General features: G+C 68.2%; 55 protein-coding genes, 4 tRNA genes and 2 pseudogenes (1 of these 61 cut by a window edge). 34 read left to right on the forward strand and 27 right to left on the reverse strand.

All coding sequences use genetic code 11. From position 1 onward, the window contains the following. Positions 1 to 20: 20 nt before the first annotated feature. Positions 21 to 93 (reverse strand) — tRNA-Trp (locus AQJ27_RS14020). Positions 94 to 340: 247 nt separating this feature from the next. Here AQJ27_RS14020 and AQJ27_RS14025 point away from each other — a divergent pair. Both AQJ27_RS14025 and AQJ27_RS14030 read left to right on the forward strand, forming a co-directional pair. Continuing rightward, positions 341 to 1,567 carry a pyridoxal phosphate-dependent aminotransferase gene (locus AQJ27_RS14025; RefSeq protein ID WP_067367173.1) on the forward strand — a complete coding sequence of 409 codons (1,227 nt, stop codon included), beginning with the start codon at positions 341 to 343 and terminating at the stop codon, positions 1,565 to 1,567. Between the two features lie 130 nt (positions 1,568 to 1,697). Continuing rightward, entirely contained in the window at positions 1,698 to 2,738 is a 1,041-nt protein-coding gene (locus tag AQJ27_RS14030; protein ID WP_067367177.1) for an adenosine deaminase, read from the forward strand. Here the strand turns inward: AQJ27_RS14030 and AQJ27_RS14035 are convergent. Both AQJ27_RS14035 and AQJ27_RS14040 read right to left on the reverse strand, forming a co-directional pair. Then, on the reverse strand, positions 2,683 to 3,402 hold the full coding sequence (locus tag AQJ27_RS14035; protein WP_067367179.1) for a hypothetical protein: 720 nt from the start codon (positions 3,400 to 3,402) through the stop codon (positions 2,683 to 2,685). The two genes, AQJ27_RS14030 and AQJ27_RS14035, sit on opposite strands and share 56 nt — an antisense overlap. A gap of 51 nt (positions 3,403 to 3,453) precedes the next feature. Then, positions 3,454 to 4,065 (reverse strand): TetR/AcrR family transcriptional regulator, encoded by a 612-nt coding sequence (locus tag AQJ27_RS14040; protein WP_067367182.1) that lies wholly within the window; start codon positions 4,063 to 4,065, stop codon positions 3,454 to 3,456. 125 nt (positions 4,066 to 4,190) lie between these two features. On the opposite strand from AQJ27_RS14040, the gene AQJ27_RS14045 reads away from it, so the two are divergent. After that, a complete protein-coding gene (locus AQJ27_RS14045; protein WP_067367185.1) occupies positions 4,191 to 4,823 on the forward strand; it encodes an NAD(P)-dependent oxidoreductase in 633 nt (210 codons plus the stop codon). Positions 4,824 to 4,847: 24 nt separating this feature from the next. On the opposite strand, the gene AQJ27_RS14050 is transcribed toward AQJ27_RS14045, so the two are convergent. From AQJ27_RS14050 to AQJ27_RS14085, 8 genes are all read right to left on the reverse strand, one after another. Next, entirely contained in the window at positions 4,848 to 5,903 is a 1,056-nt protein-coding gene (locus AQJ27_RS14050) for a UDP-N-acetylmuramate dehydrogenase (RefSeq protein ID WP_067367188.1), read from the reverse strand. 192 nt (positions 5,904 to 6,095) lie between these two features. Next, positions 6,096 to 7,559, reverse strand: coding sequence for a DHA2 family efflux MFS transporter permease subunit (locus AQJ27_RS14055; protein ID WP_067367191.1), 1,464 nt, complete (start codon positions 7,557 to 7,559; stop codon positions 6,096 to 6,098). Between the two features lie 111 nt (positions 7,560 to 7,670). After that, complete coding sequence (locus AQJ27_RS14060) at positions 7,671 to 8,240, reverse strand: TetR/AcrR family transcriptional regulator (RefSeq protein ID WP_201264337.1); 570 nt, start codon at positions 8,238 to 8,240, stop codon at positions 7,671 to 7,673. 411 nt (positions 8,241 to 8,651) lie between these two features. After that, a complete protein-coding gene (locus AQJ27_RS14065) occupies positions 8,652 to 9,080 on the reverse strand; it encodes a MaoC family dehydratase (RefSeq protein WP_060899259.1) in 429 nt (142 codons plus the stop codon). 2 nt (positions 9,081 to 9,082) lie between these two features. Beyond that, the gene (locus AQJ27_RS14070) at positions 9,083 to 9,535 is read right to left on the reverse strand and encodes a MaoC family dehydratase N-terminal domain-containing protein (protein ID WP_067367194.1); all 453 of its coding nucleotides are present in this window, start codon (positions 9,533 to 9,535) and stop codon (positions 9,083 to 9,085) included. Positions 9,536 to 9,700: 165 nt separating this feature from the next. After that, on the reverse strand, positions 9,701 to 9,865 hold the full coding sequence (rpmG, locus tag AQJ27_RS14075) for a 50S ribosomal protein L33 (RefSeq protein WP_004571794.1): 165 nt from the start codon (positions 9,863 to 9,865) through the stop codon (positions 9,701 to 9,703). 87 nt (positions 9,866 to 9,952) lie between these two features. Further along, positions 9,953 to 10,025: transfer RNA gene (locus tag AQJ27_RS14080), tRNA-Met, on the reverse strand. A 46-nt stretch (positions 10,026 to 10,071) separates the two neighbouring features. Next, positions 10,072 to 10,144 (reverse strand) — tRNA-Thr (locus AQJ27_RS14085). Positions 10,145 to 10,658: 514 nt separating this feature from the next. Here AQJ27_RS14085 and AQJ27_RS14090 point away from each other — a divergent pair. Continuing rightward, entirely contained in the window at positions 10,659 to 11,909 is a 1,251-nt protein-coding gene (locus tag AQJ27_RS14090; RefSeq protein WP_067367197.1) for an amidohydrolase family protein, read from the forward strand. A 196-nt stretch (positions 11,910 to 12,105) separates the two neighbouring features. After that, positions 12,106 to 12,762 carry an SDR family oxidoreductase gene (locus AQJ27_RS14095; RefSeq protein ID WP_067367200.1) on the forward strand — a complete coding sequence of 219 codons (657 nt, stop codon included), beginning with the start codon at positions 12,106 to 12,108 and terminating at the stop codon, positions 12,760 to 12,762. A 54-nt stretch (positions 12,763 to 12,816) separates the two neighbouring features. Here the strand turns inward: AQJ27_RS14095 and AQJ27_RS58630 are convergent, their stop codons facing one another. Then, the gene (locus tag AQJ27_RS58630) at positions 12,817 to 13,029 is read right to left on the reverse strand and encodes a hypothetical protein (RefSeq protein WP_079064992.1); all 213 of its coding nucleotides are present in this window, start codon (positions 13,027 to 13,029) and stop codon (positions 12,817 to 12,819) included. A 494-nt stretch (positions 13,030 to 13,523) separates the two neighbouring features. Further along, on the reverse strand, positions 13,524 to 14,090 hold the full coding sequence (locus AQJ27_RS14100; protein ID WP_067367217.1) for a TetR/AcrR family transcriptional regulator: 567 nt from the start codon (positions 14,088 to 14,090) through the stop codon (positions 13,524 to 13,526). A gap of 83 nt (positions 14,091 to 14,173) precedes the next feature. On the opposite strand from AQJ27_RS14100, the gene AQJ27_RS14105 reads away from it, so the two are divergent. Continuing rightward, the gene (locus AQJ27_RS14105; protein ID WP_067367220.1) at positions 14,174 to 15,097 is read left to right on the forward strand and encodes an SDR family oxidoreductase; all 924 of its coding nucleotides are present in this window, start codon (positions 14,174 to 14,176) and stop codon (positions 15,095 to 15,097) included. 187 nt (positions 15,098 to 15,284) lie between these two features. On the opposite strand, the gene AQJ27_RS14110 is transcribed toward AQJ27_RS14105, so the two are convergent. Then, a complete protein-coding gene (locus AQJ27_RS14110; protein ID WP_067367223.1) occupies positions 15,285 to 16,139 on the reverse strand; it encodes a polysaccharide lyase family 7 protein in 855 nt (284 codons plus the stop codon). Positions 16,140 to 16,846: 707 nt separating this feature from the next. Next, positions 16,847 to 17,674, reverse strand: a complete 828-nt coding sequence (locus tag AQJ27_RS14115) for a hypothetical protein (protein WP_067367226.1) — start codon at positions 17,672 to 17,674, stop codon at positions 16,847 to 16,849. 378 nt (positions 17,675 to 18,052) lie between these two features. On the opposite strand from AQJ27_RS14115, the gene AQJ27_RS14120 reads away from it, so the two are divergent. Next, positions 18,053 to 18,307, forward strand: a complete 255-nt coding sequence (locus AQJ27_RS14120; RefSeq protein WP_067367230.1) for an RICIN domain-containing protein — start codon at positions 18,053 to 18,055, stop codon at positions 18,305 to 18,307. Positions 18,308 to 18,848: 541 nt separating this feature from the next. Here AQJ27_RS14120 and AQJ27_RS14125 read toward each other — a convergent pair. Continuing rightward, positions 18,849 to 19,064, reverse strand: coding sequence for a hypothetical protein (locus AQJ27_RS14125; RefSeq protein ID WP_067367233.1), 216 nt, complete (start codon positions 19,062 to 19,064; stop codon positions 18,849 to 18,851). A gap of 26 nt (positions 19,065 to 19,090) precedes the next feature. Between AQJ27_RS14125 and AQJ27_RS60790 the strand changes: the two are divergent. From AQJ27_RS60790 to AQJ27_RS14145, 5 genes and pseudogenes are all read left to right on the forward strand, one after another. Beyond that, a pseudogene (locus AQJ27_RS60790) lies at positions 19,091 to 20,446 on the forward strand (tyrosine-type recombinase/integrase). 776 nt (positions 20,447 to 21,222) lie between these two features. Continuing rightward, a complete protein-coding gene (locus AQJ27_RS60795; protein WP_099504217.1) occupies positions 21,223 to 21,297 on the forward strand; it encodes a 50S ribosomal protein bL37 in 75 nt (24 codons plus the stop codon). A 1,550-nt stretch (positions 21,298 to 22,847) separates the two neighbouring features. Further along, positions 22,848 to 24,914 (forward strand): tetratricopeptide repeat protein, encoded by a 2,067-nt coding sequence (locus tag AQJ27_RS56370; protein ID WP_159064354.1) that lies wholly within the window; start codon positions 22,848 to 22,850, stop codon positions 24,912 to 24,914. Positions 24,915 to 25,271: 357 nt separating this feature from the next. Further along, the gene (locus tag AQJ27_RS14140; protein ID WP_067367247.1) at positions 25,272 to 26,507 is read left to right on the forward strand and encodes a helix-turn-helix domain-containing protein; all 1,236 of its coding nucleotides are present in this window, start codon (positions 25,272 to 25,274) and stop codon (positions 26,505 to 26,507) included. A 50-nt stretch (positions 26,508 to 26,557) separates the two neighbouring features. Beyond that, complete coding sequence (locus tag AQJ27_RS14145) at positions 26,558 to 27,067, forward strand: flavoprotein (RefSeq protein WP_235613590.1); 510 nt, start codon at positions 26,558 to 26,560, stop codon at positions 27,065 to 27,067. Between the two features lie 216 nt (positions 27,068 to 27,283). Here AQJ27_RS14145 and AQJ27_RS14150 read toward each other — a convergent pair whose 3' ends face one another. After that, entirely contained in the window at positions 27,284 to 27,679 is a 396-nt protein-coding gene (locus AQJ27_RS14150; protein ID WP_067367253.1) for a GntR family transcriptional regulator, read from the reverse strand. Positions 27,680 to 28,086: 407 nt separating this feature from the next. Here AQJ27_RS14150 and AQJ27_RS14155 point away from each other — a divergent pair, with 407 nt between their 5' ends. The 14 genes from AQJ27_RS14155 to AQJ27_RS14220 all read left to right on the forward strand — a co-directional run bounded on the left by AQJ27_RS14155 (position 28,087) and on the right by AQJ27_RS14220 (position 38,780). Continuing rightward, positions 28,087 to 28,470, forward strand: a complete 384-nt coding sequence (locus AQJ27_RS14155) for a RapZ C-terminal domain-containing protein (RefSeq protein ID WP_067367258.1) — start codon at positions 28,087 to 28,089, stop codon at positions 28,468 to 28,470. Positions 28,471 to 28,605: 135 nt separating this feature from the next. Beyond that, the gene (locus tag AQJ27_RS14160) at positions 28,606 to 28,875 is read left to right on the forward strand and encodes a DUF6284 family protein (protein WP_067367261.1); all 270 of its coding nucleotides are present in this window, start codon (positions 28,606 to 28,608) and stop codon (positions 28,873 to 28,875) included. Further along, positions 28,872 to 29,744, forward strand: coding sequence for a protein spdB (locus AQJ27_RS14165; protein WP_067367264.1), 873 nt, complete (start codon positions 28,872 to 28,874; stop codon positions 29,742 to 29,744). The genes AQJ27_RS14160 and AQJ27_RS14165 overlap by 4 nt, the downstream gene beginning before the upstream one ends. Next, the gene (locus AQJ27_RS14170) at positions 29,744 to 30,148 is read left to right on the forward strand and encodes an RRQRL motif-containing zinc-binding protein (protein WP_067367267.1); all 405 of its coding nucleotides are present in this window, start codon (positions 29,744 to 29,746) and stop codon (positions 30,146 to 30,148) included. Before AQJ27_RS14165 ends, AQJ27_RS14170 begins: the two co-directional genes overlap by 1 nt. Beyond that, positions 30,145 to 30,330 (forward strand): hypothetical protein, encoded by a 186-nt coding sequence (locus AQJ27_RS14175; protein ID WP_067367270.1) that lies wholly within the window; start codon positions 30,145 to 30,147, stop codon positions 30,328 to 30,330. The genes AQJ27_RS14170 and AQJ27_RS14175 overlap by 4 nt, the downstream gene beginning before the upstream one ends. 2 nt (positions 30,331 to 30,332) lie before the next feature. Further along, positions 30,333 to 30,650 carry a hypothetical protein gene (locus tag AQJ27_RS14180; RefSeq protein ID WP_067367273.1) on the forward strand — a complete coding sequence of 106 codons (318 nt, stop codon included), beginning with the start codon at positions 30,333 to 30,335 and terminating at the stop codon, positions 30,648 to 30,650. Between the two features lie 107 nt (positions 30,651 to 30,757). Next, on the forward strand, positions 30,758 to 32,875 hold the full coding sequence (locus AQJ27_RS14185; protein WP_067367276.1) for a cell division protein FtsK: 2,118 nt from the start codon (positions 30,758 to 30,760) through the stop codon (positions 32,873 to 32,875). Between the two features lie 204 nt (positions 32,876 to 33,079). After that, positions 33,080 to 33,556 (forward strand): hypothetical protein, encoded by a 477-nt coding sequence (locus tag AQJ27_RS14190; protein WP_067367280.1) that lies wholly within the window; start codon positions 33,080 to 33,082, stop codon positions 33,554 to 33,556. A gap of 19 nt (positions 33,557 to 33,575) precedes the next feature. Continuing rightward, complete coding sequence (locus tag AQJ27_RS14195; RefSeq protein ID WP_067367283.1) at positions 33,576 to 34,136, forward strand: hypothetical protein; 561 nt, start codon at positions 33,576 to 33,578, stop codon at positions 34,134 to 34,136. Between the two features lie 89 nt (positions 34,137 to 34,225). Then, positions 34,226 to 35,140, forward strand: a complete 915-nt coding sequence (locus AQJ27_RS14200; protein ID WP_067367286.1) for a bifunctional DNA primase/polymerase — start codon at positions 34,226 to 34,228, stop codon at positions 35,138 to 35,140. An 86-nt stretch (positions 35,141 to 35,226) separates the two neighbouring features. Beyond that, on the forward strand, positions 35,227 to 35,571 hold the full coding sequence (locus tag AQJ27_RS14205; RefSeq protein WP_067367879.1) for a hypothetical protein: 345 nt from the start codon (positions 35,227 to 35,229) through the stop codon (positions 35,569 to 35,571). Then, positions 35,568 to 36,968: a DNA primase family protein gene (locus tag AQJ27_RS14210; protein ID WP_067367289.1), complete on the forward strand. Its 1,401-nt coding sequence runs from the start codon at positions 35,568 to 35,570 to the stop codon at positions 36,966 to 36,968. Before AQJ27_RS14205 ends, AQJ27_RS14210 begins: the two co-directional genes overlap by 4 nt. A 241-nt stretch (positions 36,969 to 37,209) precedes the next feature. Next, a complete protein-coding gene (locus tag AQJ27_RS14215; RefSeq protein ID WP_067367292.1) occupies positions 37,210 to 37,419 on the forward strand; it encodes a helix-turn-helix transcriptional regulator in 210 nt (69 codons plus the stop codon). Beyond that, entirely contained in the window at positions 37,416 to 38,780 is a 1,365-nt protein-coding gene (locus tag AQJ27_RS14220; RefSeq protein ID WP_067367295.1) for a tyrosine-type recombinase/integrase, read from the forward strand. The genes AQJ27_RS14215 and AQJ27_RS14220 overlap by 4 nt, the downstream gene beginning before the upstream one ends. A gap of 154 nt (positions 38,781 to 38,934) precedes the next feature. Here the strand turns inward: AQJ27_RS14220 and AQJ27_RS14225 are convergent. Then, positions 38,935 to 39,016: transfer RNA gene (locus AQJ27_RS14225), tRNA-Tyr, on the reverse strand. Positions 39,017 to 39,218: 202 nt separating this feature from the next. Between AQJ27_RS14225 and AQJ27_RS14230 the strand changes: the two genes are divergently transcribed. Beyond that, complete coding sequence (locus AQJ27_RS14230) at positions 39,219 to 39,707, forward strand: YajQ family cyclic di-GMP-binding protein (protein WP_067367882.1); 489 nt, start codon at positions 39,219 to 39,221, stop codon at positions 39,705 to 39,707. A 130-nt stretch (positions 39,708 to 39,837) separates the two neighbouring features. Here the strand turns inward: AQJ27_RS14230 and AQJ27_RS14235 are convergent, their stop codons facing one another. Next, positions 39,838 to 40,104: a GlsB/YeaQ/YmgE family stress response membrane protein gene (locus AQJ27_RS14235; RefSeq protein ID WP_054228314.1), complete on the reverse strand. Its 267-nt coding sequence runs from the start codon at positions 40,102 to 40,104 to the stop codon at positions 39,838 to 39,840. A gap of 171 nt (positions 40,105 to 40,275) precedes the next feature. Between AQJ27_RS14235 and AQJ27_RS14240 the strand changes: the two genes are divergently transcribed. Further along, positions 40,276 to 41,520, forward strand: coding sequence for an APC family permease (locus AQJ27_RS14240; RefSeq protein ID WP_067367299.1), 1,245 nt, complete (start codon positions 40,276 to 40,278; stop codon positions 41,518 to 41,520). Between the two features lie 28 nt (positions 41,521 to 41,548). Here the strand turns inward: AQJ27_RS14240 and AQJ27_RS14245 are convergent, their stop codons facing one another. Genes AQJ27_RS14245 through AQJ27_RS14255 form a run of 3 tightly spaced genes read right to left on the reverse strand, consistent with a single transcriptional unit; the run spans position 41,549 to position 43,739 of the window. Continuing rightward, positions 41,549 to 42,115 carry an SMI1/KNR4 family protein gene (locus AQJ27_RS14245; RefSeq protein WP_067367303.1) on the reverse strand — a complete coding sequence of 189 codons (567 nt, stop codon included), beginning with the start codon at positions 42,113 to 42,115 and terminating at the stop codon, positions 41,549 to 41,551. Positions 42,116 to 42,167: 52 nt separating this feature from the next. After that, complete coding sequence (locus AQJ27_RS14250; protein ID WP_067367306.1) at positions 42,168 to 43,313, reverse strand: barstar family protein; 1,146 nt, start codon at positions 43,311 to 43,313, stop codon at positions 42,168 to 42,170. A 15-nt stretch (positions 43,314 to 43,328) separates the two neighbouring features. Beyond that, positions 43,329 to 43,739, reverse strand: a complete 411-nt coding sequence (locus AQJ27_RS14255) for a YccF domain-containing protein (RefSeq protein WP_341866074.1) — start codon at positions 43,737 to 43,739, stop codon at positions 43,329 to 43,331. Here AQJ27_RS14255 and AQJ27_RS14260 point away from each other — a divergent pair. Then, entirely contained in the window at positions 43,738 to 44,139 is a 402-nt protein-coding gene (locus AQJ27_RS14260; protein ID WP_067367309.1) for a YccF domain-containing protein, read from the forward strand. The two genes, AQJ27_RS14255 and AQJ27_RS14260, sit on opposite strands and share 2 nt — an antisense overlap. A gap of 1,296 nt (positions 44,140 to 45,435) precedes the next feature. On the opposite strand, the gene AQJ27_RS14265 is transcribed toward AQJ27_RS14260, so the two are convergent. Further along, positions 45,436 to 45,915, reverse strand: a complete 480-nt coding sequence (locus AQJ27_RS14265; RefSeq protein WP_067367313.1) for a hypothetical protein — start codon at positions 45,913 to 45,915, stop codon at positions 45,436 to 45,438. A 280-nt stretch (positions 45,916 to 46,195) separates the two neighbouring features. Further along, positions 46,196 to 46,975 carry a GntR family transcriptional regulator gene (locus tag AQJ27_RS14270; protein WP_067367316.1) on the reverse strand — a complete coding sequence of 260 codons (780 nt, stop codon included), beginning with the start codon at positions 46,973 to 46,975 and terminating at the stop codon, positions 46,196 to 46,198. A gap of 162 nt (positions 46,976 to 47,137) precedes the next feature. On the opposite strand from AQJ27_RS14270, the gene AQJ27_RS14275 reads away from it, so the two are divergent. From AQJ27_RS14275 to AQJ27_RS14295, 5 genes are all read left to right on the forward strand, one after another. Then, positions 47,138 to 47,485: an SCO3933 family regulatory protein gene (locus tag AQJ27_RS14275; protein ID WP_067367319.1), complete on the forward strand. Its 348-nt coding sequence runs from the start codon at positions 47,138 to 47,140 to the stop codon at positions 47,483 to 47,485. Beyond that, the gene (locus AQJ27_RS14280; protein ID WP_067367323.1) at positions 47,485 to 48,786 is read left to right on the forward strand and encodes an FtsK/SpoIIIE domain-containing protein; all 1,302 of its coding nucleotides are present in this window, start codon (positions 47,485 to 47,487) and stop codon (positions 48,784 to 48,786) included. The genes AQJ27_RS14275 and AQJ27_RS14280 overlap by 1 nt, the downstream gene beginning before the upstream one ends. Beyond that, a complete protein-coding gene (locus AQJ27_RS14285; protein ID WP_067367326.1) occupies positions 48,783 to 48,980 on the forward strand; it encodes a hypothetical protein in 198 nt (65 codons plus the stop codon). Before AQJ27_RS14280 ends, AQJ27_RS14285 begins: the two co-directional genes overlap by 4 nt. A 299-nt stretch (positions 48,981 to 49,279) precedes the next feature. Further along, positions 49,280 to 50,641 (forward strand): replication initiator, encoded by a 1,362-nt coding sequence (locus AQJ27_RS14290; protein ID WP_067367329.1) that lies wholly within the window; start codon positions 49,280 to 49,282, stop codon positions 50,639 to 50,641. 208 nt (positions 50,642 to 50,849) lie between these two features. Further along, positions 50,850 to 52,817, forward strand: a complete 1,968-nt coding sequence (locus AQJ27_RS14295) for a recombinase family protein (RefSeq protein ID WP_067367332.1) — start codon at positions 50,850 to 50,852, stop codon at positions 52,815 to 52,817. On the opposite strand, the pseudogene AQJ27_RS52055 reads toward AQJ27_RS14295, so the two are convergent. The 3 genes and pseudogenes from AQJ27_RS52055 to AQJ27_RS14305 form a co-directional block, all read right to left on the reverse strand. Further along, a pseudogene (locus tag AQJ27_RS52055) lies at positions 52,783 to 52,911 on the reverse strand (YccF domain-containing protein); the annotation flags it as partial. The gene AQJ27_RS14295 and the pseudogene AQJ27_RS52055 sit on opposite strands and share 35 nt — an antisense overlap. Further along, on the reverse strand, positions 52,908 to 53,771 hold the full coding sequence (gene htpX, locus AQJ27_RS14300) for a zinc metalloprotease HtpX (RefSeq protein WP_060901518.1): 864 nt from the start codon (positions 53,769 to 53,771) through the stop codon (positions 52,908 to 52,910). The pseudogene AQJ27_RS52055 and the gene htpX, both read right to left, overlap by 4 nt. Before the next feature lie 167 nt (positions 53,772 to 53,938). Next, positions 53,939 to 55,369, reverse strand: the 3' portion of a protein-coding gene (locus AQJ27_RS14305) for an NADH-quinone oxidoreductase subunit N (protein ID WP_067367334.1). It continues 69 nt past the right edge of the window; only the last 1,431 of its 1,500 coding nucleotides appear in the window; its start codon lies off the right edge, out of view — the gene reads right to left on this strand; it ends in the stop codon at positions 53,939 to 53,941.

The following is a 55,369-nucleotide window of genomic DNA, read 5'->3' on the forward strand; positions in this document are numbered from 1 at the left end:
CCTGGCGAAGGTGTGCGTAGCAGGGCCGGAGGGACTTGAACCCCCAACCGCTGGTTTTGGAGACCAGTGCTCTACCAATTGAGCTACGACCCTTTGTTTCCCCCAACGTACCGCATCCATCCGGATGCTCGGTGTGCATCGGATGAGTGCGGCCGGTGAAGGCCAACGAGGTGAGAGTGTACGTGGTCCGGGGCCGGTCGTCGAACAGAAAGTGTCCGTACGGGCTTTGTCCGCCGAAGATCGACCGGTGAGGCATCCGGATCCGGACGGTTGTTCTCTTGTTGTTCAGTCTGTGAAACCCGCGTGCCGGGGGAGTTTCCAGTCTGAAACGATGGGTGCCATGAGCCCTGCAACCCCTCCCACCGAGCGCCGGGTCTCCGCCCGAGTCGGCGCGATCTCCGAGTCCGCCACCCTCGCCGTGGACGCCAAGGCCAAGGCCCTGAAGGCCGCCGGGCGCCCGGTGATCGGCTTCGGCGCCGGTGAGCCCGACTTCCCGACCCCGGACTACATCGTCCAGGCCGCCATCGAGGCCTGCTCGAACCCCAAGTACCACCGCTACACGCCGGCCGGCGGGCTCCCCGAGCTGAAGGCCGCGATCGCCGCGAAGACCCTGCGCGACTCCGGCTACGAGGTGGAGGCCGCCCAGGTCCTGGTCACCAACGGCGGCAAGCAGGCCATCTACGAGGCCTTCGCCGCGATCCTCGACCCGGGCGACGAGGTCATCGTCCCGGCGCCCTACTGGACGACGTACCCGGAGTCGATCCGTCTCGCCGGCGGTGTCCCGGTCGAGGTCGTCGCCGACGAGACCACCGGCTACCGCGTCTCGGTCGAGCAGTTGGAGGCCGCCCGCACCGAGAACACCAAGGTGCTGCTCTTCGTCTCCCCGTCCAACCCGACGGGCGCGGTCTACAGCCGCGAGCAGATCGAGGAGATCGGCCGCTGGGCCGCCGAGAAGGGCCTGTGGGTCCTGACGGACGAGATCTACGAGCACCTGGTCTACGGGGACGCGGAATTCCACTCCCTCCCGACGGTCGTCCCCGAGCTCGCCGACAAGTGCATCGTCGTGAACGGCGTCGCGAAGACGTACGCCATGACGGGCTGGCGCGTGGGCTGGCTCATCGGCCCGAAGGACGTCGTCAAGGCCGCGACCAACCTCCAGTCGCACGCCACCTCGAACGTGTCCAACGTCGCCCAGGTCGCCGCCCTCGCCGCCGTATCCGGCGATCTGACGGCCGTCGCCGAGATGCGCGAGGCCTTCGACCGCCGCCGCAAGACCATCGTGCGGATGCTCAACGAGATCGACGGCGTGCTCTGCCCCGAGCCCGAGGGCGCCTTCTACGCGTACCCCTCGGTCAAGGCCCTCGTCGGCAAGGAGATCCGCGGCAAGCGCCCCCGGAACACGGTCGAGCTGGCCGCGCTCATCCTGGAGGAGGCCGAGGTCGCGGTCGTCCCGGGTGAGGCCTTCGGCACCCCGGGGTACCTGCGCCTGTCGTACGCCCTGGGTGACGAGGATCTCGTCGAGGGCGTCAGCCGGATCCAGAAGCTCCTGGCCGAGGCACGGGACTGACGTTTTCGCGCTCCACGCGTGTGTGCGGGCCGTTTCCCCCAGGGGGAGGCGGCCCGCTTCTTCGTGCGAGCAAGACCACTAACGAGGAAAGCGCTACCGACACGGCGGGAACGTACGGCAGGATCCTGGAATGGAGCGCGTACGTGATCTCTCTGAACTGCCGAAAGCCCATCTGCACCTGCACTTCACCGGTTCGATGCGGCCCACCACCGTGCTGGAGCTGGCCGACAAGTACGGCGTCCGGCTGCCCGAAGCCCTCACCGACGCCCTGACCAGCGGCGAACCGCCCAGGCTGCGGGCGACCGACGAGCGCGGCTGGTTCCGCTTCCAGCGGCTGTACGACGCGGCGCGGTCGTGTCTCAGAGAGCCCGAGGACATCCAGCGGCTGGTGCGCGAGGCCGCCGAGGAGGATCTGAAGGACGGCTCCGGCTGGCTGGAGATCCAGGTCGACCCGACCTCGTACGCGCCCCGGCTGGGCGGGCTCATCCCGGCCCTGGAGATCATCCTGGACGCGGTGGACTCGGCCGCGCGGGAGACCGGGCTCGGTATGCGCGTCCTGGTGGCCGCGAACCGCATGAAGCACCCGCTGGACGCCCGCACCCTGGCCCGGCTCGCCGTGCGCTACGCGGACCGCGGCGTCGTCGGCTTCGGGCTCTCCAACGACGAGCGGCGGGGCATGGCGCGGGACTTCGACCGGGCCTTCGCGATCGCGCGGGACGGCGGTCTGCTGTCCGCGCCGCACGGCGGCGAGCTGACCGGCCCGGCGTCGGTCCGCGACTGCCTGGACGACCTGCACGCCACCCGGATCGGGCACGGTGTGCGCGCCGCCGAGGACCCGCGGCTGCTGAAGCGGCTCGCGGACCGCGGCATCACCTGTGAGGTGTGCCCCGCGTCGAACGTCGCCCTGGGGGTCTACGAGAAGGCCGAGGACGTCCCCCTGCGCACCCTCTTCGAAGCCGGCGTCCCGATGGCCCTCGGCGCCGACGACCCCCTGCTGTTCGGTTCCCGGCTGGCCGCCCAGTACGAGCTGGCACGCCACCACCACGGCTTCACGGACGCGGAACTGGCCGAACTCGCACGCCAGTCGGTGCGGGCCACGGCGGCCCCCAAGGACGTCAAGGAGAAGCTGCTGTCGGGCATCGACGACTGGCTGGCCGCCCCGGTCGCCTGAAGTGGGCGTACGGCGGATACGCCTGGAAGCCGATGTCCAGCTCGACGTGACGGCCTCGGGACGGCGGCAGGTGCGGGGTGAGGGAGGCGACGAGCACGTCCTGCCCCTTGGCGGCCCGCTTCCCACGCGGCCCGAACCCGGCCGCCACCTCCAGGTGCGTGGCCGCCGAGGCGAAGGTGTCGCGGGCCCCGAGGAGGAAGAGCGTCCCCGCGTGTACGGCCGGATGGATCCGGTCCCGCGCGTCGAGGCGGTCCCAGCGCTGCTCCCAGCGCGCCTCCCAGGCTGCCGCGTGGGCGGCGGTGCGCTCCTCGTTCGTGCGTACGGTGAGCGGGGTGCCCTCACGCAGCCGACGGCGCAGCCCGGGCCAGGCGGAGGGCTGCAGGCCCGGCGACCGGTGGGCCAGGACGAGGTCGACCGGCGCCCCGGGCGCAAAGGCCCTGGGGATGCTCCGCCGCAGCGGGACGTACACGATCGTGTGCCGGGAGAACGCGGCGAACGAGAAGAGCGCGGCGAGGCGGGCGAGTCCGTCGTGGTCGCCCACGAGGTAGCCCCAGCCTTCGAAGGGGTCGCTGAGTGTGGTGTGCCGCAGCGGCGGACGTGGCTGGACGACCCGGTAGGCGCGGGGGCCGACGCGCGGCGTGAACTCCGTGACGCTCAGCCGCACAGGGAGCGTCGCACGGCCGTTTGGGCTTGTCTCATCGGGCCAGGGTGACCGTCACGAGAGCTCGTCCGCAACGGAGATTCCGCCCAGCAGCGTGCGGGCGATCGACAGGGCGAACTCGTCCACGGGCGGCGGCTTGCCCTCCTCCGTGGAGTCGTAGGCGAAGGCACGCTGGGCGCACGCGCCCAGCAGGAGCGAGGCGGCCGCGTAGGTGTCGGCACCGGCGCGGACCCGGCCCGCGTCCTGTTCGGCGCGGAGATAGGCGTCGAGACCCCGGATGGGCATGTGGGGGCCCGACCCCATGGAGCGCAGCGACTCCTCGTGCCGGCGCTTGAGCTGCGTTTCCGCGTACAAGGAGGCGGCGATCGGGAAACTCTGTTCATAGAAGAGGGCGGCCCGGCGGGCGATCTCGGTGAGGTTCTCCAGAAGGGTGCCCCGGCCCGGCTCGGCCGCGAGACCGGCCAGCAGCGGGGTCAGCTGGGGCAGGCGCTCTTTGAGCACGTTGACGAACAGTTCCTCCTTGCTCGGGAAGTACTTGTAGAGCGCCGCCTCCGAGCAGCCCGCGGCCTTGGCGATCTCCTTGGTCGTGGCGCGGGCGAGGCCGATGGTGAGCATGAGCTCGTGCGCCGCGTCGAGGATGCGGATCCGGGCCGGTTTCTGCTGCATGGGCCCCAAGGATTCCATGTTCACCCCTGTTCGGCCTTGACGGGTGAGTGAGTGCTTACCCACCCTAGGAGCAAGCAGAGGTAAGTGAATACTCACCCACCCGATCCATCCAGGGGGATCACGTCATGAAGCTCACCGTCTTCGGGGCCACCGGCGGCATCGGCCAGGAAATCGTCCGGCAGGCGCTGGACTCCGGCCACCAGGTCACGGCCGTCGTACGGGATCCGGCTCGGCTGACCGTCACCGGCGCGGGTCTGGAGGTGTTCCGCGCGGACCTCACGGACCCGGAGGCGCTGCGCCCCGCGGTCGCGGACCGGGACGCGGTCCTCTCCGGGCTCGGCGCCCGCAGCCGCAAGGACGCCGGGATCGCGACCCGGCTGACCCGTACGGTGCTGGGCGCCATGGAGGCCGAGGGGGTGCGCCGGTTGCTGGTGGTGAGCGCGGGGCCGGTCGGTCCCGACCCCGAGGGCGCGGGGTTCGTCGACCGCGCCGCGCGGGGCCTGGTCTCGCTGATCCTGAAGGACGTCTACGCCGACCTGGCGGCCATGGAGGGCGAACTGGCCCGGAGCGCGACCGACTGGACGGTCGTGCGCCCGCCGCGGCTGCAGAACAAGCCGGTGACCGGCTCGTACCGGACGGTCGTCGGGGGCTTCCCGCTCAAGGGCCGGTTCATCGGACGCGCCGACGTGGCGCACGCGATGCTGGCGATGATCGACGCCCCCGGGACGGTGAAGCAGGGCGTCGGAGTCGCCTACTAGAAGTCGCGTACTGGAACCGGAGCCCTAGAGCTCCACGCCCACCGTCACCGGCTCGTTGACGAGGGTGATCCCGAAGGCGTCGCGGACGCCGGCGACGACCTCGCGGGCCAGCGCGAGGAGGTCCTCGGTGGTGGCCAGGCCCCGGTTGGTGAGGGCCAGCGTGTGCTTGGTGGAGATCCGGGCGGGTCCGGAGCCGTAGCCCTTGGTGAAGCCGGACTTGTCGATCAGCCAGGCCGCGGAGGTCTTGGTGTGGCCTTCGCCCGCCGGGTACGCGGGCGGCACGACGTCGGCGCCCAGCCGCTCGGCCACGCGCGCGTGGAACGCGGCGAAGTCCTCGTCCGTGAGGATCGGGTTGGTGAAGAACGACCCGGCCGACCAGGTGTCGTGGTCCTCGGGGTCGAGCACCATGCCCTTGCTGGAGCGCAGCTTCAGGACGGTCTCGCGGGCGGTGGCGAGCGGCACCCTGTCGCCGGGCTCGACCCCGAGGGAGCGTGCCGTCTCGGCGTACTTGATCGGGGCCGACAGCCCGTCCGCGTCCTCCAGCTCGAACCTGACGCGCAGCACGACGTACCGCTCGGGGTCGGCCTTGAAGCGGCTGTGGCGGTACGAGAAGGCGCAGTCGGCGTTGGCCAGGGTGACCGTCTCGCGCGCCCTACGGTCGTACGCGATCACTTCGGTGATGGTGGACGACACTTCCTGGCCGTACGCGCCCACGTTCTGGATCGGGGTCGCGCCGGCGGAGCCGGGGATCCCGGCGAGGCACTCGACGCCGGCGAGCCCGGCCTCGACGGTGCGGGCGACCGCGTCGGTCCACACCTCGCCCGCCGCCAGCTCCAGCCTCGTACCGTCGAGGGCGAAGCCGGTGGTCGCGATGCGCAGGGCGGTCCCGGCGAAGCCCTTGTCACCGATGACCAGGTTCGATCCGCCGCCGATGATCAGCAGCGGCGTACCGGTGTCGTCGGCCTCTCGGACGGCGGCGATCACCTCGGCGTCGGTCGTGGCGGTGATCAGCCGGGTCGCGGGACCCCCCAGCCGGAAGGTGGTCAGCGGGGCGAGCGGGGCGTCGTGGAGTTCCTGCACGGGCTCAAGAGTACGAGAAGGGCCCCGCCGGTCGAGGCGGGGCCGCTTCTGTATGCGCACGGGATGGACTTCTATGTGTGCACGGGATGGACCGATCAAGGGTTTGGATCCTGGACCCTCTACCGGCGAGCGGTTGCCCTCCCACTCACCGCGAGGCGGTATCCCTTGCCTCGGTGAGGCGTTTCCGGTGCCTCAGCGTGAGGCGGTTTCCAGCACCGGCGCCTGGGCCAGATCCTGCTCCTGGGGCGACTCGGAGGCGACGACCCGGGCCTGAGCCGCACGCCGCGCCGTCGGGATGACCAGCGCCGCGACGCCCGCCAGGGCGACCACCGCCGCACCCACCACGAGCGCGGGCCGCAGACCGTCCACGAAGGTCTGCGCGGTCCCGTAGCCGCCCTGCGCGGAGAAGATCGAGGACATCACCGCGATGCCGAGCGCGCCACCCACCTCACGCAGCGCGTTGTTGGCGCCGGAGGCGATGCCTTGCTCCTGCGGACGGACGCTGGACATGACCAGGTTGGAGGCCGGGGCGAAGTACAGGGACATTCCGATGCCGCTGACGATCAGCGCGGGCAGCTGGGCGGCGTACGAGGCGTGGGCGGCGACCACGGAGGCGTAGTACGCGAGCCCGGCGGCCTGCAGGAAGAGCCCGGTGGCGACCACGGGACGCCCGCCGACGCGGTCGGAGAGGTACCCGGCGATCGGCGCGACGAGCATCGGCATCCCGGTCCAGGGCAGCATCCGCAGGCCGGCCTGGGTGGGCGAGTAGCCGAGGACACCCTGCATGTACTGGCTGAGCAGGAAGATCGAGCCGAACATCCCGAGGAACATCAGCAGGCTCGCGGCGTTGATCCCGGCGAAGGCACGGGAGCGGAAGAGCCGCATCGGCAGCATCGGGTTCTTGGCGCGGATGCCGTGGAAGACGAAGCCGGTGAGCAGCACGGCGCCGGCGAGCAGGCCGGTCAGGACGATCGGGCTGGTCCAGCCCTCGGCGGGCCCGCGGACCAGGCCGTACACGATCCCGAACAGACCGCCGCTGACGAGCAGGGTGCCGGTGATGTCGAGCGGGGCGCCGGTGCCGTGGGACTCGGCCAGCCGCAGTCGGGCGAGGGGCAGCAGGGCGAGGCCCAGCGGAACGTTCAGCCAGAAGATCCAGTGCCAGGAGACGTGTTCGGTGAGACTGCCGCCGATGAGGGGCCCGGAGGCGACCGCGAGTCCGTTCACGGCGCCCCAGATCCCGTACGCCATGCCGCGCTTGGCGACCGGCACCGCGGCCGTCAGCAGGGTGAGCGTGAGCGGCATCATGATCGCCGCGCCGACGCCCTGGACCGCGCGGGCGGCGATCAGTGAGTCGAGTCCGGGTGCCATGGCGGCGGCCGCCGAGGCACCGGTGAATACGGAGAGACCGACGAGGAAGAGCCGACGACGGCCGAACCGGTCACCGAGCGCCGCACCGAACATCAGCAGCACGGCGAAGGTGAGCGTGTAGGCGCTCACGGTCCATTCCAGGTCGTCCAGCGCTCCGCCGAGATCCCGGCGGATGGAGGGCAGTGCGGTGGTGACGACGAGATTGTCGAGAGCCGCCATGAATCCGGCGACGCTGGTGATGATGAGGGCCCAGGTGGCTCCCCCGCGACGTGCGGTCTGCTGTGACATCGCTCCCCCTAAGGGCGATCGTTCCCCATAATTAGTTATCACTGACTAACTTTCGCGGCCAAAAAAAGGCGCCCACATCCGCCTCCCCCGCCCGCTCCCTGCTTTCCCTGCCTACTTCTCCAGTCGATCCTTCGGCCGCGCCGACGGATAGACCGTTTCCCAGACCTCGTGCCCAGGCGGAAAGCCCATGGTCACCAGGCAGTTGATGAGCATTCCGTACGCCATGAAGCCCGTCGTCTCCTTCGGGTCGGCGCCGAGCGGCAGATGGGCCGTCTCCCACAGCCGCATCCAGTCGGCCCGTACGGCCTCACCGAGCTCGCGGTCGCCGGCCTGCTCCGCGGCGGCGGTCGCGACGTACATCTGCATCTGCATCAGCAGCTGCTCCGGGTGCTCCGCGATCGCCTTGGTGTACGCGTTCGCCATGGAATGCAGGGCGTCTTCACCCTCCAGACCCTTCGCGGCCTCCTCGAAGGTGCGGTTGGTGTCCTCCATGCAGCGGTGGGCCGCCGCGAGGAAGATCGCCCGCTTGTCGGGGAAGAGCCGGAAGAGATACGGCTGCGAGACACCCACACGCTTGGCGATCGACTCGGTGGAGGTCCCGTAGTAACCACCCCGGGCGAACTCCGCGATCGCCGCGCGGATGACGCTCTCGCGCCTCTCGTCTGCGCTCATCCTGACCATGCGACTAAGTTAGTGCCCAATCACTAACTACGTCAAGCGGTAGCCAGGAACGGCTTCGAGTGACCCCCGCGGCCATCGACCACCCGCAGCCGCCATGCGACGCGAGGGGCCGTGCCGGTACGTCGCAAGCGCGTCGCTTACGTTCGGATCGAGCAGCGGCTCCCTTGCCCGGCCCACGTCTGATCCGGCGGCGACGTGCTCGACGTACCGGCACGGCCCCGACCCACCACCGGCGGACAGCCGGACCGCAGACAACGGACCACGGACGGACGAACCAGGTAAGGCCAGGTGCGGCCAGGCGCGGCCAGGTGGGGCCAGACGCGACCAGGCACGCCCCAGACGCACGTAAGGGGCGCCGACCATGGCCGACGCCCCTTACCCGCTCCTACCCATCGCCCCTCATGACGGCCATCAGGCCAGTCGAACGACCGCTCGCGACATGCCCAGGACCTTCTGCCCCGCGCTCATCGCGGTGAGGTCGACGCGGACGGTGTTGTCGTCCAGCTTGGCCGCGACCTTGCCGCTGACCTCGATGGTGGCTCCCTTGTCGTCGTTGGGGACGACGACGGGCTTGGTGAAGCGGACGCCGTACTCGACGACCGCACCCGGGTCACCGGCCCAGTCGGTGACGACGCGGATCGCCTCGGCCATGGTGAACATGCCGTGCGCGATGACGTCGGGGAGACCGACCTCGACCGCGAACTTCTCGTTCCAGTGGATGGGGTTGAAGTCCCCGGAGGCGCCCGCGTACTGCACGAGTGTGGCGCGTGTCACGGGGAAGGTCCGGGCCGGCAGCTCGGCACCGACCTCGACGTCGTCATACGCGATCTTCGCCGTCATGGTCAGCCCTCCTCCGCCGCACGTGCCACGAGCTTGGTGACGGCCGTCACCACGTGCTCGCCCGCCTCGTCATGGACCTCACCACGGATGTCCACGATGTCGTTGCCCGCCATGGACTTGATCGCCTCGATGGTCGAGGTGACCGTGAGCCGGTCGCCCGCGCGCACCGGACGGGTGTAGGCGAACTTCTGGTCACCATGCACCACGCGGCTGTAGTCGAGACCCAGTTGGGGGTCCTGGACGACCTGCCCCGCGGCCTTGAAGGTGATCGCGAACACAAAGGTCGGCGGGGCGATCACATCGGAGTGCCCGAGCGCCTTGGCGGCCTCCGGGTCCGTGTACGCCGGGTTGGTGTCCCCCACGGCCTCCGCGAACTCTCGGATCTTCTCCCGACCGACCTCATAGGGGTCGGTGGGCGGGTAGGTCCGCCCCACGAAGGACTGGTCGAGCGCCATGGGCTCGGTACCTCCTGGTTTTCAGCCGGTGCAGCGATTCTCGGACCGATGCCCGTACGAGGACTGTCGGCGACTGCTCGACGACCACTCACACGTCGGCACTCGGCCGGTGAACGACGCGAGGCCGCCCCCGTTACTGGGGACGGCCTCGTGTACGAGCCTGATTTATCGCGTTTCGCGGTGCGCGGTGTGCGCGTTGCAACGCGGGCAGTGCTTCTTCATCTCCAGTCGGTCCGGGTCGTTACGCCGGTTCTTCTTGGTGATGTAGTTCCGCTCCTTGCACTCCACGCAGGCCAGCGTGATCTTCGGGCGGACGTCGGTGGCAGCCACAGGAGTGCTCCTTGACGAACGGATGGGACATTAATGCATAGAAGAGTAGCCGATCGAAGGACCGACCCCACAATCGGCTACCGTCTGTAGCGGTGACCGGACTTGAACCGGTGACACAGCGATTATGAGCCGCTTGCTCTACCGACTGAGCTACACCGCTGTGATGCGATTGGTCCCCGCCTTGCGACGGGAACCCCTCACACCAGAGCCCCAATACGGAATCGAACCGTAGACCTTCTCCTTACCATGGAGACGCTCTACCGACTGAGCTATTGGGGCGAGCGATGAAGACATTACACGCTCGCCCGCCGATCGCCCAAATCCGTTTCGGGGTCCCCGCCCCGGCCTGTTCCCGGCTGTTCCCCGCCGCTCCTCCGGCCCCTCACGAACGGTGCGTCACGGCCGCGACTCCGGCCGCTCCCGTCCCACGGATCACGGGCGCACAGCCCGGTCGACAGCCTCCGGTCCCAGCCTCTCCGCCCGGCCGACCAGCGGCTCCGTCCGGCCGACCAGCGGCTCCGTCAGGCTGCCCCGACTCGCGTGTCCGGCTCTCATCGCCCGCTTTCTGTCCGTGCACGGACCACACCGGTACGACTATTGCGCTCCTCCCGGACGGAAAGGGCTCGCCACCCTAGGCTCGACTCACGCTGCGTGATCATGCCCGTCACCACCCACGACCTCGCCCCACTCCTCCACCCAGCCACCTCCCGCCCCGCCACCCCACACCCCCACCACCACCGAAGCCCCCCCCAGTCGCCCCTCCCAGCAGCCGCCCCCGAGCCCCAGGAGCGCGATGCCCGACAGCCAGCCGCAGCCACCCCACTCCTCGTCGGGACAGACCGACACCGCCACCCTGCTGCTGCGCGGGGCGCGGCTCACCGACGGCCGGACTGTGGACGTGCGGCTGGGCGGCGGGCGCATCGAGGCGGTCGGCACCGCCGGGAGCCTGGCGACACCCGCCTCCGGCTCGCGCGCCGCGAAGGTGGACCTCGACGGCTACCTGCTCCTGCCGGCCCCCGCCGAGCCCCACGCACACGGCGACACGGCCCTGACGGCCGACGGCGACGGTCCCCTCTCGTACGACACCCAGGAGGTCCAGCGCCGGGCCACCGAGGCCGCGTTGCTGCAACTGGGGCACGGGGCGACGGCGTTGCGCTCGCACGTGCGCGTCGGCGACGTACAGGGTCTCGACGCGCTGGCGGCGGTGCTCCAGGCGCGGCGGGCGCTGCGCGGGCTGGCCGAGCTGACGGCGGTGGCGATGCCGCGGGTGCTCACCGGGGTCGCCGGTGCCGACGGGCTCGCGATACTGCGGGACGCCGTGAAGATGGGCGCTTCGGTGGTGGGCGGCTGCCCGGACACCGACCCGGATCCGACGGGGTACGTGGAGGCGGTCCTGGAACTCGCCTCGGAACACGGCTGCCCGGTCGACCTGCACACGGACGCCTCGGACCCCGCCCGGCTCGCCCGGCTCGCGGCGATGGCGGGCGGCCTGCGGGCCGGGGTGACGCTCGGCCCGTGCGGCGGCCTCGGCCGGCTGCCGTCCGAGGTGGCGTCCCGGGCGGCCGACCAACTCGCCGCGGCGGGCGTGACCGTGGTGTGCCTGCCGCAGGGCGGCTGCGGGAGCGTGGACCGGCGCGGAACGGCTCCGGTGCGGATGCTGCGGGCGGCCGGGGTGCGCATCGCCGCGGGCAGCGGCGCCCTCCGGGACGTATCGAACCCGGTGGGCCGCGGCGACCCCCTGGAGGCCGCGTACCTGCTGGCCTCACGGCACGGTCTGCGCCCCGAGGACGCGTACGACGCCGTGAGCTCCGGCGCGCGAGCCGCCCTCGGACTGCCCGAGGTACGCGTGGAAGCAGGTTTCCCGGCCGAGTTGCTCGCGGTGCGCGGGAACCGGCTGGCAGGGGCGCTGTCGCTCGCGTACAGCCGGCTCGTGGTGCACCGGGGGCGCGTGGTGGCACGGACCAGCGCGGTGCGGGAGTACTGCAACTCGGCGGCAGCGGCGGGTCTGGACCTGCCCCGACAGGGACGCGGACAACCTTCCTAGTCACAACCGCCGTCCACCGTCTCCCGTGTTGGGTGCGCACTGCCGCAACCACCGTCCGAGCGCCCCCTGTTCACCACGCGGGGCGAGGGCTCGACGGCCTCCGCCGGCGCGCGACCCTGTGGACAACTCAAGAGACCCCTGAGTTGTCCACAGGGTCGTGCGGCGAACGGGTCCATCCGGGCGTACGGTCGGAAACATGCGCATTGTCATCGCTGGAGGTCATGGTCAGATCGCGCTGCGGCTGGAGCGACTGCTCGCCGCGCGCGGTGACGAGGTCGCGGGGATCATCCGCCGCGCCGAGCAGGGCGACGATCTGCGGGCGGCCGGTGCCGAGCCGGTCCTCTGCGATCTGGAGTCGGCTTCGGTGGAGGAGGTCGCCGCCCATCTGCAGGGCGCGGACGCGGCCGTCTTCGCGGCGGGCGCGGGCCCGGGCAGCGGTCCGGCCCGCAAGGCGACGGTGGACAGGGGCGCCGCCGTCCTGTTCGCCGACGCCGCGGAACGAGCGGGCGTACGGCGCCACGTCGTCGTGTCGTCCATGGGCGCGGACCCGGCGCACCCGGGCGACGACGTCTTCGACCTGTATCTGCGCGCCAAGGGCGAGGCCGACGAGTACGTACGCGGTCGTTCGTCCCTGGAGTGGACGATCCTGCGCCCCGGATCGCTGATCGACGACGCCGGCACCGGCCTCGTACGCCTGGAGGCCTCGACCGGCCGCGGAGCGGTCCCACGGGACGATGTCGCGGCGGTCCTGGCGGAGCTGGTGGAGACTCCTGCGACGGCCGGGCTGACCCTGGAGTTGATCGGCGGCTCGACGCCGATCTCGGTGGCGGTCAAATCGGTCGCGGGGAACTAGACACCGACCGGACCAGGCCATTCGCCTACCCGCTCGGAACATTCGCCGACCCGCTCAGAACAACGGAAGCTGCCCGGGAAAGTCGGGCACGGAGTACCCGTCCAGCGTCGGCTGGGCCGCACCCAGCCGGGCCGGCCGACGCGACCCAGGACACGAGACCAGTTCCCCGCTCCCCCGCGCACCAGGCGGATCATGCCGGGCGAACCGTCCCGCGACGACGGCGATCTCCCGACGGCACTCGGGGCAGTTCCTACGACGCGATGACATGGGAACAGTCTGCCCGGCGGGCAGCAGCCGCACCGACAGCACCCGACCCCAGCCCCGGTCCGTCAAGCTGGTTGGACGTGGCTGGACCCCATGTCTGAACGGTCTTCAAGCGCGACTACGTATTCGATCAACTCCCGGGCCTGACGCAGTGGTCGAGGGATGCGCATCGCACTGTCGAGATCACGCAGAAGCCATGGGCGCATGGCCGAAGATGGCCGACGGCGTCGTCGGGGAGCGCTCCAGCTCAGGGAGCCGCGCTCCCGGTCGCGCCCAGCCTGGACGGACACCAGCGAAGCGCACGACACGCGGGAGCTGTGAAGCACCGGCACAGCGGAACTCGCCGCCCCGGGGGACAACTGGGGGGACTCGCTCCTGACCGCCCACAGATGCCCGGTCGGCTACTCACTCCGCCCGACCTCGATGCCGCGCCGATGGCCGCACTCGCGGGCCGGTCACCCGTCACCCGCGTCCACACCCCCTTCAGGGCACTACACCTAGCGGCCCGCGGTCACGGCCTTGAGTTCGTCCAGCGATTCCCGCATCAACCGCGACAACTCGCGTTCCTCGTCCCCCGCGACCCAGCGCTCGAAGCCGACTTTGAAGACGGCGACTCCCGCCTCGGCGGCCAGGCTCGCGGCCGGCTCCGTAACGCCGTGTCGGCGCAGGGTGTCGGCGAGCGCGGCAGACATCGAGGTGAGCTTGATCAGGTCGCGCTCCTGGAGCTCGGGGTTCGCCATGATCACAGCCTGCCGAGTACGGACGCAGTCGCGTTGGTCGGTGAGCATCTCGGAGACCGCATCAAGGCCCACCGCCAGCGCGTCGATCGGCGCCGCGGACTTCAGAGCGCCGGCGACCGCCCGCACGAACAGCTCCTGAAACTCGCCGGACGTGGCGAACAGCACCTCGCGCTTGTCGGCGTAGTGCCGGAAGAAGGTCCGCTCCGTGAGCCCGGCGCGTCTGGCGATCTCCGCCACGGTGGTCTGCTCGTATCCGCGCTCGCTGTAGAGCTCCAGCGCTGCTGCGGCGAGGCGCCCGTGCGCGTTCGGCTCCCATCGACCCATGGGCAGATCCTACGTTATGACAGTGACTGACATCAGGTGTACTGTCGATGACAGTCACTGACATCAACAGTTTGAGGTTCCTCGTGCGCATCTTCGTGACCGGCGCGTCCGGCTTCATCGGCTCCGCCGTCGTTCCCGAGCTCATCGACGCGGGGCACCAGGTCGTCGGGCTCGCCCGCTCCGACGCCTCCGCCGCCGCGCTCACCGCCGCCGGCGTGGAGGTCGTCCGCGGCACCATCGACGACCTTGAGGTACTGCGGGACGCGGCCGCCGCGTCGGACGGGGTGATCCACCTCGCCTTCAAGGGCGACGTCGCGTTCACCGGCGACTACCAGGGCGCCGCCGAGGCCGATCGCCGCGCCGTCGACACCTTCGGCGACGCGCTCGCCGGCACCGACCGCCCCTTCGTCCTCGCCTCCGGCGTGATCGGCCTCGCGCCCGGTCGCGTGGCCACCGAGCGGGACATGCCCACGATCGACGGCTCGCCGCTGTCGATCCGATCGGCCACCGCCCAGGCGGCGCTCGATCTCGCCTCGCGCGGCGTCCGCTCATCGGTGGTGCGGGTCTCTCCGACCTGCCACGGCGAGGGGGACTACGCCTGGGTGGGGACCTTGGTCGCCATCGCCCGCGCCAAGGGCGTCTCCGGCTACATCGGCGACGGCGCCCATCACTGGCCCGCAGTACACCGCCTCGATATCGCACGGCTGTTCCGCCTGGCCGTCGAGAAGGCACCCGCCGGATCGGTGCTGCACGGCGTCGCGGAGGAGGGCGTCGCGATCCGCGACATCGCCGAGGTGATCGGGCGCCACCTCGACCTGCCGGTGACCTCCGTGGCCCCCGAGGCCGCGGCTGAGCACTTCACCTGGCTGAGCCCCTTCATGAGCCTCGACGCCCTGGTGTCGAACACCCTGACCCGCGAACTGCTGGACTGGCAGCCGACCCACCCCGGCCTCCTCGAAGACCTCGAAAAGGGCCACTACTTCCACACCCCTGCCACCGCCACCTGACCAGCCCCGGAGACGCCGCATGACGTGAGCTCACCACAAGGAATGGGCAGAGGGGCCCAGTTGGGCCGAGGCTGAGGCCGACGCCTTCGGCTGCGCGGCCAACCCGCGCCCTCGCCCCGCGAGGGCCCCACAACCAAGCGCCAGGATCAGCGCCCTCGCTGACGGTGCGGGATGCGTCGAGGTTCGCTCAACCGTGGGAGACGGTGAGGCCGTAGAAGGCGACCCGAGCGCCCTTGGTGGTGCTGTCGGAGGACGACTGGTTGTACGAGCCGGCCTTGAAGTACTGCTTGTAGGCGTCGAACGACGACGGGATGGCGTAGTGCGTGGTGCTCCCGTTCACCGTCAAGTCGATGGTGTGTCCGCCCGAGACCGCGATCGTGTAGCTCCATGTCTTGCCGACCGATACGTGGCCTACGGTGTGCAGCGTCTGCCCTCCGGAGGGCGAGTTCTCCGTGCCGAGGACGATGTCACCGCTCGACCGGTAGTACAGCTCCAGCAGCGGCTTGGTGGACGAACCTCCTGTACCGAGGTGGATCTGTCCGACGCAGACGTTCGATGTGACGGACACGACCCGCAGCGTCGCCTTCATTTGGTGCGTGCCGCTGAGCGACCAGTTGGCGGCGGTGCCGTTGCGGTTCATCTCCCGCAGTTCGGAGCGGGCGTAGTTCGAGTTCGGTGTGGTGACGCCCTTCTCCGGTGCCCAGAAGGTCATCGCGCCGTCACGGGTGTCCGTGTAGAAGTACGAGTCCTGGAACCCGTTGGCCCCCTGAAGCCGGGAGGACGGGATCGTCGTCGGCGAGCCGGGGGAGCCCACCGGCTCCTGAAGCTGCCATACCGACAGGTCGAAATTCCCACCGGGCGCGACGGACGGGTCCGCCATGGGTGAGGAAACGACGCTGGTACTGCGCTGACCGCTGGGTGCGGCGGCTACGCCCGCGGCGACGGAAAGCGAACTGGCCGGCGCGGCGGGAGCCACAAGGACCAGGCCGCCGCTGACGGCGGTGACGGTGGCCAGGGAGGTGAGCAGCGTACGCATGCGCATGGGGGGTGCCTTCCTGTCTGCTCGGTGGACTCGGTTGGCGGGCGCGCGTATTTCTCAGCATGGAGCGTTCATGTCTGTGAACTTCATATCCCAACATGAACGCTTGGTGTCGCGACAGTAGGACTGTGGCGCGGCCACGTCAAGGCTGCTGGTGAAACAACGCATTCGTACCGGTGAACGCCCTTGGCCAACCGCTGAATGCCGCCCATGCCCACGGCGAGGCACGCGCTCTATGGCCAAAGCAGGCGCTCTACCCCATCGGCGGGCGATGCCCTGGGGCACGCCGGGCTGGAGCTGGATGCCGATCTCGTCCACGTCGATGAACTCGACCGGAGATCACGGAGACGCGATTGCTGTCGCGGAAGTACGCGGAAGTACATGGGGCGGCTATGGCGACTAAATCGATGCCGCACGCCTCTGGAACGACGAAAGGGCCCGTGATCGGCATTGCTGCTGATCACAGACCCTTTCGGTCGTGTGGCGGCGCCAGGATTCGAACCCGGGAAGGCTGAGCCGGCAGATCTACGGTCCGCGTGAGGTGATCCACCTGGCCTGGTTCCTGTTCGGCCTGCCGCCCATCTGTCCCACAGGCACCCACCGACCGCCGCCGAGCCGACCGCCGTGGCGGAACGCGGGCTACGCGGCCTGACGGGGGTCACGCTGCCGAGGGCCGAGGGCGGCGAGATCCCGACCCTGTACCGAGGGGGTCAGCGCACGTCGACGTAGTCGGCCGCGCTGGTGGCGACGCCGGTCGTGGAGTTGCCGGAGTACACCCAGCGGTAGGAGCCGTCGACCGAGGCGGTGACCGTGACTTTCAGACCCCCGGTGCTGCTGGTGGTGGCCTTCTTGACCGTCTTGAAGGTGTCGGCGCCCTTGGCGCGGAACTGGAGGCTGACCGTACGGCCGCTGTAGGCGTCGTACTTCTTCGTGCTCCAGTTCGCCCGGGTCAGCTTGCCCGTGACGGTGATCGACTTGCCCTTGGTGACCGGCTCCGGCGAGGCGTTGGCGGTTGCCTTGGCCGCGCGCTTGAGCTGGGCGGTCGTGGACCGCGTCTCCAGTTCCCCGGTCTTGAGGCCGCCGTCGGCCTTCCACAGCCGCAGCGAGACGCCGACCTTCCAGGTCGTGGCGTCGCTGTTGGAGTCGACGTGGTCCTGGCTCGGGTGCGGGTCGATGTAGAGGTTGCCCTCGCAGCGAGCGTGCTTGGAGTCGATCTCGTAGCAGGTGTAGCCGCCCGGCCCGATGAAGTTCTCTCCGGTGTCGGCCGCCGTCTTGATGCTGCCGCGGTAGAGGAAGGGGTACGCGTCGTAGCGGGAGGGGTTGGCAGTGCTGTACCCGGAAGGCAGCGCGATGTTGAAACTGATGGGCGGCTCCACCTCCTTCGACGTGCCGGCGACGATCGGCTTGCCGTTGTTGATGACGATGTCCGACACGGTGATGCCGGTGTCCGCCGCCTGAGCCGTCGGCGCGTTCAGCACCGAGAGCCCCAGCGCCCCCACGAGCGTGGCCACCGCGACGGTTCGTCTGTCTGTCTTCATTCACACCTCTTCAGGAGGACCCCATGACAAGAGGCGGCAGCCTATCTGACGAGTTCATGACCTCTGGCCCTGACGGCCCAGCTCACCGCCCCGCGGCCAATCCCTCCCGCCTCCTGCTCAACGCGCCTCACAGCTCGCCAAGCGCCCACATGACCTACGCCACGACGCCGTCTCCACGCGCCTCAGTTCCGGTGTGGAACCACAGGCGGCCGCCGCGCGCCGACCACAGCGTGGCCGTCCTCTTCCGGGTCTACGCGAAGTGCCTCAACGGCACCGCGGCCACGGCGAACGCCATTGACGTACTGCCAGTCGGCGCCTACAGCGGATGCCGGGGTAAGAGCGCCGCTGGCGGAGACGAACACCTGGAACGGTCACGCGATGCGTCGGCTCGTAAACAACATCAGCGGGGACTGTCTCACCTCGGACTATGCGACCGGCGGTGACGACGTCTACATGGCCCCCTGTGGGGGCGACCGGTCGGGGCAGTTCTGGACCGCGGACGACGGACACATTCAGAACCAGAACCACCTCTACCTCGGCACCTTTCCCTCTGGCACTGGCGTCTACATGGCCTCCTGGCTCGATGAGGAGCCCAACCTGAGCACGTTCGCCTGGAGCGGTAGCACCGTATAGCGGAAGCACCACCCCCGAATCGCTGCGTAACTAGGTAAGCCCCTGCGCTTAGGCGCACGGGCTTACCTAGTTACGATCAGCGCGATCTGCCCGACGATGACGTCCCCGGTGGCCGCCTCAGCCTCGATGAAGTAGGGAAATCTGCACCGTGCTGAGAGCGCAGCGGCTTTCAAGAGGGTCGCGGTATCACTACCAGAGCCACCTCTGACCTGCGTCTATAACTTGATGCGGCAGATCCAGGGGAGCGCTGGCCCACGTATGGCCCACAGCGCGGCTCAATGCCGCCCCGAAGCCCCTGTCGGATTCGAACCAACGATCTTCGCTTTACAAGTTCCCCCAACAGTCCAACGACCAGGGGTGATGCCGTCCGGCCTGGCTTGCGAGGTGTCCGGCTGGTTCTCCCGATACGGCGATGTGCACCGGTGTTGCCGTCAAAGACTGCCGTCACGTCATGGGGCGTCGGAGCTACGGTTTGGCCTGGCGGAACGCCGGCGTGCGCGTGCTCCGAGTTCTCGCTCAAGCTCCCGTAGCCCCCGTGGGGTTAGGGACGGTAGTGGTCGGTCATGGTGGGCGAAGAGCTGTGCACTGCGGCAGCGTTGTAGGAGACCCTGTCGTTGTACGCCTGCAGCCGCCGTGCTTGCTCGATCAGGCGACCGTCGACGTTCTCCGTGTTGCCGTTTCTTCGGCGCAGGAGCACGAAGAGCAGGACCAGTACCGCTGCCACCAACAGACCAAACAGCACGCCGAGCTCGATCACAGGCGGTCCCCCCGAGTGAGTGCGTGATGCTCCACGATAACGAGCAGCCTCAGAGGTGCCTAGGTAGCTTCCGGGCGCCCCCAAATCTGGCGTGGAAGGTGGGCACGCGCCCGCACTCGGAGTCGTTCCTCACTTCGGGCCTGGCCGAGAGCCAACGAGCCCAGCTCATCACCGCGGCCCGCGAGGGCGAGGCTTTCGACGTGGACAGCGGACTGCCGAAGTCCCTGGTCGTCAAGGAGCGGGATATCTCGTGGTACGAGCACGCCCGCAACTACATCGCGATGAAGTGGGACGACTCCCCCGCCTCCACACGACGGACCCTCGCCGAAGCCATGGCCACCGTGACCCCCACGTTGGTGAAGGACACCAAGGGCTTGCCGGACGCCAGGGTTGTGCGCACCACCCTCTATAGCTGGGCGTTCAACAAGAACCGTTGGGAGGAAGACGCCCCGGCTGACATTGCGAAAGCGCTGGACTGGTTCAAGCGGAAGTCGCTGCCCACGTCTGCTCTCTCCGACCGCCTGCTCGTACGGAGCACCCTCACCGCCCTCTCCAAGAAGCTGGATGGCAAGACCGCGGCGGCGAGAACGATCCGGCGGAAGCGAGCAATCTTCCACAACTCCCTGGAGTACGCGGTGGAGGCCGACCTCCTCACCGAGAACCCGCTCACCCGCATCAAGTGGAAAGCACCGGAGCAGGTAGAAGAGGAGTTGGACCCTGCCTGTGTGCCGGACCCCGAGCAGGCTGCCAAGCTCTTGGACGCCGTGCGGGACCAGAGCCCCCGTGGGCGGCGTCTGGTCGCGTTCTTCGGCTGCATGTACTACGCCGCGGCGCGGCCGGCGGAAGTCATCGGGCTACGCCTCCAGGACTGCGACCTACCGCGCCGGGGGTGAGGCATGCTGCGGCTCAAGGAGACGCGGCCGCGGTCGGGCTCAGCGTGGACAGACAGCGGGGAGGCTCACGACAGGCGGGGCCTGAAGCACCGTTCGCGGAAGGCGGTCCGCCCGGTCCCGATCCCACCCGAGCTGGTCGCCCTGCTGCGGTGGCACGTCACCGCGTACCGCACGGCGCCCGACGGCCGACTGTTCCAGACCCAACGCGGTGGGCTGATCCAGGACACCGGTTACGGCGAAGTCTGGGCCGAAGCCCGGTCGCGCGCCCTGACACCCGCACAGCAGGAATCCCCACTGGCCAAGCGACCATATGACCTTCGCCATACGGCGGTCTCCACGTGGCTCAGCTCCGGTGTGGAACCTCAGCCCGTGGCCAAGCGTGCTGGGCACAGCGTGGCCGTCCTCTTCCGGGTGTACGCGAAGTTCCTCAGCGACGGAGACGACGCCGCCAACGCCAAGATCTCCGCCCGTCTGGGGCGGCACGGCTGAGGGGTCGGAAATCCCGTCCACAGCCCGTCCACGCACCCCGAGGCGGGGCGTTCGAATGCGAGACAGCGCGAGACAGCACGTCCCTCAGGAGAGCACATGACAAAGGCCCCGTGACCTGCGTAGAGGGCAGGTCACGGGGCCTTTGTTTCCCGTGTGGCGGCGCCAGGATTCGAACCTGGGAAGGCTGAGCCGGCAGATTTACAGTCCCCTCAAGATCTCGCGCCCACAACCTGCTTGACCAGGCCCTTTATGGGATGCATGAGCGGGGTACTCGGTCTCCGTCCGCGTCTCGTCCTGATCTTGAAAATTCGTGCGACCGCGGACGTGGCCGTGATCGCCCCTGGGAGCGTTGAGTCTGTCCGCCGGAGACTCGTCAACCGCCGCCTTGTAAGGGCGGGCGTGACCTGCGACCAGGACGCCCAGGTCGCTGAGGCTGTAGAGCCAGCCCAGCTCATCGGCTCATCCCCACCGCGGCGAGCCTCCGTTGACCGTTGTTGACCGCACTATGTGGCACGGATGTGGCACGCGCTAAGAGGCTACGAGCTTAGAAGGCCCTTGATGGTCCGACGCTGCACGACCTCTGACCTGCGGTTGGCAGCGTTGTGATCGATAGGCCTGGGCGGCTTCGACGCGCATTCGACAGAAGCCAGTGATTGCTCTGGGGTGGCCGAGCGCCGGTATGGGCACTGTGGCCGCGGCACCGCTGATGCGGACACCCCGGGCCGAATCTAGACTGGCGAAGGCATGGAAAGTCCTGAATTAGGGAGATGTGCACCATGGCTAAGCGAGGGAACAAGCGACGCGGCCGTAAGAAGAAGAAGGCCAATCACGGCAAGCGCCCCAACGCCTGAGCCGACCAAGCAGACGGCCGAGGGGTCCCCTTGAAGACGGGGCGCCCTTTCCAGAGTTGGGCAGGGGGCTTCGAACCCGCGCACACGGCTTCGAAGGCCCGTTGTGACCCGAGTAACGTCGCTGGTCACGGCTGCACAGGTCCTCGGTCGGGTGCGGCGTGTCCACGGATGGTCCACGGCCTGACCACCGCCTTAGGAGTTCGATCGCTGAGCGGTGTGACTTCTCGGCAGGCTTCTTCGTGGTCGCTTGCTGGACATGACTTAGCCCGTTCGGACCGGTTCATGTGCGTCCGGCTTCTGTGGGACCTCATGGTGGACGACATGACGCATCTCCGTGTAACGGCCTTGATGGCTGACGGTCAGACCGTGCAGGTAACCGCCATCACGGCATGGCCGGAGCCATGGATCACGCTGGAACCGGGGAAGGGGGAGAGTGAAGACGAGATCCGCAACGGGCTGGCTGAGACGCTGAGGGCTTACCTGGCAGAGAACGGGGGGCGGGTTCTTGTACTACGTGGGCCCGACTCGATGATCGTCTGTCCAGCCGGCAAGATCCCACTATTCCGGGTGAGGTAGCTCGCTAAGGTCGGCGGAACGACTTTGGCCGGGAGCTGCTTTGGCGCGAGTGATCATGGCCCCGTAAGCTTCCGGCGCGTCGGGCAGTCTGTGGACCTGCCCGGTAAAGCACGACGTTGGGGCCATGATCTTCGAGGCTCGCGCCAAAGTGGCTGGCTAGAGTCGTGGAGCCGACCGCCCCAGCCGCAGCGGGTTCTCCCACTCCATGCCCGCACTCGCGAGCGCGCCGCCGGGCGCGGCCAGCCGGGGCGGAGACAGGAGGCAGGCCGCGCCGCAGAGGCGGCGCGCGCCCGCGCCGTGCGCGGGCCTTGATGCAGTGGGGAAAGTTCTACCGCGCCAAGGCAACGACGACTTTCAAGACCGGTCGACTGGCAAGGGGAAGTACCCCTCTGACCTGCTGTTTTATCCTCAGCAAGCAGATGGTGGCCGTGACGTTGGCCGCAGGTTGGCCAACGCCGACCCGAACCAGCCGGGCCCGTACGACGCCATCGGCCCGAGTCTGCTTGCGGAGCGCCAGGCCAAAAGCTTGTTGCGCAGGAAGTTGCGCGCCGCAGGGTGGTCCTCGAACGACTCATGGCGCGGTGCCGATGACCTGCAATCGAGCAGTCGTCCACGGTCGTTGTTGGTCACTGTGGGCCGCCCTTCGACGGCCCACAGACGGCGGCCCCCCAGACCCCCTAGACCAGATCTTGGCTCTCTCAAGGCCGACGAGACATACGGAGGGGCGCTCCTCCTCCAGCACGCCAAGAGCTCGACCGCCGCTGTCCGTCGATTCCCCACACGCCGCAGGCAAACTTGCGGCAGCATTGGTGACCATGAGATGGCGCGGGCGACGGATGTGGGGACGCTTACTAGGGCTCCTCCTTATCGTCATATTCTTCACTGCAGGGCCTCAAGCCTTCAAGGCTGCAAACATTCCTGCACCTCCATGGGTCGCTCCAGTAGTCGCTTCGATCGGAACTGCCGTTCTACTCGTGTTCACTCCGCTCCTACAGTCAGGCGTTGACAGACTAAAGAGCCGGAGCGAAAAGATAAATGCGGACGAGGATGCGCAAATCGAAACACTGCGAGGACTCGGCGGCGAAAACAGATCCCTGCCACTGGTCTCGGAGATCAACAATAGGGCACTCTTCGGCATTCACCCAGCTATCCCTCTGCCCGCAGAAGAAGCGTCCTCAATATCTCCCGAGCTACCCATCTACGTACCTCGCGACATCGACGCGGATCTCCATACAGGAATCAGGAGCAAGAGTGAGATCGGGGGATTTTTTCTCCTCGTAGGAAGAGCCGCCTCCGGAAAGACAAGATGCGCCTATGAAGCCATCAATGCCGTACTCCCCGAATGGCGTCTTTGCATGCCCGCAGACGCCAAAGCACTATCAAGCCTCGTGACAAGTGAATTCGACCTTAGTCACACAGTTGTATGGCTGGATGAAATCCAGAAATTTTTGGGCCCAGAGCAACTACAGGCTGAGGTAATCCGAGGCATACTCATGAATAGAAACGCGCCAACCATCTTGATTGGCACCATTTGGCCAGAAAACTACAATCACCTTCGGGCACCGTTAGCTGAAACAGAGGAAGAGGACCCAAATAGGAACGCCAGAGATATCCTGAACTTGGCTTCACGGTTTGACATTTCGACTTTTTCATTCAAAGAGCTAGACAGAGCTCGCCAAATCGCAGAGATTGATCCGAGAATTGCCGAGGTAATCCACCGGGGCCCCAGTGCGAGCGTGACCGAACTTTTGGCGGCAGCGCCCGAGTTGATCCACCGCTGGATACAGGGAGAAAACGAGTTCGGCCGCCTGCTAATTACAGCGGCGGTATCAGCGCGCGCGTGCGGCATAGGGGAGGAAATTCCGGTAGGCACGTTGCGCGATATTGCCGTCGCTCTGATGAATGGGAGGCTTCGCGCAATGGCTTCCGATTCTTGGTTTGAAGAGGCCGTTCACTGGGCCTCTCGGCCTGTACGGGGCGCTAGCTCGCCGCTGGCCCCGCATTCGAAGATAATTGGCGCTGTCGACAGCTATACCGTCTCCGATGTCCTGACTCAATATGCGAACGAGTCGGCACCCCAGCGTACGCGATCCGTAAGTGACGAGATATGGGAGATTACACTCAGGGATACAAATCACACGAGCACCTTGATATCAATTTTCACGGCGGCAGAGGCGGCGGGAAATACGTCGATCGCCGAGAGAGCCGCCACGCGTGCAGCTGAGGCGGGATCTAACCACGCCATATGGCTCTTGTCTTTGTTTCTGGAGAAGCTTGGGAGAAATGAAGAGGCGCTGGCTTGGATATTGCGCGGCGCCGAAAGGAGAGACGTAACATCTATGGCCCTCGCTGGACTCCAGCTATTTAAGACCGACAGGCGCGAAGAAAGTGAATACTGGCTGCGCCAAGCTGCCGCTGCAGGTGATGCTAACGCCATGGGCGGGCTGGGTGTAGTTCTGATGCAGCGGAATCAGTTCGAGGAAGCCCTGGTATGGACTCGGAGATCTGCCGAGAAAGGAAGCTTTGTCTCGATGGAGGTGCTCGGGGATCTCCTCGCGCAGCGGGGAGAGCGGGGCGAGGCAACAGAGTGGTTCCGCCGGGCAGTCCAGCACGGAAACAGAATTTCAGCACAGGCTCATTTGGGAATCCAGCTTATGGGGGATGAGGAGACCCTGGAGGAGGCTGAGGGGTTGTTGCGCCGCGCAGCGGAGGCAGGAGAAGTCAGGGGAATGGTGGGCTACGGCATGCTGCTTAGCCAAAGAGACCATGAATCAGCGGAAGCTAGACATTTTCTTACTCTCGCCGTTGAGGCTGGCGACGAGCATGGAATGATGGCTTTGGGGATTCTGCATGCCGAGCGAGGCGAGACATCTAATGCTATTCATTTGTACGAACGGGCAAGTCAGAGCAATCAGAAGGCAGTGCGGAATCTGGCCATCGGAGAGCTAATGAAACTGCTGCGAGCTCAGGGGCGAGACGAGGAAGCGGCCCGCTGGGAACTTCAGCTAGATGCGCTCAACGGTGCCGGCGCCGACGAATGAACCTTGAGAGGTAATTAGCGGGGGAAAAAGTTTCAGGGGCGTCTGAGGCTGTAGTACTAGTGCGGCATGGGACTGCCGTGTCTGGGAGCGGCCGTACGCGCCACCTCGGTTCAGGCATGGCTATCGCTGGCGCCAGCCTCAGGTAGAGCGCAGCGTGCGAAGCATAGTCGGACACCCGGGAACGGCCCGACTCTCATGCGAAACACGAGGTCAGAGACCCGGACATTGTGTCCGGGTCTTTTTGCTCTGGGCCCGTCACGCTCGTACTAGCTCCGATGGTGAGCAAGGCGAACTACCCGCCTCACCACTGGCTCTGTACCGTGAAACCGGCCCCCAACCAGCAGGAGGCAGCACGTAATGCGTGGCCTTGGAGATCACCTCAGCATCGGCGAGCGGATCGCGTTCTACCGCAAGCGCCGCGGCTACACGCAAGAGGTTCTGGCAGGACTGGTCGGCTACAGCACTGACTGGTTGGCCAAGATCGAAACTGGGCGCCGGAAGCCGCCCCGTATCGACATGCTCGCGGAGCTGTCGCGCATCCTGCGCGTACCCCTCGGTGACTTGCTCGGTCAGACCGTACTCATGGAGGACGAAAGGCAGCAGGACGACGTACCGGCCGTGCGCGACGCGCTCATGAGCCCGCGGCGGCTGTCGCGCTTGCTCTTCGGCCCTGAGGCCGAAGTCCAGCTCCCTACGCCCGCGCCTGCGGCCGTGCGTGTGGAGCACGCGTGGAACGACTACCAGGGTGGGCGACTCGGCAGTGTCATTGCCGCCCTTCCCGCGCTTCTCCAGACAGCTCAGGAGCTTGAGGAGCGAGCGGCACGCCGTGGCGAGGACCATAACGACTGCTGGGCAGTGTCGGCTCGGACGCACCACCTCGCAGCAACGACGCTCGCGAAGATCGGCGAGTCGGACATCTCATGGCTTGCTGCCGAACGCGCGATGCGCGCCGCGGACGAGTCGAACGACCCGCTTGTGCTGGCGTCGGCCGCACGGTCCGGCACACACGCGCTGCTGGCCAACGGCCGGTATGACGACGCGTTGGAGCTAGGCAATACGGCCGCTGCATGGCTGTCGTCTCGGGTCGCCGAGAACGACCCGGCGGCGCTGAGCCTGCTGGGGATGATTCACCTGCGCGCCGCTGTGGCAGCAGCGCGCCACCAAGACCGCCCCAGCGCAACGGGCTTGTTGGACCGAGCCGAAGAACTCGCGGACGACCTCGGGTCGGATGAGAACTACTGGCAGACCGGCTTTGGGCCCACGAACGTCCAGCTTCACCGGCTGTCCATTGAGCTGGACCTCGACAACGTGTCGTACGTGGTGGAGCACGGGCGGATCAACGTGGACCACATGCCGCAGGAACGCAGCGTTTCGCACCGAATCGACTTCGCGCGCGCCCTGTCGCTCGCCGGACAAGGTGATGAGGCGTTCACCGAGCTGCAAACCGCTGAGCGCACATCGCCGCAGCTCGTACGTAACAATCCCAGGGTGCGCGAGACCCTGCGGGACCTGATCAAACAGTCTCCGGTTACGGGTGGCTCGCGTTCGTCCGAGGTGTTCGTAATGGCTCAACGGTGCAAGGCGGTGCAGTGAGTTCAGGCAAGCGTGGGGTGCTCGGGGTCGTCGGGTCTGCGGCCGGAGGTGTGGAGGCACTGCGTACCGGTCTGATTGAGCCCGCGATGGAGCGGGGATGGCAGGTGGCCGTCACACTGACGCCGACCGCGGGTCAGTGGCTGCGGCTGAGCGGCGAGGTTGAGCAGCTGGAAAAGCTGACTGGTCTCCCCGTGCGCGACGAGCCACGGTTGCCCGGCGACGCCCGACCGCACCCGCCGGTTGACTGCTACGTGGTCGCCCCTGCGTCGGCCAACATGGTGGCCAAACTCGCGACGGGCCTGATGGACAACCAGGCACTGACGCAGGTGGGCGAGGCCATCGGCACTCTCGGCTTGCCCGTCGTCGTCTTCCCGCGGGTAAACGCGGCGCATGCTCGCCACCCGGCGTGGCAGCGGCACATCGACACCCTTCGGGCGGGGGGCGTGCACGTCGTCTACGGCCCGGACGTGTGGCCGCTGTACGAGCCGCGAGAAGCGCCGGCGGGGCGCGAACTCCCGTGGGCGGCAGTGCTGGACGCAGTGGACACGGCCACTGGATGACGAGTCGTCAATCCTTTTGACCTGCAAGGAAAGAGGACCCGGACAGTCTGTCCGGGTCCTCTGCCGTTCCCGGCCACATGCTCATTGGCATGTCAGGGATCAATGAGCGAAGCGGCGAGCTGGAAGGCATGACTCCTGCTGAACTCGCCTTGATCAAAGCGAGTTTGAGCGAGGCGCGCGTCAAGGTCGAACGACTGCTGAGGCGCGCGGACGAACTCACGGCGACGGTGGAATCTCGCTACCCACAAGCCGCTCAAGCCGATCCAGACGCTCACCGAGTAGGTGGAGGGCGTCGTGAATCGTGCTGAGCTCTGCTGCCAAGGCAGTGAACGCGGGGCTGCTGCCCGGCTCGGTGCCGAGGGGCACAGCAGGATCGCGGACGAACGTCCCGCGGCCCTGCTGAGTGAGAACCAACCCCTCATCGCGAAGCTGACCGAACGCACTCTGAACGGTCATGAGCTGCACGCCAAGTTCCTTGGCGAGCTTGCGAGCTGCTGGGAGCTGGTCCCCCGGGGCGTACTCGCGGTCGGGGCCCGTGATCTTTTCGCGGAACTCCGCCGCAATCTCCTTGGCCGTGGGCGTCTGCTTGGGCGCTTCGGGGCTCTGGTCCATGGCTCCGAGAGTAACCGGACCTAGGTCAATCTCTGATCCTTCATCGCACCTCCTTGACAGTCAGATTGACCTAGGTCAATCTGTAGTTACGCCGGAACGCGAGGCCCGGAAGAGCTTCACCGGCCGCATTCGCAAGTGCTTGACCTGCGCCAACGCCCGGAGGGCTCCGTGAAACGGGCTCGAAGGAAGCGACGGATGCTTGAGAACTCAACAGCGTGCCTGAGGCAAACCGCCCCGCCTCTGCGAGCAAGTGGGCGGTCCGCGCGGCGAAAGAGCCGCGCACACCTCGTACGCAACGGCTCAGCGGCCGAACGTGCCGCTGCCGGTTGCCCGATCCCGCCCCGCCGAACTGCCGGGGCGGGTGAGGGGAGCCCGGAACCGCCCCCCTCGCCTCCTAGGAGTCCCTCATGACTGCTGCTATTGAGATCGTTTCGTTCGGCTACCTGCACGACGAGCCGCCCGCCGCGCACCTGACCATCGACCTGCGCCACCACTTCCGCGACCCGCACGTCAGCCCGGAGCTCCGGTACATGACCGCGGACGACGAGCCGGTACGCACGGCGGTGCTGTCTACCCCGGGTGTCGCCGCCCTCGTGCTCGCGACCGCCGCGGCGGTGGACGCGTTCACGTCCGGCCCGTCCGCCGGAACGGTCACCGTCGCCGACGGGTGCGCTGGAGGCCGGCACCGCGCCCCCACCTTCGCCCGCGCACTCGCCGAACTGCTGCGCGACGCGGGCCACGACGTCACCGTCCGGCACCGCGACCTCGGCAAGGACGTCGTCCAGCGCTGACCACACCGCGGCCGCTGCTCCACAGCCATGCCGCCCATCATCCGCACGGCTTTCCCCATCAACGGCACGCGGCCCCCGGGATGCACCCCGGGGACCGCTTCGGGCCGTACCACCGACTAGGGAGAACACGACCCAATGAGCCACATCGTCACTGTTCAGGAAGCTGTTACCGCGTTCGCCGACTGGAACGAGCCGACGGATGCGGAGCTGGACGCGATCGAGTCGGAGATGCCGCTGATCCTGGCGGACGTCGACCTGATCGACGCGCAGATCATCGCCATGGACCACACCCCGAACGAGGTCGACACCCGCCGCGTGCGCCGCGCCCTCGCCCGGGTCCTCACCGAGTGGCGGACCCTCGCCAACCGCACCGCCGACGAGATGGCCGCCGGGGGTGCGGCATGAGCGCCAGGACCACCAAGACCGTGCTGCCGGCCGTCGCCATGACGGCGGTGTCCATGGTCCTCACCCTGGCCGTGGTGGTGATGTGGCTGGGAACGGCGATGCCGTGGCCGGTCGCCCTGGTCGTCGGTCTCGGTATCGACGGCGGATGGCTGGCCACCCTCGCCTACGAACGCCGCCTGGCCGCGCAGGGCGACCACAGCCACGCCGTCACCGGCGTCGGCTGGTCCTTCGGCCTGATCGCAGCCGGCGTCCTGATCGCCCACGCACTCACCGCCGAAGAGTCCGCCGGCGCGTGGCTGGCCGTGGCCTGGCTGCCCATCGCCGCCAAGGCACTGTGGCTGGTCCACGGACTGTGGGAGCGGACCGCGCTCACCCCGAACGCGCTCGGAGCGATCCGCGGAATCCAGCAGGAAGCCCGCGACGAAGCGGCCGTGGCCCGCGCCCGCCTGCGGGCCGAAGCCACCACCGAGGAGACCCGGCTGACGGCCGTGACGCAGGCCGGCGCCCGCGTCGCACGCGTCCAAGCAAAGACCGCACAGACCCTCTCGCGAGCCTGGTCGACGCTGGAGACGGCACGGGACGGCGAGGACACCGGCAGGGCACTGACCAGCGTGACGAACCGCGTCACACCCGACGTCACACCCCGCTGGCAACTCCCCGTATGGGGACCCACCGAACCGGTATCGGCGTTCACGCTGGACGCGGCGCCCGCCCTCACCGACGAAGCCCTCGACACGCTGGTCGACGAGATCCGCCACAGCGAAACCCCCGCCCTCTCCTACCGCGAGATGGCCACCCGCTTCCGCGCCGCCGGCCACTCCGCATCCGAAGTCCGCCTCAGGGCGGCGTGGAAGCGCGTGGTCGCCTGATGTCGGCCGCGTTCGGCAAGTGCTTCGACCCGTCCGGGGCCCGCTACGGCATCCCCACCTACCCCTGGAAGTTCGCCCCCGACGACGACCAGTTGGCTACCCGCCGGCAGTTACGGGCCCGGGGGCTGCGTCCGGGCGGTCAGCCGATAGCGGCGCAGGTCATGCGCATCAACCGGCGCGCCGGGAACGTCCGGGTCGCCTACCTCTACCGCATCGACCTCGCCAAGCCCGTACGCCCGATGACCTCGCGCAAATGGGGCGCGCTCGCGCTGGCGATGCTCGCCCGCCGCACCTGCCCCAAGTGCCGCATCACTTACAGCTACTGCCTGCCGCGCTCGCTCGACATGTGCGTGCTGTGCGCCTACCCCGACAGCCACGACTCCGCCCACCAGGGGGCCTGTTGAGCGTCCGCCGCGAGACCGCCGCCGACGACTGCGCCCGCACCGTAGGCCTGATGGCCGCACTCGGCGACTCCCTGCCCCCCGACCGCGAGCCGGACCAGTTCGAACAGACCGTCGCCCGCGCCCTGTACGCCAACCGGTGCGACCAGCCGCCCGCCGGCCACACCTACCCCAGGAGGGGATGACCATGGCCAACTCCGACATCCGCCGTCTGGACCGCGAGATCCAGCAGACGCAGAAGAAGCTGGAAGCCGTCCGCCGGGGCGAGTGGTGGCCGCTGAACGGCTCGGAACGCCGCGCCATGGCCCGCGCCCTGGCCGCCGGCGCCTACCGCGCCTCCCGCGGCCGCAGCACCAGCCACGCCGAAGAGCGGATGGACACCACCGGGTCCGCCGCCGAGATGCGGCTGAACGCGGAACTGACCGCCCTGCACAGCGAGCGCCAGCGACTCATCACCGAGGCCGCCCGCGCCAAGGCCGCCAAGAAGTCTTCCCGCTGGTTCTGACCAGCCCGCACAACCCGCCGGGGTGCCCGCCCCCTGCCACGGACACGGCCACCCCGGCGCCCTCCACAACTCCCGCCCTCGAAGGGGCAGTCAGGAGATCTCTCAGCATGTCCGAGAACGTCGTTCACCTCCACAAGCCCACCGACCCGCCGACCGACGACGCGGCGCCCACGATGCTGACCGTCGTACCCGACGCCCCACCGGCGCCCCCGGTACCGCTGTGGGTGCGCTCCGGCCGCGCAGTGAAGGGCGCGGTCACGCACGAGACCACGAAGATGACCGCCCGCGCCGTGGCCCGGCACGGCCTCTACACGTTCAACGGGGGCCGGATCGTGGCCCGCCGCACGTGGGACGGCAAGACCGGAGCCCGCTACGAGCGCATGATCCGTACCGCCGAAGCCGCGGGGAACCTGGAAGCGGCCGAGGAGTGGGAAGAGCGGCTGCAGCGCTTCCGCGCCGCCCGCCACCACCGCCGCATGGACCTCCTCCACTCCCCGGTAGAAGCCGCCAAGGGCATTGCGGTCGGCACCGGGGTGAGCATCGGGGTCCTGGTCGCGCTCGGAGTCGTGATGGCCATCAACAACCACGACGTCACCGACGTCATCACCCCACTCCGGGCCACGATCGAGTTCATCGCCCTGCTGATCCGGATCGTGCAGGTCGTATGGGGCCCTGCCCTCACGATCGGCCCGTTCCTCGCCCTGCTCGCCCTGTGGACCGTCGGCAGCAAGCAGCAAGCCGCCCCACAGTGGGCCCTGCCCGCCAACGTCCGCTCCGGCGAGGGTGAGCCGATCACGCCGTCGATCGTGGTCAAGGCGCTGCGGGACCTGGGGGTGCCCGCGCTGCGCAACGCCATCAAGGAGATGGGCGACGCCGGCGCGTCCATGCTGGGACCGATCCGGATCGCCGGATGCGGCGTGGAGGTCGACGTCACGCTTCCGTCCGGGGTGGCGACGAACGAGGTGCAGGCCAAGCGTCGCAAGCTCGCCGAGAACCTGACCCGGCACGAGCACGAGGTGTTCATCACCATCCCCGAGGCCGCCCGCACGGTCCGGCTGTGGGTCGCCGACTCGGGGGCCCTGGACCAGCCGATCGGCCCGTCCCCGCTGGTCACCGACGAGACGATGACCGCCGACTACACCAAGGGACGCGCCCCCTGGGGTCAGGACCTGCGCGGTGACGCCGCCGCGCTGAGCGTCTACCAGCGGCATCTTCTGATCACGGGGTTGTCCAACCAGGGCAAGACCGCCGCCCTGCGCTCGATCGCCCTGTGGCTCTCCCTGGACCGGTCGGTTGAGTTCTGGATGGGCGACCTCAAGGGCGTGGGCGACTGGGCCATGTTCGACGGGCTCGCCACCCGGCTGATCCAGGGTCCTACCGATGACCACGTCATCCAGGTCACCGAGATGGTGGAAGACGCCGTTGAGGAGATGAACCGCCGTATCCAGGCGCCGCCCGGAACGACGTTCCCGCCGCTGATCGTCATCGTGGATGAGGCGCAGGTCGCGTTCATGTGCCCGGTCAAGGACGAGGACAAGCGGCCCTACGGCGGCTCTAGCTCCACCTCCCGGTACTTCATGGCCGCGCGGAAGATCCACAACCAGGGGCGGGCCGTGAACGTGCTGCTGTGGCAGGGCACCCAGGACCCGACCGACCAGAACCTTCCCAAGCTGGTCCGCGAGGGCGCCCACACCCGCGCCTCCCTCGCCCTGGGCACCGAGTCGCAGGCCCGTATGGCGCTCGGGGACAAGGCCGTTGACGGCGGGGCCGCGCCGAACCTGCTGCGCCCGGGGCTGGACCAGGGCACCTTGGTCGTCGCCTCGGACGGCATCGAGATCCCCAAGGGACAGTCGTCCATCACGGTGCGCACGCACTACATCAGCACCGACGACGCGAAGGAGATCGCCGCCCGCGCCAAGGCACTGCGCGACGGGGTCACCACCCTGCACGTCATCGACCGGGGCGAGGAGCGCGACCCGCTCGCCGACATCGCCGCCGTCGTCGGCGACGCGCCCCGAGTGCGCACAAAGGACGTCCTGAACCGGCTCGCCACCCTGAACGCGGACGCCTACGGCGGCTGGTCGTTCATCGACCTCAAGCGCGTTCTGGACGACGCCGACGCGGAGCCGTACAAGTCCGACGGCGTCATGGTCGTCAGCCGCGACCGCCTCGCCCGCGCCCTCGCCAACCGCAACGACGAAGGTTCCGCTTCCGCCGACGGATGACAGGGAGCCGACCCCCGACGGGCCAGGGAGACAGGGAGAACTCCCTAACCCCCTCCCTGACCCGCCTCCCTGCCCCTGAACTGCACGAATGATCCATCAGGGAGGCAGGGAGGCCTGCAGGCCAGACCCCCGAAAACCCCCTCCACAGCCACCCCGCAAGGGGGTGGTCCTGCCTCCCTGAACCGTTCCGAGAAGGGATTCCGGATGTACCCCGAACACACCGGCCACCTGCCCGCCGAACGGGCCGTGACCATCCACCAACCCGCTCCCCTCGCCCCGTACGACCTTGCCGCGCCGGTAGCCATGGACCCGTACGCCGAACGGCAGCCCGTGGTGTGGGTGCCCGACGCCTACGGCCGCATGGTCCCCATGCCCAAGCACCTCGCCCCGCCCCCCGCCGTCGCGAGCGAGCCGCGCGACCTGACCCCGCTCCCGCTCCTCGACCCCGTCGCGCAGCGCCTCATGGGCGCCGGCATCGGGGGCGGCGCCCTGTCCGCCGGGGCCGGATACGGCATCAGCGAAGTCATCAACGCCGCCGCCGGCTTCAGCGGCGGGGCACTCATCTGGATCGCCCTCGTCGTCCTCGCCCTGCGCACCCCCGCCCGCGCCATCACCAGCGGCAAGGGCAGCACGGTCAACATCCGCAAAGCCGTCATCAAGCGCAGCCACTTCCACGGCTGAACACCCCCAGAGGAGAACCGTGTTCGACATCCGCATCATCTGCGACCCCGCCGACGAGCCGGCCATCACCCGCGCGTTGACCGCCGCGTTCGACTGCGACCCCATCCAGCGCCGCCCCGCCCACAACGGCCACCACGTCCGCCTCTACACCAAAGCCTTCCACCCCAACCCCGCCGCGCTACTCAACGACGCCCCCGAGACGACCGAGGCGGGGCCGACAGCATGGCCCACGCCGGAAGACGCCTACGCCACCGCCCCCGGCATCACCTACGAGATCGCATGGACCGCTTCCACCGCCAGGACGCTCACCGAGAACCCGCACGGCGACGACGTGGACCGTGAGTACTGGCTGCGCAAAGCCGCTCTGCTGGACCGCATCGCGCTGGAGTACGAGGCCGAAGGCGTCCGCAACGACACGGCCGAGACCGCGGCCAACGCCGCTCGCCAACTCATCGAGGCCGACCAGGACGGCAAGGGCGACTACAGCGGCGACCCGTACTGGCCGGAGCACCCGGCCACGCTCGCCCATCCCCGCGGCTACGTCCGCCAGGAATACGCCGTCTGGGCCCAGAACCAGTAGCTACCCCAAGGGCGACCCCCGCATCTCGCCAAAGAACCGGGGTCGCCCTTGCCAGCCAGAACCCAACACAGGAACTGGAGACCTCCAGCATGACCCAACCCACGGACAACCGGCGAGAGGCCTTACTCGCCGCCGCCCTGAACGCCGCCGGCCGCGGCTGGCACGTCTTCCCCCTCCGTCCCGGCACCAAGCGCCCCGCCCTCCACGGAGAAGCCACCTGCCCGCGCATCGGAGCGTGCGAGGCAGGCCACCTCAAGTGGGAGCAGCGCGCGACGACCGACCCCGAGCGCATCCGCGCCACTTGGGCCACGGTTGCGTTCAACGTCGGTATCGCCACCGGCCCGTCGGGGCTGGTCGTGGTCGACCTCGACATGCCGAAGGACAACAGCAATGGGGACGCGCCTGACGGCGCGGCGACCTTCGGGGCGCTCTGCGAGCGCACCGGGAACGCCGTCCCCGACACCTACCGGACCCGGACCGCGAGCGGCGGCAGCCACCTCTACTTCACGGCGCCGTCCGGGGTGCGGCTGGCCAACACGGCAGGAACGATCGCCCCGTTGGTCGACACCCGGGCATGGGGCGGCTACGTCGTCGCCGCGGGCAGCATCACCCCCGCCGGACCCTACGAAGCCATCAGCGGCCCCGTGGCGGCTTCTCTGCCCTCGTGGCTGCTGAGCATCCTGAAACCGGCTCCCAAGCCCGTACAGGCCCCCTCAGTGCCCGTAACGTCACAATCCCGCCGATACGCGGACACAGCGCTCGGCAATGAAGTCCGCAACGTCTCCGGGGCCCAACTCGGCCAGCGCGAGGCGAGGTTGTTCCGGGCAGCGCGAGCCATGGGGCGCTTCATCGCGTGGGGCGACCTCCCCCGGCACGAGGTAGAGCAGGCTCTTCAGGAGGCAGGCGAGGCGGTAGGACTGCCGCCGTCCCAGTGCCGCGCCACCCTCCGCAGCGCCCTCAACTGGTCCATCGCCCACAACCAGCGCCGACGGGATGCGGCATGACCGCCCCCTCCCGCCCCCCTCTGAAGAGCATCACCTCCACTCCGGCCGGACCACACGTCGCTCCACAGCCTGTGGACACGACGGCCGTGGGCGAACCGAAAGGCGCCGCCCGTCAGGGCGTCGTTTCTGCTCTTCCTCGTTCCAAGCGATTCCCGGACGGTGGCGCACGTCACGACAGCGGGAACCCCACGCCGGATCAGCCCGGCATCCGCATCTACGCCCCTCCGGTCTACCGCTTCCCGGGCGACGGGGCCCGCTGGTCGAAGCGATACGGCAGCACCCCGACCGCCGCCTACGCCTGCACCTGCGGGCACACCGATACGGCCACCGGCCCCCGCGGCGTGGCCGCCCTGGTCTCCGACTACGACGCACACAAAGCCGCCTGCACCGGAACACCCGCCACACTCACCGACGGGAGGACGGCCGCATGATGAACCGCCCCGCCACCGAGACCGAGGAACTGCCCCCGCCTACCAACCCCCTGGCCGTCGCTCGCCGGCTGCTGCCCGACTGGCAGACCGAGGACGGACGGCTCGTGTGCCGGCGATGGCGGGCATCGTGGATGCGCTGGAACGGCTCCTGCTGGCGCGAGATGGACGAAGCGCAGATCCGCGCCGCCATGTACACCCGCCTCGAATACGCCGTCTATCAGGCGCCGGGCAAGGACGGGCAGACGGAGGAACGCGACTGGGCCCCCACGAAGCAGAAAATTGGCAACCTGCTCGATGCGCTCGGAGCGATCACCCTGTTGCCCACGGACACCGACGCCCCGGCGTGGATCGATGGCCAGGGCGCCACGGGGCAGGATGAGGGGCCCATCGTGGCCTGTGAGAACGGGCTACTCCGGATTCAGGATCGTGCGCTTCTGCCGCACGGACCGGAGTTCTTCAACCTCGTGTCCGTGCCGTTCGCCTACGACCCCGACGCGAGTGCACCGACGTGGGAACGGTTCCTCGCGCAGGTCTGGCCCGACGACCCGGACACCATCGCCGCACTTCAGGAATGGTTCGGCTATGTCCTCTCCGGGCGCACCGACCAGCAGAAGATCCTGCTCATCGTCGGCCCGTCCCGCTCCGGTAAGGGCACCATCGCCCGCGTGCTGAAAGCGCTGGTCGGCAAGGAGAACCTGGCCGGCCCGACCCTGGCCGGACTCGGGACGAACTTCGGTCTGTCCACGCTGGTCGGCAAATCCCTCGCGATCATCTCGGACGCCCGTCTGTCCGGCAACGACAACAGCCAGGTGGTGGAGCGGCTGCTGACGATCTCCGGTGACGACACGATCGACATCGACCGCAAGTACCGCGAACCGTGGACGGGCAAGCTGCCCTCGCGGCTGATGATCCTGTCCAACGAACTGCCGCACTTCGGCGACTCATCTGGCGTCATCGCCAACCGGTTCATCCTGCTCAGCATGCGCGTGTCGTGGCTCGGCAAGGAAGATCCCACCCTCACCGACCGCCTCACCGCGGAAATGCCCGGCATCCTGAACTGGGCTCTGGAGGGGCTCGCCCGTCTCCAGCGCAACGGACGGATCACACAGCCACCGTCCAGCCGCGAGGCAATCACCACCTTGCAGGACACCGCCTCACCCACCAGCGCATTCGTCCGCGAACGCTGCAAGACCGGCCCGACGTGCAGCGTCCCCGTGGACGACCTGTGGAACGTCTGGCGCGAGTGGGCCGAGGACAACGGCGTCCGTGCTGGCACGAAGCAGGTGTTCGGTCGCAACCTGCTCTCCGTGGTCCCTCAGCTCAACCGCTCCCGGCCCCGTGCTTCCTCGGGCGATGAGCGGATCGCCACGTACCACGGGATCGCCCTCAGCGGTTGAGCCCACATTCCGCCGGGTCGCGGCCCATCGCGGCCCACCACGTCTGACCTGCGGATTTACCCACGCCGCATCGCGGCCCATCACGGCCCAACCCGCCCGGAGCGTGGGCCGCGATGGGCCGCACAAGCGCGAGACAAAACCGCAGGTCACAACCTTGGGCCGCGATGGGCCGCGACCCACAGCATTGTGACGCCAACCACACCCCGCCCCGCCCTCTCCTCACACCAAGGAGACCCTCCGCATGAGCACCCCCACCCGTCGGCGCCGCGCGCCGAAGGATGAACTGTTGCCTCTGAGTGACGTCCTGGAAGAACTCGGCATCAGCCGCCCGACCTGGTACCGGTGGCGTGATCGCGGTTTCGGGCCGGACGCGCGCCGCACGCCGTCCGGCCGCATATGCGTGCGCCGAAGTGTCCTGGACGCCTTCAAAGAAGAATTGGAAACCGCGTGACCGAGTGGAGCTACACCGTCAAGTTCTGGGCAATCCGTAAGCGCGACTATCGGAAGCCCTACCAACTCCGCTGGTTCGTGGGAACGAGTTCTCACTCGGAATCGTTCCTCACATCGGGCCTTGCGAAGAGCCGAGAAGCGCAACTCATCACCGCAGCCAACGCAGGTGAACCGTTCGACGTGGAAAGCGGGCTCCCCAAGTCCCTGGTCGTCAAGGAACGGGACATCTCTTGGTACGAGCACGCCCGCAACTACATCGACATGAAGTGGGACGACTCCCCCGGCTCCACGCGGCGGACGTTGGCCGAAGCCATGGCAACCGTGACGCCCGCGCTGGTGAAGGACACCAAGGGCATGCCCGACGTACGAGCCGTGCGTACCGCCCTCTATAGCTGGGCGTTCAACAAGAACCGCTGGGAAGACGACATACCTGCCGATGTAGCCAAGGTGCTGGATTGGTTCGAGCGCAAGTCGTTGCCCACGTCCGCACTCTCCGAACGCATGCTCGTAAGAGCCACCCTGAAAGCCCTGTCCAAGAAACTGGACGGCAAGACGGCCGCACCCGGAACGATCCGGCGGAAGCGCGCCATCTTCCACAACTCCCTTGAATACGCGGTGGATGCCGAACTCCTCACTGAGAACCCGCTCACCCGAATCAAGTGGAAAGCCCCGGAGCAGGTGGAAGAAGAGGTTGACCCGGCCTGCGTACCGAACCCGGGGCAGGCCTCGAAGCTCCTGGCCGCCGTACGTGAACAGAGCCCCCGTGGACGGCGCCTCGTGGCGTTCTTCGGCTGCATGTACTACGCGGCGGCGCGCCCGGCGGAAGTCATCGGGCTACGCCTCTCAGACTGCGACCTGCCGCGTCGAGGATGGGGCATGCTCCGCATCAGGGAGACGCGCCCCCGGTCGGGCTCAGCGTGGACGGACAGCGGCGAGCCACACGAGAAGCGAGGGTTGAAGCACCGTCCTCGAAAGGCGGTGCGGCCGGTCCCGATCCCGCCCGAATTGGTGGCTCTACTGCGGTGGCACGTCACCGCGTACGGCACCGCTCCTGACGGCCGGCTGTTCCAGACGCAGCGCGGTGGACTGATCCAGGACACCGGTTATGGGGAGGTCTGGGCTGTGGCTCGATCACGGGCCCTGACGCCTGCCGAGTACGGCTCGACATTGGCCAAGCGTCCTTATGATCTTCGCCACACGGCGGTTTCTACGTGGCTCAGCTCCGGGGTGGAGCCACAGCTCGTGGCGAAGCGCGCCGGACACAGCGTCGCAGTGCTGCTCCGCGTGTACGCCAAGTTCCTCAGCGACGGAGACGATGCCGCCAACGCCAAGATCTCTGAACGCTTGGGGCGGCATGCCTGAGGGACCCGCGGCCGCCGTCCGCGCCTCGTCCGCGAAACCCGAGAGAGAGCGTTCGAACACGAGACAGAACGAGACAGTGCTCTGATCTCACGGGCGCACGACAAAGGCCCCGTGACCTGCGTAGAGGGCAGGTCACGGGGCCTTTGTTCCCGTGTGGCGGCGCCAGGATTCGAACCTGGGAAGGCTGAGCCGGCAGATTTACAGTCTGCTCCCTTTGGCCGCTCGGGCACACCGCCGGGTTTGCTGCCCTGAGGACCGCTTTTCGGCGGTGCTCCTTGGCAACGACGTAAACGATACCTGATGCCCGGGGGTGCTTCGCCACCCGATTGATCTGCGCTTGGAGGGGAGGGGGTGGCTAGGCTTATGCGGATGCGGCCGGGGACCTACGCCGGGCTCGACGGCCGCCCCTACGCACCCCGATACAAGGAGCCACAGGACATGGCCGACTCCAGTTTCGACATCGTCTCGAAGGTCGAGCGGCAGGAGGTCGACAACGCCCTCAACCAGGCCGCCAAGGAGATCTCGCAGCGCTACGACTTCAAGAACGTTGGCGCCTCCATCTCCTGGTCCGGCGAGAAGATCCTGATGGAGGCGAACTCCGAGGAGCGGGTCAAGGCCATCCTCGATGTGTTCGAGACCAAGCTGGTCAAGCGCGGTATCTCGCTGAAGACGCTCGACGCGGGCGAGCCCCAGCTCTCCGGCAAGGAGTACAAGATCTTCGCGTCCATCGAGGAGGGCATCTCCCAGGACAACGCGAAGAAGGTGGCGAAGATCATTCGCGACGAGGGCCCGAAGGGCGTGAAGGCGCAGGTGCAGGGCGACGAGCTGCGTGTCAGCTCGAAGAGCCGTGACGACCTGCAGGCCGTGCAGGCACTGCTCAAGGGCAAGGACTTCGACTTCGCGCTGCAGTTCGTGAACTACCGGTAGCCGTCGGCCGCCAACCGGCTTCGGCCGGTGGTTCATTGCGCGTACATGGAAAGTTGCGCGTACGAGGAAGGGTGGGCCCCCGGGGGTGCCCACCCTTCTCGCCTGCTGGCTGCGGCCTCGGGGCGTGCGCTCAACGGCGCGAGTCGCCGAACAGGATGCGGTAGAGGATGAGCAGGACGAGCGAGCCGCCGATCGCGGCGGCCCACGTGGCACCGTCGTAGAACTGCTTGGCGATCGGGTGGTCCAGCCAGCGCGCGGAGATCCAGCCGCCGATGAAGGCGCCCGCGATGCCGATGACGGTCGTTCCGATGAAGCCGCCCGGGTCACGGCCCGGCAGCAGGAATTTGGCGATGGCTCCGGCCAACAGTCCCAGAATGATCCAGCTGATGATGCCCATGCCCTGAACCTGCCTCTCCGCGCTGTGCCTGTGCTGTGATCCTGCTCCGGACCTGCTGTCTCATGCCTTCGAGTTCGAGCAGCCGGTGGTCGTGCTGGTGTTCGTGGCGCGTTGTCCGGAAGGACGCCTGGTCGGCGGCGGTCGGTTGCAGCGATCAGTAGGGTGCCGCCCATGGCACAGTCCGGATCCGAGTTGCGGCGCACCCTGGGCGTCGGGGACGCCGTGGTCATCGGGCTCGGGTCGATGGTGGGTGCCGGGATCTTCGCGGCGTTGGGCCCCGCCGCACGGACGGCCGGGTCCGGTCTGCTCCTCGGACTCGCGGTCGCGGCCGTGGTCGCGTACTGCAACGCGATGTCCTCGGCACGGCTGGCCGCTCTGTATCCCGCCTCCGGTGGCACCTATGTGTACGGGCGTGAGCGTCTCGGCGCCTTCTGGGGGTATCTGGCGGGCTGGTCGTTCGTCGTCGGGAAAACGGCCTCCTGTGCGGCGATGGCGCTCACCGTGGGCGCGTACGTCTGGCCGGGGCAGGCGCACGCGGTGGCGGTCGGGGCCGTGGTGGCCCTCACCGCGGTGAACTACGGCGGCATGCAGAAATCCGCCCGGCTGACCCGGGTGATCGTTTCGGTGGTCCTCACGGTCCTCGCTTCCGTGGTGGTCGTGTGTCTCGGATCGGACGCCTCCGACGCCGGGCGGCTGGACGTCGAGGTCTCCGGTGGCGCGGGCGGGGTGCTTCAGGCGGCGGGGCTGCTGTTCTTCGCGTTCGCCGGATACGCGCGGATCGCGACGCTCGGTGAGGAGGTACGGGATCCGGCGCGCACCATTCCGCGCGCGATCCCGACGGCTCTGGGTGTCACGCTCGTGGTGTACGCGGCGGTCGCGGTGGCGGTCCTTTCGGTACTGGGGCCGGAGGGGCTCGGGCGCGCCTCGGCGCCGCTGGCCGACGCGGTGCGGACGGCCGGTGTGCCGGGGCTCGTGCCGGTGGTACGGGTGGGTGCGGCCGTGGCCGCGCTCGGCTCGCTCCTCGCCCTGATCCTGGGCGTCTCACGGACGACGCTGGCCATGGCCCGCGACGGTCATCTGCCGGGCGCCCTGGCCGACGTACATCCGCGTTTCCAGGTGCCGCACCGGGCGGAGCTGGCCGTGGGAGCGGTGGTCGCAGCGCTGGCCGCGACGGTGGACGTGCGGGGCGCGATCGGGTTCTCCTCCTTCGGTGTACTGGCGTACTACGCCGTGGCCAACGCGTCGGCCTGGACCCTGAGCCCCGCTCCGGCGGCGCGGCCGGTGCCGGTGGTGGGACTCGTCGGGTGCGTGACCCTGGCGTTCGCGCTTCCGGTGCTTTCGGTGGTCGCGGGCACGGCTGTGCTGGGTGTGGGTGCGGCGGCGTACGGCGTGCGGAGGTGGGCGGCCTCGCGGTAGCCATCGCGGGGCGTCGGTGGGCGGGTCGCTACGAGGCCTGTGCCGCCGCCGTGCGTATGCGGAAGTCGGGCCAAGGCGCCAAGTCCGTGTCGTCGTTGGACTCCTCGTACCAGCCGGAGCCCTCGAGCCAGGTGTCCAGCCACGCCTCCAGGTCGGGTGCGTCCACGTACCAGGCGTGGTCGGCCTCGTCGGCGTTCGGCTCGAAGAGCAGGACCGTGCTCCGGGGGCTGCGGCAGTCCACGCACGCGTACATCCCGCAGCCCCAGTGGGATATCGGCAGGACGCCCTCCGGCCAGGGCCAGTCGGGGTCCTGGCGGCCGCTCTCCCGGTGGGCGAGGTACTGCGGGACGGCGGCGGGCTCGCCGGACGGGGGGCCGTCGAGCAGCGGCAACAGGCCGTACTCCGGACCAAAACCGCCGTCCCCTATCTGTAGGTAGAGCGCGGCGAGCAGTGGCGGCAGGGTGAAGCCCAGAACGGCTTCGGCGCGGGTGACCGTCGCCGCGTCCACGGGCGCGGGGAGCGAAGGCCAGCCCCACGGGCGGGTGTTGCGGGCCTCCACACCGACCCGTGCCAGCAACTGCTCGATTTCGGTCATGGCTTCATGATGCAGCGCGCCACTGACAATCGGGCGGCCTGTGGATAACCCATCAGGCGATGTGCACGTCGACGCCGTTCTCGGTGAGGAGGACGAGCAGTTCCTCGAATGTCGGGGGTCTGCGGTCGCGGCACGGTGTCACGCCGAGGCAGGCGCGGGCGACGTCGGCGTCGTGCCAGACGAGGGTGAAGGGCGGCTCGGCGCCGTAGCCGCCCCGCAGGCAGTCGGCGACGGCGCTCAGGTCGTGGCCGAAGTAGCCGCCGGGGCCGTTCACCGCCTCACCCAGGGCGCAGTGGAAGGCCTGCACGTCGGTGATGTGGCGGCCGTCGAGGTGGTAGGTGGCGCCCGGCTCTGGGGCGGGCCCGTACGGGTGCGTTCTTTCCCGGGCCCGGTCGAGCCAGAACTCGCGCCCCTGCGAGCTGCATCGGGCCCAGCTGTTCGGCTCGGACTGGCGTTCGCGCCACCACACGTCCCAGGCCTCGCAGGCTGCTCTGGGAAGCCGTCGCGACCAGGGGTCGAGCGTGAGATCGACCAGGCCCCGGCCGTGCGCGGAGGGGATCCACGCGATGATCTCGCCTTCGAGTACGGAGCCGACCGTCCGGCCGACCCAGTTGAGGCGCAGCACGCGGGCGTGTCCCAGGTCCTCGTCACCCGCTTCGAGCGCGTCGCGCAGGGATCCGCGTGGGGAGCAGCCGAGCAGGCGCACCGGCGGGTCGGCCGGTTCGAGGAATTCGCTCGGGACTTGGCCGAGGTCCCTGCAGTGGCCCCACGGCTCGCCGTCCGCGCCCAGGAGCCGGTGTCCCGCGGAGAGTAACGGCCGTTGGGGGTGTTCGGCCTGGGTGTCCGGGACCGCCGACGCCTCGACGGTGATGTCGCGCAGCGTCGGGTCGAGCGCGCACGGGCGGTCACCGAGGACCCGTGCGTACTCCAGTGGCCATTCCTCCCCGACCGGGGTGTGCGTGGCGTCGAGGGTCCACACCAACAGGCCGCCCAACGGAGCGGAGCCCGTGGCGCGGGCCAGCTCCACGGCCCCGGCCAGCTCGCCCCGGGGTGCGCAGCCGAGAAGGTCGTACCGGACGCGCGGCGGAGGGAGCGGATCGGCGTAGAGCTCGTCAGTGGCGTCCTTGCACAGCGCCCATATCGACTCGCCGACGCCCCTGTTGCTGTACGCCGCCACGGCGTACTTCGGATTCTGCACCCCCGCGCCGCCCCGTCAGCGCGTGGCGAACGGCTCGTCCGTGCGAACGATTTCGCGGCCCAGCGGGAGCAACGAGACCGGGATGAGCTTGAAGTTGGCGATGCCGAACGGGATGCCGATGATCGTGATGCACAGCAGGATGCCGGTGACGATGTGGGCGAGGGCGAGCCACCAGCCCGCGAGAACCAGCCACAGGACATTACCGATGCAGGAGGGGGCGCCCGCGTCGCGGCGCTCCACCGTCGTATAGCCGAAGGGCCACAGGGCGTAGACGCCGATACGGAAGGCCGCGATGCCAAACGGGATCGTCTCGGAATGTTCCCGATCACGCCACAAGGGCGCTGCGGTTCCGCCTAGAGGTATGACCAGCTGATACTTGTGGTGGCAGGCAGTGCCGGCGGAGCGACCTGGAGAGGTACCGATCATGAAGCTGTTCAACCTGCTGCTCAATATCCTGTGGCTCGTCTTCTGCGGCATCTGGATGGCGATCGGGTACCTGATCGCCGCACTGATCTGCTTCATCTTGATCATCACCATCCCATTCGGCATTGCGTCGCTGCGTATCGCGGGCTTCGTTCTGTGGCCGTTCGGGCGGACCACCGTGGAGCGACCGGACGCCGGAGCGCCGTCGTGTATCGGCAACGTGATCTGGGTGGTTTTCGCGGGGTGGTGGCTGGCACTGGCTCACCTGATCACGAGCATCCCCTTGTTCCTGTCCATCATCGGCATCCCGTTCGGGTGGGCCAACCTGAAGCTGATTCCGATCTCCCTCATGCCACTCGGACGCGAGGTTGTCCCCACGGATCAAGCGTTTGGCGGACGCTGAAACAGATGCAGCGCCGGTACACCTTCTCAAAGACCCGCGATGCGGCCACCGTGACGCATGTCGACCTGGCCGACAAGGGCTAGCGGCACAACGAACCCCCCGTTCCCTCCCGGGAGCGGGGGCTTTCGTCATTTCAGGAACGGGCAACCAACCGCCCTTGCCGACCGGTCAGAAAGTTGGGCGCAAACCCGCTTCTTTTCCTCTGGCGTCGATGACCTGTCTGAAGCCCAATGTGCGGTCATCAGCACAATTCCAAAAACAAAAGCTAGAATCACACCGAGGACGAAAGTCCTGGCCGCGTAGACGCTGGGCGACCTGACAGGGAATTGGGCGGAGAGGGTGGGAAGATGCTTCGGCTCGAAGCCCATAAGCGGAGAGCGAAACCGAAATTTAGCTTCATCGCCCGGGCCGTCCGCAACGACTGAAATCACAACCTCTTGATTTCCTACGAGCAGACACGGCTCTACTAGCACCCCGCGCTTGGATGCCGGAATTCTGACGGTGGGCGGAACACTCGTCGGCGGCTCAGAGGCGACGCTTTTAATCTCGATGATCGTAGCATCGAGTTCAATTTCGATGGGCCTGTTGGGCGGCCTTAGTAGGCCGGCATCCAGTCGCGCATGGCGGCGACGTCGCCGCCATGCGCGTCGAACCGGTTCCTCCACTCCCAGGCATCGACGCCAAGCGATGGCCACCGAGCAAATCGGCCACGCACGCTCGATGCTGGCAGACCCTTGGCCGAGAAGTCCGCGCGTCGACTTGTGCCTAGGCTGCCGGGATTTCTAGAACGCTCGTCGAGAGGCGCGACCGAACATACTTCTACCGGCACCGTGACCTACTGGAGCGCATCCACGCCGCAGCCGTGACGCGCGTCTGGGTCACACCCCGAGGTAGCTATCAGCGGCCCACTCGTGCCTACTGCCGGTCGGTCTTAGCACGGAACCCTGGCGGACCTGTCGGAGCGGCGCCGCCGACCAACCCCGCCCCGTCTCCGGGGCCCGGGCCGCCTGGTCGACGGTCGATCGCGGATGGGCGGGCGGGCACGGCAAGTCTCCTGGTCGAGCGAGTGATCTTGGTTGTGGACTCGTCGCGTTTCCAGGAGCCTTGACATGTCGGGCGAACGCAGTGCAGCACAACTCACTGAACATGCAGCCGAGTCGGCAAGGACTCGTCGCAGCCCTCGGCGATGGCGCGCGGCCCCGCTTCACGGGCCCTCTCGGACCGTCCTCGTCGGCTTCAGTTCGTCGCAGGCCGGGATGGTCGGCCTGGCGGGCGCGAGGGCGGCGTGCGTGTCATCTACGAGTAGGCATCGCAGCTCGGCAAACTAATCCATATACCGTCCTTCTCCATCTCGACCCAGATGGTGTAGTGGTTGCCTTCCGGCAGATCCCCCGTGACGGGGCCGGCCGTGTACCCAGCGCTGTGCCCCAGGGTGCTGGCGGTGCGGCCCGTGCTGAGGTGCGCCACCACGCCCCACCCGTCGGCATACGAGTCCGTCGCATACAGGGCGTCGCCCGGATTGCCGCCGTAGGGGTCCTGGTCGAACAGGGCCAGGCCGACGTAGTGATTGTCCTGGTCGTAGGCGATGGCTTCCCACTCGCTGGGCGATGTGAGGTGTCTGCACACGGTGTGGAAGGACGTTGCCGCACTCGCGGTGCCGCTTCCAAGTATCGTCGCCGCCGTGGCGAGCAAGGACGCTGCCGCAAGCGTGGCGGCGATCCTCCTCTTTCGGGCCATGTCGGTCTCCCTTGTTTGCAGTTGTTCCTTGCTGTCCATCCATGATCAGCGATGACAGCCGGAGCGGAGCGTATCTGGCCAGGGCCTCTGTCCGCGAGCCCCGTCGGCTCACTGTCCGCCACCAGCGCAGTACCGGAAGCCTTCGGCGCCCTCTGCACAGCAGGGCTTCGGCGTAGTCGCGTGGCGTCCGGTTCGTGATTATCCGAGGCCGAGGAGTGCGAGGGGGCGGCGAGGGTCGCGGGCGTTGCGGCGGAGGCCGGCCGCGATGTTCTTCGCTCTGGAGGAAGTGAAGACGTATTCGACCGATCACCATCGGCCCTCAGCCGCGGGCGCGCCGCGCGGGCTCTTTGTCGGCGGTGATCCGGTAGGCGAGTTCGGCACGGTCCGCCCCCACGCGGAGCTCTTCGAGAATCAGCGGGCGGCCGCTGGTGCCGTGCGTGACGCGGGCCAGGTGCAGGATCGGCGTCGCATCCGGCAGCTGGAGGGCGGTCCGCTCGTCCGGGAGTGGCATGCGGGCGCGGACTGTCTCCGACCACCACAGCTTGTGTCCGGCCTGGGTGAGAAGCCAGTACGCCGACGCTGGGCGCTGGTCCGGGGCCTCGGCAAGCAACGGGATTTCCTCGGCCACCTCGAACGGGATCAGCGTCCGGTGCATCGCCCGTGTGCCGCTGGCGGGGTCGGTGAGCAACCGGTCGCAGCCGAAGAGGGCTTCTTCCGCGCCGAGTTCCAGGAGCTGCCCGGTGGCCGTCGTGGTGTGCGAGCGGTACGGGGTGGGCTCTTCGGCCTCGTCCCAGACGGCGCCGTTGGGCATCACGAAACGCCCCTCGGACGTGCGGCTCACGCGGCGGTCGAGGGTGACGGAGGGTTGTCCGTCGGAGCGTACGAAGCTGCCCTTGCCGTGCCGCACCTCGATCAGGCCTTCCGCTCGCAGGGCGGCGACGGCGTTGCGGACGGTGGGGCGGGAGACCTTGTAGCGCTCGATGAGCTGGGCCTCGGAGGGCAGCGGGGCGCCGGGGGCGAACTCGCCCTTCAGGATGGCTTCCCGGATCGCGGCGGCGACCTGCTGGTAGAGGGCTCCGGGGCGTTGGATCTCCGTCAACTCGGCACCTTCGGGTTGAAGTCGTAGGCACGTCGCACGCGCGACATCACTCGTCAGCATAAGTAGTTGACCCCTCGCCGTACAGAGCCGCATAGTCATCACTCGTAAGGACAAGTGACGTCTGAATATGTCAGGCGTCCGACTGGCCAAGGAGGCCAAGCAATGCAGTCCATTCCCGTGGACACGGCACGACTGGGCGTACTGCGGTGCGCCATCGCGCCCGAAGCAAAGATCAGCAACTTCGACACACAGGAGGTCAAGAAGGACCGGGACGGCAACACGATCTACTCCGTGGCCGTCACGGTGCGCCAGGACGGCCGGCGCATCTCCGTCATCGAGATCGCCGTCACCGGTGAGCCGAAGGGCATCGAGGAAGGACAGATCCTCAAGGTCACCGGACTGACCGCGTTCGCCTGGGCCATGGGCGACCGCCACGGAATCAGCTTCCGCGCCGACGCCATCACCCCCGTACCCAGCACTCCCGCGCCGAACAAGACCGGCGGTGCGTGATGGGACCGATCGCACTCTCCTTCGGACTCGCCGCGCTCGCGTGGGTGCTCGTCGTCGGTGACCTGCTGCGCCGGCACCGTCCGGCCTGGCACTGGTACCTCGCCGGATACCCGCTGACGGCCTGCCGGGTGGTGTTCACCTGGCGCAAGATCGCGATGCTCAACGACCTCTCCGTATCGCGGCGTCCGCCCCGCGGACTGCTCGGGGACCTGGTCGTCAAGGGCGACCCGCTGCGGCCGGTGACTCCGCGGCTCTCCTTCCCGCGAGCCAACCGCATGGGACTGACCGCGACCGTGCGCCTGCACGCGGGCCAGACCCCCGCGACCTACATGAAAGCGGCGGACGCCTTGGTACACGCCTGGAAGGTCCATGCCGTGCGGGTCACCTCGCCGGAACGCGGCCTCGTGCTCCTGACGGCAACCGCCAGTGATCCGCTGGCCCGGCCCGGCTTAGCCTCGGCACCCGCCGCGCTCCTGTCCGCACTCATCGGAGTCCTGGAGAACGGCGCCGCGTGGGTCATGGACCTGCGGATCGTCCCGCACTGGCTCATCGCGGGCGCCACCCGGTCCGGCAAATCCACCCTGCTGGCCCGACTGATCACTCAACTCGCTCCGCAGCCCGTCGCCCTGGTCGGCATCGACTGCAAGGGCGGCATGGAACTCGGCCTCTTCGCCGACCGGCTGAGCACCCTGACGACATGCCGCCGTGAGGCGGTCGCGGTGCTGGCCGCGCTGGTCGACGACATGCAGGACCGCATGCGTGCCTGCCGCGCGGCGGGGGTCCGCTCCATCTGGGAGCTCCCGGAGACGCTGCGGCCCGTGCCGGTCGTGGTGATCGTCGACGAACTCGCGGAGCTCTACCTGTCCGACGGCCGACGCGAGAGCAAGGCAGAAGCCGAACAGTGCTCCACCCTCCTACTCCGCCTGGCCCAGCTCGGTGCCGCGCTCGGCATGCACCTGGTCGTCGCCGGCCAACGCGTCGGCTCGGATCTCGGCCCTGGCGTCACCGCCCTGCGGGCGCAGCTCGGCGGCCGGATCTGCCACCGCGTCAACGACCCCGCCACGGCAGAAATGACCCTCGGGGATCTCAACAAGGACGCCGTCGTCGTCGCCCAATCGATCACCGCAGAGGAACAGGGCGTGGCCGTGTGTACCGGCCCGGACGGCGGCTGGAGCCGAGCCCGCTCCCACCTGACAACCACTGAAGAGGCCATGGCCACAGCCCGGAAGCACGCCGCCATGACACCCGAACTGCCCGCCGTAGACCGTGCCCTCGCGGCGCTCGAAGGAGGCTCTCAGTGATCAGCTCCGGTACCGCCGTGTCCCTCGTGGTCCTCCTCGGGATCATCACCATCCTCCTGGTGCGCTCCCGGAACGTGCGCGCGTGGGAAGCGTTCTGCATCGCCCTCTTCGGCATGTACCTCGGCCAGACCCCGGTCAGCCTCACGATCAACGGCTTCCTGACCTGGGTGCTGAGCGGCTTCTCCCACTTCTAGACCGGCAGGAAGGACGTACGCCATGCCCATGCCCCGCGTGAGGTGCCCCCACTGCAAGGGCGACGGAGCCCGCAAATCCTGGACCGGACGGCTTCACCGCTGCCGCGTCTGCCGGGGCTCCGGAACCATCCGCTGACCTCGCAAGCACCCCCGACCACGCAAGGAGTGATCCCCATGGACGACTGCGCGCCACCAACCACCACCCGTGCCGCTTCGGCGGCTCACCCCGGAAGGTCACCACCATCACACCCGAGTCATCCTCGGCTGACAGGCGCGCCGCCCTCGGCCGCGCGGCGCGCCTGCGTCAGCTCTCCGAAACCGACCGTGACGCCATCCGCATCGCCCAAGACCCGAAGTTCGCCCGCTGGCTGGAGCAGATCACAGCAACGGGCGGCTGCGCCCACCCGGTCCATCTCTCCGGCTCGACCACCACCCTGGACGGGACAACCGGCGAGATCCTCCACCACTACGACACCCGCACCGAACCCGGCGAACGGCTCCTCGTCCGCTGCCGCAACAGACGCGCAACCGTCTGCGCACCCTGCTCCCGACTCCACGCAGGCGACACGTTCCACCTCGTCCGCGCGGGCCTGATCGGCGGCAAGAACGTCCCCGCCACGGTCCGCCATCGCCCCCGGCTCTTCGTCACCCTCACCGCCCCGTCCTTCGGGCCCGTGCACCGCACTGGGGAACGCTGCCGCCCTCGTCGCGACCGCGGACGGTGCGAGCACGATCGGCCCCTCGGCTGCGGCACCACCCACGACACGAACAATGCCCTCGTCGGGCAACCCCTCTGCGCCGACTGCTACGACTACCCGGCGCACGTCCTCTGGCACGCACACGCAGGCAAGCTCTGGGACCGCTTCGTCATCGGCGTCCGGCGCCAACTCGCCTCCTCGGCTGGCCTCGTACAGTCCCGATTCGCCGATCACGCCCGGCTGTCCTTCGCACGGATCGCGGAGTACCAAAGGCGTGCGGCAGTCCACGTGCACGCCGTGGTCCGCCTCGACGGCCCGGACGGACCGAACGACGAACCCCCGGCCTGGGGCACGGCTGACCGACTTGCCGATGCGGTGCGAGCATCCGCACAACGAGTCATGGTCCGCACGCCCTACAGCGCTGCCGTCGGTGAACTCGCCCTGCGCTGGGGCGTACAGGTCGACGCTCGTCCGATTCGCGCCGACACCGACGGGCCTGGCGACGACACCGTAGCCGCGTACGTAGCCAAGTACGTCACCAAGGGAGCACACGAGACAGGCGCCGGCACCGACTACCGGCTCACTACCTGGGACGACATCGACTTGGCACGCGTCACCGACCATGTACGGGCACTCATGCGCACCTGTTGGCGCCTCGGCGGCCTACCCGAGTACGCGCCCATGCAACTGCGCACCTGGGCCCACACCCTCGGCTACCGCGGCCACATCCTCACCAAATCCCGCGCCTACTCGACTACGTACGCCGCACTGCGCGCCGACCGAGCGGAGCACCACGGGCAGGAAACCATTCCCAGCAGCGTCGCGGATGCACATTGGCGCTACGTCGGCTCAGGCCACTCCCCCGGAGCTGCGTTACTCGCCGCTGGCATCGCCGAAGATCTGGCCACCAGCCGTGAGTTCGCACAAGAGGCGGCAACCGACCGAGGCGGGTGCAGTGCCTGACACCAAGGTCATATGGACTCCAGACAAGACACTCTCGCCGGCCGAGCGGGTGCGACTCCTGCGGATTCTGTTCGGACCGCGTGCACAACGCAGGAATGTCAGGAACTCCGACGATGTGTCATATCCCGCAGATACCATCGGAGTTGACAGAAACGCCCCGGCAGCGGCTGGCACCGCCCCGGGGCTGGCCGACTGATTGGGAGTCGACATGTCCAATGTAAGCACACCCCTGTCCTCAGCTTTCGAGACTGGTGTTCGGGCGACTGGCACACGCGCACTGCGCGCCGTCGACTATCTGCGGGTCTCCACCGAGGAACAGAAAAAGGGCTACGGCGTTGCCAGGCAGAGCCGGAAGACCCTCCGCCACATCGCGCTCAAGCAGTGGACGCACATCGCGACCTACAAGGACGAGGGCGTCTCTGGCTCCCTGGAAGCGGCGGATCGTGGTGACCTGAAGCGTCTGATGGAGAGCGCACAGCAGACCCCACGCCCCTTCGACATCGTGGTCGTGCCGGACGGCCGTGTGATCGGTCGCAAGGGCCGTGCCTTCTGGCGGTGGGTCTGGGCCCTTGAAGACATCGGGGTGTACGTCGCTGTCGTCGCCGACGACTACGACAACACCACGACCGAAGGGCGCAAGAAGATGCGCCGTGACGCCGACTACGCCGAGACAGAGTGGGAGACGATCCGCGACCGCACTCAGGGCGGCTTGCAGGAAAAGGCCGAACTGACACCGGCCGCGCACATCGGCGGGCGTCCGCCGTACGGCTACCGCATCGCCAACAAGGGGACCCCCGGCTCATACCTGGTGATCGACGAGGACGAGGCGGAGATCATCCGGCATGTGTACGACCTGGTCGTCGGTGAAGGGCTCAACCTTCGCAAGGCCACCATCCGTCTCATCGCCGAAGGGGTCACAGCGCGTTCCGGCAAGACATGGACGCGCGACAACCTCCGCGATCGCATCATGTCGACGCCTGTCCTCGACGGCGTACTCGTCTTCCGCGGAAAGCACGCCAGTACCGATGAGAACGGCAATCCCATCTGGGGCGACTCCGTACGGATTGACCTGCCTCGGATCCTGACCGAGGAACAGAGCGCAGAGCTTCGGCGCAAGGTCGCCGAAACAGCGAAGCAGAGCAGTGGGCAGCGGTGGTTCTATCCGCTGAGCGGTCGGCTCCTGGGCCTTTGCGGAAAGACATATTCGGGGATCAGCTTCACCCCAACACGGGAGGGCGCTCGGTTCTACCGATGCTCCGGCAACGCGCCCAAAGACCCTAGCCAGAAGTCCTGTGGCTGCTCGCGCATCGACGCCAACGCGCTTGAGAAGCATGTGTGGAGGCGCGTCACCGAGATCGCAAGCGATAGCGAAAAACTCCAGGCGTTGGCTGCCGAATGGATCGGGATGGCTGAAGGGGACACCACTGCCCTGGTCGACCGGATCGCAGCCCTTGACCACCAGATCGAGGGTATGAACGCATCGATCACGGCCGTCATCGTCGCATCAGCCAAGCAAAGCAAGTCAGCCGAGGCTATTGAAACGGCTACAGCCGTTCTGAACGACGAACTCCAACAGCTTCAGAACCTGCGCGACGAGGCGGCCGAATGGCTCGCGGAGATGGAGGAGTCCGACCGGCAGGCCCGGGATCTCATCGCGCTGGCAAGCATGGCGAAGAAGTCGTTCCCGGACATGGCCCCGGAGCAGCAAGCGGCCATCTTGTCCATGCTGGAACTAAAGGTCACGATCACGGGTCCGGTGCCCGACGATCGGCGCGGCGGCGTCCCCTGCACCGTTCGTGCCTGGCACGCCGCTGCTGGCCTCGGTATCCCTGCTGCCGCGCTCTCCGACGAGGAGTGGGCAAAGGTCGCTCCCCTACTCCCCAAGGGGCGCCGGGGCACCGTTCGCCGATCCGTGGATGCCATCTTCTACAAGGCGCGCACTGGCAAGTCCTGGCCCGTTGTGATCAAGGAAACCGGCGCCACCATCCAGGCTTCGAAGCACTTCAACACCTGGACGTCCGACGACACCTGGAGCCGTGTGTGCGCTGCCCTGGCGGACGTGGAACAGGTCCCTCTCCCGGAGCTTCAGCTACTGCCCTCGATGGTCATCGAAGGACGGGTCGACCCGAGCGCGATGCTGAACGCAGAAGAACGATCCCGAAGGGGATGCCGATGATCGTGATGCACAGCAGCACGCCGGCGGCCAAGTAGCCGAGGAACAGCCAGAAGCCGCTCAGGACGAGCCAAATGACGTTCAGGATTGTCTTCATTGCTGGCGACCTGCCATCTGCTCGAGCCGGGCGATGCGCTCCGCCATCGGCGGGTGCGTGGAGAACATCTTCGACATTCCCTGGCCCGGGCGGAAGGGGTTGGCGATCATCATGTGGCTCGCGGTCTCGATGCGCGGCTCGGGAGGCAGCGGCAGTTGTTTGGTGCCCGCGTCGAGCTTGCGCAGGGCACTGGCGAGGGCGAGGGGGTCGCCGGTGAGCTGGGCGCCGGACGCGTCCGCCTCGTACTCCCTGGAGCGGCTGATGGCCAGCTGGATGAGGGACGCGGCGAGCGGACCCAGGATCATGATCAGCAGCATGCCGAGGATGCCGGGGCCCTCGTCGTCGTTCGAACGGCCGACCGGGATCAGCCAGGCGAAATTCACCAGGAACATGATCACGGAGGCAAGGGCGCCCGCGACCGACGAGATCAGGATGTCGCGGTTGTAGACATGGCTGAGCTCGTGGCCGATGACGCCGCGCAGCTCGCGCTCGTCCAGGATGCGCAGGATTCCCTCGGTGCAGCACACCGCCGCGTTGCGCGGGTTGCGCCCCGTCGCGAACGCGTTCGGCGCTTCGGTCGGTGAGATGTACAGGCGCGGCATGGGCTGGCGGGCCTGGGTCGAGAGCTCCCGGACGATGCGGTACAGGGCCGGGGCCTCGAATTCGCTCACCGGGCGTGCGCGCATCGCGCGTAGAGCCAGTTTGTCGCTGTTCCAGTACGCGTACGCGTTCGTCCCGATCGCGATGAACAGCGCGACGACGAGGCCGGTACGCCCGAAGAAGCTGCCGATGACGATGATGAGTGCGGACAGTCCCCCGAGGAGTACGGCGGTCCTGAGCCCATTGTGCCGGCGGTGCACGGTACGCCCTCCAAGTGGTGCGGCAGGGGAACCCTTTGCTTGCTGATATTGCTTCCACTTTTCAGTGGAACCTCCCGCACTGGTCAACGCCAGGCGGGGAGCACTAGTTCCCTTGCGCGCGCGACAGTGCACGTGGACCGTCCGGGTGACGGTCCTGGTGACGGGTCTCAGAACAGGCCGGTTGCGGAGAAGCGCAGGACCAGCTGGGGTGCTCCGGAGAGGGCGATGCCCAGGACGGCCGTCAGGGCGATGGCGGCGGTCAGCGGTGCCGGGACGCGGTGCTTCTCGGGCTCCCCCTCGGGGGCGCGGAAGAGCAGGGTCGTCCACTGGAGGTAGTAGAAGAGCGCGATCACGACGTTGACGGCCATGACCACGGCCAGCCAGCCGAGCCCCGCGTCGACGGCCGCCGCGAAGACGGTGACCTTGGCGAAGAGCCCGATGATGCCCGGCGGCAGTCCCGCGAGGCAGAGCAGGAAGAAGCCGAGGATCAGCGCGGACAGGGGGCTCTTCGCGTACAGGCCCCGGTAGTCGCTGATGCGGTTCAGGGGGCTCGTACGGGCGACGAGGGCGGCCACGGCGAAGGCGCCCAGGTTCACCACCGCGTACATCAGGGCGTACGCGACGGTGGAGCCGATGGCCTTGTCGGCGTCCTTGGAGTAGGCGGCGGACGCGATCGGGACCAGGAGGTAGCCGGCCTGGCCGACGGAGGACCAGGCGAGGAGGCGGACCGCGCTGTACGCGCGCGTGGCCTGCTGGCGCAGGGCAGCGACGTTGCCGACGGTCATGGTGAGGGCGGCCAGCACGGCGAGCGCCGGGCCCCAGACGTCCCCGTACGAAGGAAGGGCGACGACGGTGACGAGGATCAGGCCGGAGAAGCCGACCGCCTTACCGACGACGGACAAGTAGGCGGCGACCGGCAAAGGCGCCCCTACGTAGGTGTCGGGCACCCAGAAGTGGAAGGGCACGGCGGCCGTCTTGAAGGCGAAGCCGACAAGGGTGAGGACGACGCCCGCCTGGGCGAGGGTGTGGAACTGTCCGTCGACGTGCTGGATCTTGTCCGCGATCTGGGTCAGGTAGAGGCTGCCGGTCGTCGCGTAGACAAAGCTGACGCCCATGAGACTGACGGCGGTCGCGGTGACGGAGGACAGGAAGAACTTCAGGGCCGCCTCGGAGGACTTCTTGTCGCCGCGTTTGATGCCGACGAGCGCGAAGGCTGGCAGTGAGGCGACTTCGAGGGCGACGATGAGTGTCGCGAGGTCGCGGGAGGCGGGCAGCAGGGCGGCGCCCGCGGCCGAGGAGAGCAACAGGAACCAGAACTCCCCTTCGGGGAGGCCCTTGTTGGCGTCCTTCAGGGCCGTGACCGACAGCAGAGCCGCCAGGAGCGCGCCGCCGAGGACCAGGAACTGGATGACGAGGGTGAAGCGGTCCGCCGTGTAGCTACAGGCGTGCGCGTCGCCCGTCAGACAGAAGGTGGCGCGGTCGCCGTCGCGGAGGGGCAGCAGCATCAGTGCGGACGCGGCGAGCCCCGCCACCGACACCCAGCCGAGTACCGCCTTCTTCTCCTCGCCGATGAAGAGGTCGGCGACGAGCACGACGAG

This window comes from Streptomyces olivochromogenes, from assembly GCF_001514115.1.
Classification (GTDB): Bacteria; Actinomycetota; Actinomycetes; order Streptomycetales; family Streptomycetaceae; genus Streptomyces; species Streptomyces olivochromogenes.

Bases quoted from the DNA above. Each gene is read 5' to 3' on its own strand.
- AQJ27_RS14025 (WP_067367173.1), top strand. From the start codon at position 341: ATGAGCCCTGCAACCCCTCCCACCGAGCGCCGGGTCTCCGCCCGAGTC.
- AQJ27_RS14030 (WP_067367177.1), top strand. From the start codon at position 1,698: ATGGAGCGCGTACGTGATCTCTCTGAACTGCCGAAAGCCCATCTGCAC.
- AQJ27_RS14040 (WP_067367182.1), bottom strand. From the start codon at position 4,065: ATGCAGCAGAAACCGGCCCGGATCCGCATCCTCGACGCGGCGCACGAG.
- AQJ27_RS14045 (WP_067367185.1), top strand. From the start codon at position 4,191: ATGAAGCTCACCGTCTTCGGGGCCACCGGCGGCATCGGCCAGGAAATC.
- AQJ27_RS14055 (WP_067367191.1), bottom strand. From the start codon at position 7,559: ATGTCACAGCAGACCGCACGTCGCGGGGGAGCCACCTGGGCCCTCATC.
- AQJ27_RS14060 (WP_201264337.1), bottom strand. From the start codon at position 8,240: ATGGTCAGGATGAGCGCAGACGAGAGGCGCGAGAGCGTCATCCGCGCG.
- AQJ27_RS14065 (WP_060899259.1), bottom strand. From the start codon at position 9,080: ATGACGGCGAAGATCGCGTATGACGACGTCGAGGTCGGTGCCGAGCTG.
- AQJ27_RS14070 (WP_067367194.1), bottom strand. From the start codon at position 9,535: ATGGCGCTCGACCAGTCCTTCGTGGGGCGGACCTACCCGCCCACCGAC.
- AQJ27_RS14090 (WP_067367197.1), top strand. From the start codon at position 10,659: ATGCCCGACAGCCAGCCGCAGCCACCCCACTCCTCGTCGGGACAGACC.
- AQJ27_RS14095 (WP_067367200.1), top strand. From the start codon at position 12,106: ATGCGCATTGTCATCGCTGGAGGTCATGGTCAGATCGCGCTGCGGCTG.
- AQJ27_RS58630 (WP_079064992.1), bottom strand. From the start codon at position 13,029: ATGTCATCGCGTCGTAGGAACTGCCCCGAGTGCCGTCGGGAGATCGCC.
- AQJ27_RS14100 (WP_067367217.1), bottom strand. From the start codon at position 14,090: ATGGGTCGATGGGAGCCGAACGCGCACGGGCGCCTCGCCGCAGCAGCG.
- AQJ27_RS14110 (WP_067367223.1), bottom strand. From the start codon at position 16,139: ATGCGCATGCGTACGCTGCTCACCTCCCTGGCCACCGTCACCGCCGTC.
- AQJ27_RS14115 (WP_067367226.1), bottom strand. From the start codon at position 17,674: ATGAAGACAGACAGACGAACCGTCGCGGTGGCCACGCTCGTGGGGGCG.
- AQJ27_RS14120 (WP_067367230.1), top strand. From the start codon at position 18,053: ATGCGTCGGCTCGTAAACAACATCAGCGGGGACTGTCTCACCTCGGAC.
- AQJ27_RS14140 (WP_067367247.1), top strand. From the start codon at position 25,272: ATGCGTGGCCTTGGAGATCACCTCAGCATCGGCGAGCGGATCGCGTTC.
- AQJ27_RS14150 (WP_067367253.1), bottom strand. From the start codon at position 27,679: ATGGACCAGAGCCCCGAAGCGCCCAAGCAGACGCCCACGGCCAAGGAG.
- AQJ27_RS14155 (WP_067367258.1), top strand. From the start codon at position 28,087: ATGACTGCTGCTATTGAGATCGTTTCGTTCGGCTACCTGCACGACGAG.
- AQJ27_RS14160 (WP_067367261.1), top strand. From the start codon at position 28,606: ATGAGCCACATCGTCACTGTTCAGGAAGCTGTTACCGCGTTCGCCGAC.
- AQJ27_RS14165 (WP_067367264.1), top strand. From the start codon at position 28,872: ATGAGCGCCAGGACCACCAAGACCGTGCTGCCGGCCGTCGCCATGACG.
- AQJ27_RS14170 (WP_067367267.1), top strand. From the start codon at position 29,744: ATGTCGGCCGCGTTCGGCAAGTGCTTCGACCCGTCCGGGGCCCGCTAC.
- AQJ27_RS14180 (WP_067367273.1), top strand. From the start codon at position 30,333: ATGGCCAACTCCGACATCCGCCGTCTGGACCGCGAGATCCAGCAGACG.
- AQJ27_RS14185 (WP_067367276.1), top strand. From the start codon at position 30,758: ATGTCCGAGAACGTCGTTCACCTCCACAAGCCCACCGACCCGCCGACC.
- AQJ27_RS14190 (WP_067367280.1), top strand. From the start codon at position 33,080: ATGTACCCCGAACACACCGGCCACCTGCCCGCCGAACGGGCCGTGACC.
- AQJ27_RS14200 (WP_067367286.1), top strand. From the start codon at position 34,226: ATGACCCAACCCACGGACAACCGGCGAGAGGCCTTACTCGCCGCCGCC.
- AQJ27_RS14210 (WP_067367289.1), top strand. From the start codon at position 35,568: ATGATGAACCGCCCCGCCACCGAGACCGAGGAACTGCCCCCGCCTACC.
- AQJ27_RS14215 (WP_067367292.1), top strand. From the start codon at position 37,210: ATGAGCACCCCCACCCGTCGGCGCCGCGCGCCGAAGGATGAACTGTTG.
- AQJ27_RS14230 (WP_067367882.1), top strand. From the start codon at position 39,219: ATGGCCGACTCCAGTTTCGACATCGTCTCGAAGGTCGAGCGGCAGGAG.
- AQJ27_RS14235 (WP_054228314.1), bottom strand. From the start codon at position 40,104: ATGGGCATCATCAGCTGGATCATTCTGGGACTGTTGGCCGGAGCCATC.
- AQJ27_RS14240 (WP_067367299.1), top strand. From the start codon at position 40,276: ATGGCACAGTCCGGATCCGAGTTGCGGCGCACCCTGGGCGTCGGGGAC.
- AQJ27_RS14245 (WP_067367303.1), bottom strand. From the start codon at position 42,115: ATGACCGAAATCGAGCAGTTGCTGGCACGGGTCGGTGTGGAGGCCCGC.
- AQJ27_RS14260 (WP_067367309.1), top strand. From the start codon at position 43,738: ATGAAGCTGTTCAACCTGCTGCTCAATATCCTGTGGCTCGTCTTCTGC.
- AQJ27_RS14255 (WP_341866074.1), bottom strand. From the start codon at position 43,739: ATGATCGGTACCTCTCCAGGTCGCTCCGCCGGCACTGCCTGCCACCAC.
- AQJ27_RS14265 (WP_067367313.1), bottom strand. From the start codon at position 45,915: ATGGACAGCAAGGAACAACTGCAAACAAGGGAGACCGACATGGCCCGA.
- AQJ27_RS14275 (WP_067367319.1), top strand. From the start codon at position 47,138: ATGCAGTCCATTCCCGTGGACACGGCACGACTGGGCGTACTGCGGTGC.
- AQJ27_RS14280 (WP_067367323.1), top strand. From the start codon at position 47,485: ATGGGACCGATCGCACTCTCCTTCGGACTCGCCGCGCTCGCGTGGGTG.
- AQJ27_RS14295 (WP_067367332.1), top strand. From the start codon at position 50,850: ATGTCCAATGTAAGCACACCCCTGTCCTCAGCTTTCGAGACTGGTGTT.